53 protein-coding genes and 1 pseudogene (2 of these 54 cut by a window edge) are annotated in these 57,091 nt (G+C 61.8%); 37 read left to right on the top strand and 17 right to left on the bottom strand.

Translation table 11 applies throughout. The annotated features are described in order from the left end of the window. The 4 genes in view from IE095_RS04160 to IE095_RS04145 are tightly spaced (at most 12 nt apart) and all read left to right on the top strand, a layout consistent with a single transcriptional unit that may run on beyond the window. Positions 1-282 carry the 3' portion of a DNA breaking-rejoining protein gene (locus IE095_RS04160; RefSeq protein WP_189410361.1) on the top strand. It extends 108 nt beyond the left edge of the window, so the window shows 282 of its 390 coding nt (coding positions 109-390); the start codon falls outside the window, past its left edge; the stop codon is at positions 280-282. Positions 283-294: 12 nt separating this feature from the next. Beyond that, a complete protein-coding gene (locus IE095_RS04155; protein ID WP_189410360.1) occupies positions 295-1,011 on the top strand; it encodes a CPBP family intramembrane glutamic endopeptidase in 717 nt (238 codons plus the stop codon). After that, a complete protein-coding gene (locus IE095_RS04150; RefSeq protein WP_189410359.1) occupies positions 995-1,342 on the top strand; it encodes a hypothetical protein in 348 nt (115 codons plus the stop codon). The genes IE095_RS04155 and IE095_RS04150 overlap by 17 nt, the downstream gene beginning before the upstream one ends. Before the next feature lie 5 nt (positions 1,343-1,347). Then, positions 1,348-2,064 carry a hypothetical protein gene (locus tag IE095_RS04145; protein ID WP_189410358.1) on the top strand — a complete coding sequence of 239 codons (717 nt, stop codon included), beginning with the start codon at positions 1,348-1,350 and terminating at the stop codon, positions 2,062-2,064. A gap of 287 nt (positions 2,065-2,351) precedes the next feature. Here IE095_RS04145 and IE095_RS04140 read toward each other — a convergent pair whose 3' ends face one another. Together IE095_RS04140 and IE095_RS04135 are read right to left on the bottom strand one after the other, a co-directional pair. Next, positions 2,352-3,116 carry a DUF4394 domain-containing protein gene (locus tag IE095_RS04140; RefSeq protein WP_189410357.1) on the bottom strand — a complete coding sequence of 255 codons (765 nt, stop codon included), beginning with the start codon at positions 3,114-3,116 and terminating at the stop codon, positions 2,352-2,354. 114 nt (positions 3,117-3,230) lie between these two features. Continuing rightward, the gene (locus IE095_RS04135) at positions 3,231-4,238 is read right to left on the bottom strand and encodes a hypothetical protein (protein ID WP_189410356.1); all 1,008 of its coding nucleotides are present in this window, start codon (positions 4,236-4,238) and stop codon (positions 3,231-3,233) included. A gap of 142 nt (positions 4,239-4,380) precedes the next feature. Here IE095_RS04135 and IE095_RS04130 point away from each other — a divergent pair, with 142 nt between their 5' ends. Continuing rightward, positions 4,381-5,310 carry a DMT family transporter gene (locus tag IE095_RS04130; RefSeq protein ID WP_189410355.1) on the top strand — a complete coding sequence of 310 codons (930 nt, stop codon included), beginning with the start codon at positions 4,381-4,383 and terminating at the stop codon, positions 5,308-5,310. Here IE095_RS04130 and IE095_RS04125 read toward each other — a convergent pair. Continuing rightward, on the bottom strand, positions 5,277-5,861 hold the full coding sequence (locus tag IE095_RS04125) for a thymidine kinase (RefSeq protein WP_189410354.1): 585 nt from the start codon (positions 5,859-5,861) through the stop codon (positions 5,277-5,279). The two genes, IE095_RS04130 and IE095_RS04125, sit on opposite strands and share 34 nt — an antisense overlap. Before the next feature lie 240 nt (positions 5,862-6,101). Between IE095_RS04125 and IE095_RS04120 the strand changes: the two genes are divergently transcribed. Beyond that, the gene (locus IE095_RS04120; protein ID WP_189410353.1) at positions 6,102-6,560 is read left to right on the top strand and encodes a hypothetical protein; all 459 of its coding nucleotides are present in this window, start codon (positions 6,102-6,104) and stop codon (positions 6,558-6,560) included. Positions 6,561-6,699: 139 nt separating this feature from the next. Further along, positions 6,700-10,254, top strand: a complete 3,555-nt coding sequence (locus IE095_RS04115; RefSeq protein ID WP_189410352.1) for a calcium-binding protein — start codon at positions 6,700-6,702, stop codon at positions 10,252-10,254. Positions 10,255-10,265: 11 nt separating this feature from the next. Here the strand turns inward: IE095_RS04115 and IE095_RS04110 are convergent, their stop codons facing one another. Further along, positions 10,266-12,164 carry a M10 family metallopeptidase gene (locus IE095_RS04110; RefSeq protein WP_189410351.1) on the bottom strand — a complete coding sequence of 633 codons (1,899 nt, stop codon included), beginning with the start codon at positions 12,162-12,164 and terminating at the stop codon, positions 10,266-10,268. Between the two features lie 152 nt (positions 12,165-12,316). On the opposite strand from IE095_RS04110, the gene galE reads away from it, so the two are divergent. Further along, a complete protein-coding gene (galE, locus tag IE095_RS04105) occupies positions 12,317-13,312 on the top strand; it encodes a UDP-glucose 4-epimerase GalE (protein WP_189410350.1) in 996 nt (331 codons plus the stop codon). A gap of 57 nt (positions 13,313-13,369) precedes the next feature. On the opposite strand, the gene IE095_RS04100 is transcribed toward galE, so the two are convergent. Beyond that, a complete protein-coding gene (locus IE095_RS04100) occupies positions 13,370-15,649 on the bottom strand; it encodes an NADP-dependent malic enzyme (RefSeq protein WP_189410349.1) in 2,280 nt (759 codons plus the stop codon). Positions 15,650-15,767: 118 nt separating this feature from the next. On the opposite strand from IE095_RS04100, the gene IE095_RS04095 reads away from it, so the two are divergent. The 6 genes and pseudogenes from IE095_RS04095 to upp all read left to right on the top strand — a co-directional run bounded on the left by IE095_RS04095 (position 15,768) and on the right by upp (position 21,481). Further along, positions 15,768-16,862 carry a cupin domain-containing protein gene (locus IE095_RS04095; RefSeq protein ID WP_189410348.1) on the top strand — a complete coding sequence of 365 codons (1,095 nt, stop codon included), beginning with the start codon at positions 15,768-15,770 and terminating at the stop codon, positions 16,860-16,862. Positions 16,863-16,887: 25 nt separating this feature from the next. Then, positions 16,888-17,331 (top strand): annotated as a pseudogene (locus IE095_RS04090) (cytidine deaminase); the annotation flags it as partial. After that, complete coding sequence (locus IE095_RS04085; RefSeq protein WP_189410347.1) at positions 17,328-18,638, top strand: thymidine phosphorylase; 1,311 nt, start codon at positions 17,328-17,330, stop codon at positions 18,636-18,638. The pseudogene IE095_RS04090 and the gene IE095_RS04085, both read left to right, overlap by 4 nt. Beyond that, entirely contained in the window at positions 18,638-19,873 is a 1,236-nt protein-coding gene (locus IE095_RS04080; protein ID WP_189410346.1) for a phosphopentomutase, read from the top strand. The genes IE095_RS04085 and IE095_RS04080 overlap by 1 nt, the downstream gene beginning before the upstream one ends. Further along, the gene (locus IE095_RS04075) at positions 19,870-20,856 is read left to right on the top strand and encodes an adenosine deaminase (RefSeq protein ID WP_189410345.1); all 987 of its coding nucleotides are present in this window, start codon (positions 19,870-19,872) and stop codon (positions 20,854-20,856) included. Before IE095_RS04080 ends, IE095_RS04075 begins: the two co-directional genes overlap by 4 nt. Next, positions 20,849-21,481, top strand: coding sequence for a uracil phosphoribosyltransferase (upp, locus tag IE095_RS04070; protein ID WP_189410344.1), 633 nt, complete (start codon positions 20,849-20,851; stop codon positions 21,479-21,481). The genes IE095_RS04075 and upp overlap by 8 nt, the downstream gene beginning before the upstream one ends. Positions 21,482-21,488: 7 nt before the next feature. Here upp and IE095_RS04065 read toward each other — a convergent pair whose 3' ends face one another. The 4 genes from IE095_RS04065 to IE095_RS04050 are packed head-to-tail and all read right to left on the bottom strand — an operon-like array spanning position 21,489 to position 25,475. Continuing rightward, on the bottom strand, positions 21,489-22,178 hold the full coding sequence (locus IE095_RS04065; protein WP_189410343.1) for a hypothetical protein: 690 nt from the start codon (positions 22,176-22,178) through the stop codon (positions 21,489-21,491). Next, positions 22,168-23,247, bottom strand: coding sequence for a GSCFA domain-containing protein (locus tag IE095_RS04060; protein WP_189410342.1), 1,080 nt, complete (start codon positions 23,245-23,247; stop codon positions 22,168-22,170). The genes IE095_RS04065 and IE095_RS04060 overlap by 11 nt, the downstream gene beginning before the upstream one ends. Before the next feature lie 54 nt (positions 23,248-23,301). After that, positions 23,302-24,831: a cryptochrome/photolyase family protein gene (locus IE095_RS04055; RefSeq protein ID WP_189410341.1), complete on the bottom strand. Its 1,530-nt coding sequence runs from the start codon at positions 24,829-24,831 to the stop codon at positions 23,302-23,304. Further along, entirely contained in the window at positions 24,825-25,475 is a 651-nt protein-coding gene (locus IE095_RS04050) for an SDR family NAD(P)-dependent oxidoreductase (protein ID WP_189410340.1), read from the bottom strand. Before IE095_RS04050 ends, IE095_RS04055 begins: the two co-directional genes overlap by 7 nt. Positions 25,476-25,741: 266 nt before the next feature. On the opposite strand from IE095_RS04050, the gene IE095_RS04045 reads away from it, so the two are divergent. The 8 genes from IE095_RS04045 to IE095_RS04010 all read left to right on the top strand — a co-directional run bounded on the left by IE095_RS04045 (position 25,742) and on the right by IE095_RS04010 (position 35,293). Beyond that, positions 25,742-27,319 carry a 2-isopropylmalate synthase gene (locus tag IE095_RS04045; RefSeq protein ID WP_189410339.1) on the top strand — a complete coding sequence of 526 codons (1,578 nt, stop codon included), beginning with the start codon at positions 25,742-25,744 and terminating at the stop codon, positions 27,317-27,319. Positions 27,320-27,323: 4 nt separating this feature from the next. Continuing rightward, positions 27,324-28,469: a sterol desaturase family protein gene (locus IE095_RS04040; protein WP_189410338.1), complete on the top strand. Its 1,146-nt coding sequence runs from the start codon at positions 27,324-27,326 to the stop codon at positions 28,467-28,469. A gap of 304 nt (positions 28,470-28,773) precedes the next feature. Next, complete coding sequence (locus IE095_RS04035) at positions 28,774-29,811, top strand: rod shape-determining protein (protein ID WP_189410337.1); 1,038 nt, start codon at positions 28,774-28,776, stop codon at positions 29,809-29,811. Between the two features lie 17 nt (positions 29,812-29,828). Then, on the top strand, positions 29,829-30,752 hold the full coding sequence (mreC, locus tag IE095_RS04030) for a rod shape-determining protein MreC (protein WP_189410336.1): 924 nt from the start codon (positions 29,829-29,831) through the stop codon (positions 30,750-30,752). Then, positions 30,745-31,284 carry a rod shape-determining protein MreD gene (locus tag IE095_RS04025; protein ID WP_189410335.1) on the top strand — a complete coding sequence of 180 codons (540 nt, stop codon included), beginning with the start codon at positions 30,745-30,747 and terminating at the stop codon, positions 31,282-31,284. The genes mreC and IE095_RS04025 overlap by 8 nt, the downstream gene beginning before the upstream one ends. Beyond that, positions 31,281-33,215 (top strand): penicillin-binding protein 2, encoded by a 1,935-nt coding sequence (gene mrdA, locus IE095_RS04020; RefSeq protein ID WP_189410334.1) that lies wholly within the window; start codon positions 31,281-31,283, stop codon positions 33,213-33,215. The genes IE095_RS04025 and mrdA overlap by 4 nt, the downstream gene beginning before the upstream one ends. 3 nt (positions 33,216-33,218) lie before the next feature. Beyond that, positions 33,219-34,358: a rod shape-determining protein RodA gene (gene rodA, locus IE095_RS04015; RefSeq protein ID WP_189410333.1), complete on the top strand. Its 1,140-nt coding sequence runs from the start codon at positions 33,219-33,221 to the stop codon at positions 34,356-34,358. Beyond that, a complete protein-coding gene (locus IE095_RS04010) occupies positions 34,358-35,293 on the top strand; it encodes a 2-hydroxyacid dehydrogenase (RefSeq protein ID WP_189410332.1) in 936 nt (311 codons plus the stop codon). The genes rodA and IE095_RS04010 overlap by 1 nt, the downstream gene beginning before the upstream one ends. 119 nt (positions 35,294-35,412) lie before the next feature. Here IE095_RS04010 and IE095_RS04005 read toward each other — a convergent pair whose 3' ends face one another. Further along, positions 35,413-36,285, bottom strand: a complete 873-nt coding sequence (locus IE095_RS04005) for a MurR/RpiR family transcriptional regulator (RefSeq protein ID WP_189410331.1) — start codon at positions 36,283-36,285, stop codon at positions 35,413-35,415. Between the two features lie 105 nt (positions 36,286-36,390). On the opposite strand from IE095_RS04005, the gene IE095_RS04000 reads away from it, so the two are divergent. The 9 genes from IE095_RS04000 (at position 36,391) to IE095_RS03960 (ending at position 45,789) form a co-directional block, all read left to right on the top strand. Continuing rightward, positions 36,391-37,170: an N-formylglutamate amidohydrolase gene (locus IE095_RS04000; RefSeq protein WP_189410330.1), complete on the top strand. Its 780-nt coding sequence runs from the start codon at positions 36,391-36,393 to the stop codon at positions 37,168-37,170. Between the two features lie 52 nt (positions 37,171-37,222). Further along, entirely contained in the window at positions 37,223-38,605 is a 1,383-nt protein-coding gene (locus tag IE095_RS03995) for a glutamine synthetase family protein (protein ID WP_189410329.1), read from the top strand. A 78-nt stretch (positions 38,606-38,683) separates the two neighbouring features. Then, positions 38,684-39,109 (top strand): DUF7662 domain-containing protein, encoded by a 426-nt coding sequence (locus tag IE095_RS03990; protein WP_189410328.1) that lies wholly within the window; start codon positions 38,684-38,686, stop codon positions 39,107-39,109. After that, complete coding sequence (locus tag IE095_RS03985; RefSeq protein WP_189410327.1) at positions 39,106-39,519, top strand: type II toxin-antitoxin system VapC family toxin; 414 nt, start codon at positions 39,106-39,108, stop codon at positions 39,517-39,519. Before IE095_RS03990 ends, IE095_RS03985 begins: the two co-directional genes overlap by 4 nt. Before the next feature lie 43 nt (positions 39,520-39,562). Continuing rightward, on the top strand, positions 39,563-40,945 hold the full coding sequence (locus IE095_RS03980; RefSeq protein ID WP_189410326.1) for an aldehyde dehydrogenase family protein: 1,383 nt from the start codon (positions 39,563-39,565) through the stop codon (positions 40,943-40,945). Continuing rightward, on the top strand, positions 40,942-42,102 hold the full coding sequence (locus IE095_RS03975; protein WP_189410325.1) for an iron-containing alcohol dehydrogenase: 1,161 nt from the start codon (positions 40,942-40,944) through the stop codon (positions 42,100-42,102). Before IE095_RS03980 ends, IE095_RS03975 begins: the two co-directional genes overlap by 4 nt. 45 nt (positions 42,103-42,147) lie before the next feature. After that, the gene (locus tag IE095_RS03970; RefSeq protein ID WP_189410324.1) at positions 42,148-43,365 is read left to right on the top strand and encodes an NAD(P)/FAD-dependent oxidoreductase; all 1,218 of its coding nucleotides are present in this window, start codon (positions 42,148-42,150) and stop codon (positions 43,363-43,365) included. 63 nt (positions 43,366-43,428) lie between these two features. Next, entirely contained in the window at positions 43,429-44,433 is a 1,005-nt protein-coding gene (locus tag IE095_RS03965) for an NAD-dependent epimerase/dehydratase family protein (RefSeq protein ID WP_373295393.1), read from the top strand. 117 nt (positions 44,434-44,550) lie between these two features. Beyond that, a complete protein-coding gene (locus tag IE095_RS03960; RefSeq protein WP_189410322.1) occupies positions 44,551-45,789 on the top strand; it encodes a calcium-binding protein in 1,239 nt (412 codons plus the stop codon). 26 nt (positions 45,790-45,815) lie between these two features. Here IE095_RS03960 and IE095_RS03955 read toward each other — a convergent pair whose 3' ends face one another. Beyond that, the gene (locus tag IE095_RS03955; protein ID WP_189410321.1) at positions 45,816-46,478 is read right to left on the bottom strand and encodes a DNA-3-methyladenine glycosylase I; all 663 of its coding nucleotides are present in this window, start codon (positions 46,476-46,478) and stop codon (positions 45,816-45,818) included. A 136-nt stretch (positions 46,479-46,614) separates the two neighbouring features. Here IE095_RS03955 and IE095_RS03950 point away from each other — a divergent pair, with 136 nt between their 5' ends. Further along, positions 46,615-47,811 carry an MFS transporter gene (locus IE095_RS03950; protein ID WP_189410320.1) on the top strand — a complete coding sequence of 399 codons (1,197 nt, stop codon included), beginning with the start codon at positions 46,615-46,617 and terminating at the stop codon, positions 47,809-47,811. On the opposite strand, the gene IE095_RS03945 is transcribed toward IE095_RS03950, so the two are convergent. Beyond that, entirely contained in the window at positions 47,808-48,302 is a 495-nt protein-coding gene (locus IE095_RS03945) for a DUF1993 domain-containing protein (RefSeq protein WP_189410319.1), read from the bottom strand. The two genes, IE095_RS03950 and IE095_RS03945, sit on opposite strands and share 4 nt — an antisense overlap. 138 nt (positions 48,303-48,440) lie before the next feature. Between IE095_RS03945 and IE095_RS03940 the strand changes: the two genes are divergently transcribed. From IE095_RS03940 to IE095_RS03930, 3 genes are all read left to right on the top strand, one after another. Then, complete coding sequence (locus IE095_RS03940; protein ID WP_189410318.1) at positions 48,441-50,171, top strand: calcium-binding protein; 1,731 nt, start codon at positions 48,441-48,443, stop codon at positions 50,169-50,171. Between the two features lie 472 nt (positions 50,172-50,643). Then, the gene (locus IE095_RS18710) at positions 50,644-50,946 is read left to right on the top strand and encodes a lysozyme inhibitor LprI family protein (RefSeq protein ID WP_189410536.1); all 303 of its coding nucleotides are present in this window, start codon (positions 50,644-50,646) and stop codon (positions 50,944-50,946) included. Next, on the top strand, positions 50,943-51,482 hold the full coding sequence (locus tag IE095_RS03930) for a hypothetical protein (RefSeq protein ID WP_189410317.1): 540 nt from the start codon (positions 50,943-50,945) through the stop codon (positions 51,480-51,482). Before IE095_RS18710 ends, IE095_RS03930 begins: the two co-directional genes overlap by 4 nt. Positions 51,483-51,669: 187 nt before the next feature. Here the strand turns inward: IE095_RS03930 and IE095_RS03925 are convergent, their stop codons facing one another. The 3 genes from IE095_RS03925 to IE095_RS03915 all read right to left on the bottom strand — a co-directional run bounded on the left by IE095_RS03925 (position 51,670) and on the right by IE095_RS03915 (position 54,639). Next, positions 51,670-52,485: a CE1 family esterase gene (locus IE095_RS03925; protein ID WP_189410316.1), complete on the bottom strand. Its 816-nt coding sequence runs from the start codon at positions 52,483-52,485 to the stop codon at positions 51,670-51,672. Continuing rightward, complete coding sequence (gene argF / locus IE095_RS03920) at positions 52,470-53,396, bottom strand: ornithine carbamoyltransferase (RefSeq protein WP_189410315.1); 927 nt, start codon at positions 53,394-53,396, stop codon at positions 52,470-52,472. Before argF ends, IE095_RS03925 begins: the two co-directional genes overlap by 16 nt. A gap of 70 nt (positions 53,397-53,466) precedes the next feature. Beyond that, positions 53,467-54,639 carry an aspartate aminotransferase family protein gene (locus IE095_RS03915; RefSeq protein WP_189410314.1) on the bottom strand — a complete coding sequence of 391 codons (1,173 nt, stop codon included), beginning with the start codon at positions 54,637-54,639 and terminating at the stop codon, positions 53,467-53,469. Between the two features lie 260 nt (positions 54,640-54,899). On the opposite strand from IE095_RS03915, the gene IE095_RS03910 reads away from it, so the two are divergent. Together IE095_RS03910 and IE095_RS03905 are read left to right on the top strand one after the other, a co-directional pair. After that, positions 54,900-55,280, top strand: a complete 381-nt coding sequence (locus IE095_RS03910) for a hypothetical protein (protein ID WP_189410313.1) — start codon at positions 54,900-54,902, stop codon at positions 55,278-55,280. Positions 55,281-55,337: 57 nt separating this feature from the next. Further along, on the top strand, positions 55,338-55,943 hold the full coding sequence (locus tag IE095_RS03905; protein WP_189410312.1) for a GcrA family cell cycle regulator: 606 nt from the start codon (positions 55,338-55,340) through the stop codon (positions 55,941-55,943). 94 nt (positions 55,944-56,037) lie between these two features. Here the strand turns inward: IE095_RS03905 and IE095_RS03900 are convergent, their stop codons facing one another. Both IE095_RS03900 and rpoD read right to left on the bottom strand, forming a co-directional pair. Next, complete coding sequence (locus IE095_RS03900; RefSeq protein WP_189410311.1) at positions 56,038-56,328, bottom strand: hypothetical protein; 291 nt, start codon at positions 56,326-56,328, stop codon at positions 56,038-56,040. A 13-nt stretch (positions 56,329-56,341) separates the two neighbouring features. Further along, positions 56,342-57,091: the final stretch of an RNA polymerase sigma factor RpoD gene (gene rpoD, locus IE095_RS03895; RefSeq protein WP_189410310.1), read on the bottom strand. It continues 1,251 nt past the right edge of the window; 750 of the gene's 2,001 nt are visible here — the last part of the coding sequence; its start codon lies off the right edge, out of view; it ends in the stop codon at positions 56,342-56,344.

Genomic DNA, 57,091 nt, shown 5'->3' with positions numbered 1-57,091 from the left:
GTTCATGGCCATCTGAAAGGGTATGAATCGGTGCAATATGTGCTGGGCGTGACGGCTGGACAGAAAATGGATGTGCAGCTCGATTCAAAGAACACCAGCCTGTATTTCAATATCACAGGGCCGGGGGCCAGTGCGGCGATGTACAACAGTTCGATTGATGGCAACGGGACAAGCGTTACCATTCCCTCCAGCGGCAACTACGTCGTGGATGTCTATCTGATGCGAAATGCCGCGCGGCGGGATGAGACGGCGAAATACACGCTGACACTGTATGTCGAATAAAGGAGCCCTGGAATGAAGGACTTTCCCTTTTACAACGGCGTGCCGGTTGCTGTTGATGGGCGGGGCTGGGCGATACTGATGGCGTCGCTGGTGGTGGCTTTTGCCGCACTGGCCTGGGTGCCGCTGGAAAGCTTTCCGCTGAATTTCATACCGGCGCTGCTGTTTGTGGGGATTCCCCTGATCGCGCTGCAAAGGGTGGTGGGGCCGCATTGGCGGGCGCTGTTTGGCCCGGTGGGGTTCAAGCAAATTGGGCAAATGTTGCTGTTTGCTGTGCTGACGATCGTGGGGTCGCTGGCCGTGGGTTTTGTCTTGTCGCGGTTGATGACCATGACGTCCAATCCGGTTTCAGACAGTTTGGCGGCCGAGTCGGTGGCGCAGTTGATGGCGCGGCTTTTGCCGACCATTCCGCAATTGATTGGCGAGGAATTTCTGGGAGTTCTGCCCTTTCTGGCCGTGTTGTGGCTGTGCGTCAGCCGGTTTGGCCTGTCGCGTCGGATGGGGATTGTCCTTGGATTGGTTGTATCGGGGCTGATCTTTGGGGCAGCGCATCTGCCGACCTATGATTGGAATTGGGGACAAGCGCTGTTGGGGATTGGCTGGGCGCGGGTCTTGCTGACCTTGGCCTATGTGTGGACGCGGAACCTGTGGGTTTCGGCGGGTGCACATATTCTGAACGACTGGACGGGATTTCTGTTCGCCTTTGCAATGAGCCATGGGCCGATTGAATGAAAAGCGGAGGCTTGGCGATGACATGTCCCTAGCGGAATCGGCAATCGATTTTTTGAAGCGTCAGTATAGCCATTCGATTGAGGCTTATCGTCAAACCATCGCCTCGCTTACCGAAGAGGATGACTTGGACTTTCCTGATCGGGATAACCCCGACGATCCAGTTGCGCGCTGTTGGGATTTGAATGCTGCGCTGATGGAAGGTGCGAAACAAGAGTTTCCCGAGATTGCCGCAGATACCGCAGAGTTGAGAAGGTTGAACGAGTTTATCTGGCATTTGGTGTCTGATGAAAGTTCGCACTCCAAGCCGTCCGATCTAACAAATACTGAGTGATATAAATGCTGAAATTGAACGCTCTTTCTGCAAAATTTTTGGTAGTTTCTACGCTCCTACTGCTGCAAATCGCCACCTCGTCAAATTCAGTTATTGCTGAAGAAACGGCAGAAACTGAACTTGAATATGTTAATGGTTTCTGCGACTATTTAAATAAAACTGAGAGGACGGAAAATTACTATTTTTATCTCTTTAATTCTCCAGGCCTAAATGACGCATGTCAGACTTGGACCAAAGACTCAAGCAACGAACACCTCCGAAAGCATATTCTTGGTCTAATAGATATGTATTTTTCACCGATAGACCTTAAATTCTGCGAGAGGGCCTACAATAATTTTCTTGCGGCAATCAAAATCGACAACACGCTTGCGAAAGACTTTTACTATATTGGGGGACTGGAATTTGAATGTAAGGACCTGAATCCACCAAGAAGAGAGGCGACAGATAGCGCAATTAAAAACGTTACAATCGCGATAGATATGTCTAAAGATCAACCGAAATCAATTTACCACTTTTATCGATCCTATCTCTATTTCTCCCTCGCGCAGGGCAATAAATATGGGGAAAAATTGACCCTTGATTCACTGAGGCGCGCGAAGTCGGATCTTATGATTTATCTTCACCTAACCGAAAATTCTAAAATCAAGCGCGATATTGATAATCGTGCGGGGGTTGAAGATATCGTTGCTGATATGGAGAGAATATTGCAGGAATATGACTAAATCCTCCCCAAGGCTGAACACCGCCCAATACTGGCAGCGTATTCTGTTTGAGCGGCCCGATGGGATATGATTTCGCTATCTTGGTAGGGTGGGTGAAACCCACCATCGCGGGCATGGTGGGTTTCACCCACCCTACGGGGCGGATCAGCGGTTGTGTTGTGATGTGCTGGGGTGAACCCCGGCCTAAGTAGGGCGGGGTTCACCCCGATTCAGCCCGCCCGACGAACCCTTAACAAAGGGCGGCAGGGCATTCCCGACCTGCCGCCCTTCGGTCCAATCGCAGGGGGTTACATCGCGGGGAGAATCGCGATGTCGCGGACTTTGGCCCCTTCGATGCGGCCGGCTTCGGTGGTTTGGCCTGTCGCCAGATCAACGGCATGGAAAGCGCCGTCGATGACCAGCCAGGCCGAATTGCCGCCCTTGCCGTCCGAGGCGATGTCAAAACCCACTTCGGCGGGTTTCACGCCAAGCTCCCCCACGGGGTTCAGGACGCCATCATTCGGCGGGTCTTGCAGCACCAGCCATCCGGCTGCGCCGTCGATGTTGTAAAGCTGGGTCTTTTCGGTGCCGGCATAGGAATTGGTATAGGCCCCGGCGATGACATTCGGCGTGGCTTTGCCATCGGCATAGGCATGGCTGCCGTCGGTCACCACTTCGCCCGTATCCACGGTCACGCGCAGGCTGGTGCCGTCGCTGCCCATGACGCGGAGTTTGTCGGCGACGGGGTTGAAATCGACGGTGGCCGAAACGCCATCGGCGAGTTTGGTGGCCAGCGTGCTGACCTTGGTGGCAACCCCCGTCATCGGGTCAATGGTGGCAAGGGTGCCATCGGCGAAGACGCCGTAAAGCTGGCCGTTGGAGGGGCGGACGTCGATGCCCAGCAGGCGGCCATCGACCCCCGTGACATCGACTTTGCCGGTTTCGGCAAAGCTTTCGGTGTCGAGCCAATGGAGCGTTTTATCGCCGCTGAGACCGACAACGGTGCCGGCCATGGCGGGGGCCGCAAGGGTGGCAAACATCAGGGTGGCCGTGAAACATTTGATGGGAGTCATGGGTTTTCCTTTTCTGGCTTCCACAAAGGGTTCGGTGCCTCGATCATGTTGGAGACAACATGAAAACGGGCGGCCAGAGGGCGAAGTTTCGCAGGAAACGGTTTCGTGAAGCGGTCAGCCGCAGGCGCCTTGCACGGCGAGCCAGTCGGCGCCCGGCATGACGGCGATCTCGGCTCCGCCCCTATGCGGGTCGGCCTCGATGAGCGGAAGCGTTGTCTCGCCAGTCGGGTCAAGGGCGAGGGCATAGGGGGTCGAGGGCACCTCGGCCTGATCGAAGAGGGCCAGCAGGGGCACGGGGTCGGGCGGTGGGGTCGGGCTGCGCAAAAGCACCTCGCCATAGCCCGTCAGCGCCTTGTCGGGCAGGTTGCCCTTGGTGAGCAAGGCAAAGGTCGCGCCCAGACCGGCATGGCGCAGCAGGGGTTCCAGCGGATCCTCGGTGCCCAGCGAGTGGGCGAGGGCGAAGCCGGCAAAGACCTCGGGGGCCTCCTCGGTCAGGCGGCGGTCGATCAGGAGGATATGGCCGGGCAGCAGAAGGGTTCCGGTGACGCCATCGCGGGCGATGTGCAGCCGCCAAGGGCTGTCCTTGCCCCAGAGGCGAAGGGAAAGGCGGGCGAGGGCCTGATCGGCGGGTTCGGTGGAACAGGGCTGGCCGGTGAGGGGTTGCAGGGCGGCAAGGGCCTGATCGCCGATGATGCGGCGCGACGGCTCGGGGACGACACCGGCGGTATGGCGGACAAGGACGCCGGGGCCAACAAGGACAAGCAGGCCAAGGATGAGGGCGGTGCCGCCGAGAACAAGGGTGGCGCGGAGGCGACCGGGGCGGGGAATGGCGGCATCGACAGCACCGCGCACCTGCGTGAGGGCGGCGATCATGTCGGGATCGTCCAGCTCCAGCGTTTCATGGGCGTCATAGCCGGGGCCAAAGACGGCGGGCAGATCGCCGGGGTTAAGGCGTTCAACGGCGGGAAGCGACCAGTGGGAGAGGGCGACCTGGGTGCGGGGATCGGACAGGATAAGGGTGGCGTCGCGGAAACCGACGACAACCTCGCGCCGCTGGGCGGCGGGGGTTTCCCGCCAAAGCCCGCCGCTTTCCAGCCTTTGATACTTTTTCAGCGCCGTCATGGGCTGCCCCGACCCCCGGCCTTTGGCCTTTTGGGAAAGACTAGCGGATGGAAAGGGTTCTGCCAATGCAGGGCTGCGGAAGTCGCAGGGAAATGTCGCAAATGGCGGGGCATGGGGGCGGGGGACATGGTGGAAGGGGGGTATGAAACAGGATCAGCCCTATGCAGCAGGAGCGATGATCGCCGGTTATGCGGCGATCGTGGCCTTTACGGACAATTACGTTCGGGTGATTGCCGAGGAAGGGGGGCTTTGGCAGTTCCATGCGATGCGGGGGGCGATTGCCTTGGGGCTGATCGGGCTGGTGGCCTGGGTGACGGGGCAATCGCTGCGGGTGCGGCGGCCCTGGGGGGTGGCGGGGCGGTCGGCGATCCACGGGTTGGCGATGCTGATCTATTTCGGGGCCTTGGCCTTTCTGCCGGTGGCGCAGGTGGCGGCGGGGCTGTTCATGGCGCCGATCTTTGTGCTGGTGCTGGGGCGGCTGCTGCACGGGCGGCGGATGGGGTTGTGGTCGGTTCTGGCGGTGGGGCTGGGCTTTGCCGGAGTTCTGCTGGTGCTGGGGCCGAATGCGGTCGGGGGGGCGTCGGTGGCGGGGGTGCTGCCGGTAGTGGCAGGGCTGTTCTATGCCTTGGGGAACATGGCGACGCGGGACTGGTGCGAAGGCGAAGGGGCCTTGGTGCTGCTGGGCGGGTTCTTTGGGGCGCTGTGTCTGTTCGGCTGCGTGGGGATGGGGGTTCTGTGGCTGTGGCCAGTGGATGTGGCCGCCGGGGCGGATGGGTTCATCGCGCGGGGGGCGGTATGGCCCAGTGGGACGTTTCTGTTCTGGACGGTGGCGCAGGCGGTGGGGTCGATGGTGGGGGTGGGTCTGATGATCCGGGGCTATCAGGTGACAACGGCGGCGCGGGCCTCGGTCTATGAATATGCGCTGCTGCCGGCCTCGGCCTTTTGGGGTTGGGTCTTGTGGGCCGAAGGGGTGACGCCGGTGGCGGGCCTCGGGATGGGGCTGATCACGCTGGCGGGGGTGCTGATCGCCCTTGCCCCTCAGGAAAGGTCGCCGGTCGCTTCTCTCCAGTGACGGCGGCAGAGGCTTTGATAGGTTTCGTTGCCGCCGATGACGACCTGTTCGCCATCCTTGAGGGCGCGACCGTCGGGGCCTTTGCGGACAACCATGGTGGCCTTTTTCCCGCAATGGCAGATGGTGCGGACCTCGCGCATTTCATCGGCCCAGGCGAGAAGGGCTGCGGAACCGGGGAAAAGATCGCCACGGAAATCGACGCGGAGGCCGTAGCACATGATGGGAACACGCAGGTCATCGACGGCGCGGGCAAGCTGCCAGACCTGCGGTTTCGAAAGGAACTGCGATTCGTCGATAAAGATGCAGGCGACGGGGCCTTGGGCAAGGCGGGCCTTGATCTTGGCGAATAGATCTTCGGTCGGGTCAAAAGTGTCGGCGTCTTCGCCGATGCCGATACGGCTGGCGATACGGCCTTGGCCCGCACGATGGTCGAAACGGGCGGTGATCAGATAGGTGACCATGCCACCTTCACGGTAGTTGTGCGAGGCTTGAAGCAGAGCGGTCGATTTGCCCGCATTCATGGTGGAATAATGGAAATAGAGCTTGGCCATGGCGGGCTTCTAGCCCAAGGCCCCCCTGCCCTGCAACGGGGTTGCCCGCCGTGCGGCAGACCGGGCTTGCGCCCGGCCCCCCCACCCGCACCGTTCACGCACAGCGGACCCCACACTTTGCCCGGTGCTGGGGACACCGGCCACCCCATAACTTCCGCCACATGCAGAACAATTACAGGAATGACAAAAGCGTGAGGGTTGATTAATGGGAAAGTCCGTATCAATTTCCCCGGATTTCCAATGACCCTTGCAAGTTACCTGAAAAAGCACACCGAACTCTTGGTCAAGGACGTGGGGATCGAGGCCGCCTGCGACCTGACGGGCAAATCCAAGGCGACGCTGGGGCGCTATTACTCGGACCAAGATGAACACGGCGACAGGTTCATGCCCATCGACGTGGTGGCGCAGCTGGAAGAGGCGGCAAAGTTTCCGCATGTGACGGCAGCCTTGGCCGATCTGCGCAAGATCACCATGTCCTATGACGCCGACCGCAAGAATGCCCCCTCGGGCAACGTCAATGCCGATGTGATCGCCTTGGCGCAACGGTTCGGCATGCTGATGGCGGAATACAACCATGCCATCGGCGACGGCAAAATCTCGATCAACGAAGCGAAACGCCTGCTGCGGGAAACGCTGGAAATCCAGAAGGTGCTGCTGGAAATGAAGCTGAACCTTGAGGAAGAGGCGACACAGGACTGATGCCCCTGCCCCGCGATTGCGGGGCATTTTCATGAAATCCTTCCTAAAGACCCCGGCGGCTGGCCGGAGACGTTAACGCCTTCGCAGCCGTGATCTGTCAGCCTGAACCTTGGGTGACATACGATCAGGGGTGATCGGGGTGGTGACGTTTCAGGTCGTCGGAAGCTATTCCGACGCTCCGGCAAGGTTTTTGTCGGGGATAACCGACATCGAATTGGTGCAAACGGCGAATGGTCTGGTCTTGCACAGCACAACGCGGGCAGGCGGGGGGATGCTGGCCTTTGCGGTTGATGCGCCAAGTGCGGGGCTGACGGGGCTTACCTTGCTGGACAGTCAGGTGCTGGAGCCGGGTGAAAACCTGTCTGTGCCGATGCGCCTGCAACGGATTGCACTGGCGGGGCGGGATTGTCTGCTGCTGACCGGCTGTCAAGACAGTGTGATGGGGGGCTTTGCCCTGACCGCGGCTGGACGCTTTGGGCAAGCGGTGCAATTGCCGGGCAGCCCCTTGGGCAGCGTCGTCTCGGCCACCAGCCTGTTGCGCGATGGCGAGACCTTTCTTTTTCAGAACAATCTGGGATCCGATGTGATTTCCAGTTGGCGGGTGGGGCTTGATGGCCAAGTCGTCTGGTTGGCTGATCAGGTCTTGCCCGACACGATGCAGGGCATCGACGTGACGGCCATGCAGCCGGTGCGTTTGTTGGGGGGCGATTTCCTTTTGGCTTTGTCGGCCAGTGGCAATGCCTTGCTGAGTTTTCGCATTGGTGCGGATGGGCGTCTGACGCAAGTGTCGTCACTGGGCGCCGCCGGTGGCTTGGGTATTTCGGCACCCAGCGCGCTGTGTCTGGCCGAGGCTGGAGGGCAAAGCTATGCGCTTGTGGCGGCGGCGGGGTCATCCTCTATCGTTGTGGTGGCGCTGGAGGCGCAGGGGCGGTTGAGCGTTTCAGACCATGTGATCGACACGCTGGACACGCGGTTTCAGCGGATTTCGGTCATGACAAGCGTCGAGGTTCAGGGGCGCAGTTTCATTCTGGCGGGGGGGGGCGATGATGGGATCACGCTGTTCACGCTGCTGCCGAACGGGCGATTGTTGAATTTGGGGCAGCAATTGAAACAGGCTGGTCTGCCGTTAGACAATCTGACGGCCCTTGAGGCGCGGGCCGTGGGGGGGCAGATCGAGGTTTTTGCGGCCGGTGAGGGCACGGGGCTGATGCGGTTGCGGATCAACCTTGGCGCACTGGCGGCACCGCAGTTGGGGGGGACGGCCAACGCCACGCTGACGGGAAATACACAGGGTGATCTGCTTTCTGGCGGCGCGGGGAACGAGGTTCTGCGCGGGTTGGAGGGCGACGATATTCTGATGGACGGGGCAGGTTCGGATGTTCTGTGGGGTGGGGCGGGGGCGGATGTCTTTGTGCTGGCGGCGGACGGGCATTCGGATGTGATCCGGGATTTCGAACTGGGGGTCGATCGAATTGATCTGTCCGGCTGGGGGCGGCTTTACGATCTGTCGGCGGTGTCGATCAAGCGCTATTCGGCGGGGCACATCACCCTGACTTGGCAAAGTGAAAGCCTGACAATCTATCCAGTGGGTGAGGTGAAGCTGACCTACAACAGCTTTTCGCGGGGCGCGTTGTTCCAGCTTTGGCATGTGGTGGCCGAACCCGTCTATGAAGGCCTGCATCTGGAAGGCAGCGCGCAGGACGACACGCAGTTGGGCGGCGCGGGGGCCGATACGTTCCGCGGCTCGGCGGGCAATGACGTGATCGAGGGGCGGGCGGGCTTTGATCTGGTGGACTACAGCGGCTATGACACGGCGCTTTTGGTCGATCTTGAAAATGATGCCGCGCATCAGGGCGGGGCGTCGGGCGACGTTCTGGTGGGTATCGAAGGGGTGATCGGGGGGGCGGGAGACGACACCTTGGCGGGCTCTGGGGAAGGCAATCTGCTGCGGGGGCTTGGAGGGGAGGACCTGCTGATGGGCCGGGCGGGGACCGATACGCTGCATGGGGGGGCTGGGAATGACCGGCTGGAGGGGGGGCTGGGGCGCGACAAGTTGGTCGGCGGGTTGGGGCAGGACGAAGCCAGCTATGACAGTGACGAGGCGGGGTTGCGGGCGGATCTGGCCAATCCGCTGAGCAACAGCGGCCAAGCGGGGGGCGACAGCTATGAGGGAGTCGAGGATCTGCGCGGAGGACGGGGGGACGACAGTCTGGGTGGCGATGGGGGAAACAATCAGCTGACGGGTTTGGCGGGGGATGACCTTTTGCTGGGGCGGGGCGGGGCGGATGTGCTGTTCGGGGGCGATGGGGCGGATGGGTTGCAAGGCGATGCAGGGGACGACACGCTTTTCGGGGGGGGCGGGGTGGACGTGTTCCTTTTTACGGGGGAAGGCGGGGTGGTGGTCGATCTGGCCTTGGGCACGGCGGTGGCAGCACAGGGGGTGGATGTGCTGCACGAGATCGAAAATGTCGTCAGCGGTGAGGGGGATGACCAACTGAAGGGGACGGCCGGGGCCAATCGGCTGGAGGGGGGCCTGGGTCAGGACAGCCTGTTCGGCGGCGATGGGGACGATAGGCTGAGCGGGGGCGGAGGGAATGACTGGATCGAAGGTGGCGCGGGTAGGGATTGGGCCCTGTTCGAAGGGGCCGCAGGGGTGCGGGTCGATCTGATCGAAGGACGGGCGACGGGACAGGGGGAGGACCGCCTGATCGGGGTGGAACATCTGCTGGGGGGCAGCGGGGCGGATCAACTGCTGGGTGATGGGCAAAGCAATACGCTGGCGGGGGCCGAGGGAGACGATCTGTTGCAGGGTCGGGATGGACAGGATCGGCTGGAGGGCGGCGCGGGGCACGACAGTTTGGCAGGCGGGGCGGGAAATGACCGGATGGACGGGGGTGCCGGACGTGATCTGGTCAGCTTTGCCGATGCAGGGCGACAGGACATCGCAGTGCGACTGGGGGTGACGAGGGCGCAAGCGACGGGTCAGGGGCAAGATATCCTGCGGGGCATCGAGGACGTGATCACAGCGGCGGGGAATGACCGGCTGATCGGGACGGGCGGTGGCAATCGGTTGATGGCCGGTGCAGGAGAGGATGAATTGCAGGGCGGCGGCGGCGATGATCAGGTGTTCGGAGGGGCGGGAAATGACCGGCTTTGGGCCGATGCTGGGAACGATCTGCTGCATGGTGGTGCTGGGCATGACTGGCTGATCTTTGGCGGATCAGAGGGGATAAGCCTGCGGTTGGGACCGTCGGGTGAACAGCGGACGGGCTTGGGGCGGGATAGGGTGGCCAGCATCGAGTCTGTGCAAACCGGCGGGGGAAAGGACGCGCTATCGGGGGACGGGGGCAGCAACAGCCTGCGATCTGGCGGGGGGAACGACCAGCTTTGGGGCGGGGGCGGGGCGGACCGGCTGGAAGGCGGCGAGGGGCACGATCGTCTGACTGGCGGGGCAGGCGCGGATCGCTTTGTCTGGTCGGCCGGACGTGACCGGATCAGCGATTTTAGCGCGACCGAAAGGGACCAGATCCTGCTGGATGTGGGGGCGGCGATGACACGGCAAAGGCTGTTGGACCGCTATACGGAAAACACCCGGCAGGGATTGGTGATTGACCTGCCGGGGGCCGAGAATAGCCTTTTGATCGAAGGTCTGCATGACATCGACCTCTTGGCGCGCCATTTGTTGCTGATCTGAAGGCCCCGAGATCAGAGAATGCGGATATCGTTCAAAAGAACGGCGGTGTCGGTCAAACCCTCGAGGGTCAGAACATGACCATTGCCAAAATTGAGAACCACACCTTCGGCTTGCACCGTCGCATAGCTGGCAAGAACCTCGGTCACGCTCAGGCTCACCCCGCCCCAAAGATCGGCCCAAAGTTCCAAGGTATCAACATCGTCGGTGAAATCGGTGACGTGATCCTGTTCAAGGCCAAAGCGGAAGACATCGGCCCCGCCCCCCCCCGTCAGCCGATCATTCCCGGCCCCGCCATACAGCGAATCCGCGCCCTCGCCGCCCAGCAGCGTGTCGTGCCCCTCGTCGCCCTTGAGCAGGTCGCTGCCACTGCCGCCGTCAAGGCTGTCATCGCCGCCGCCGCCCGTCAGTTGATCGGCATCATCGCCGGCAAGCAGCGTATCGTTCCCGTTGCCGCCAAAAAGCCTGTCTTTGCCCGCCCCACCCAAAAGCCGGTCGTCGCCCCCCTGCCCTTTCAAAAGGTCATGGCCGGTGCCCGCATTCAGTATGTTCTTCTGCTCGTTCCCCGTCAGCCGGTCGTTGCCGCCGCCTGTCACCACATTTTCGACTCCAAGCAGGCTATCGCGTCCGTTGCCCGTCTGCTGCGCCCCGGTCTTGCCCAAGGTAAGGCGGATCGCGGCCTTGCCGCCGAAGACCGCCGTATCGACCCCCGCGCCACCGTTCAGCACATCATCCCCGGCCCCACCCAGCAAGCGGTCGTCATCCGCCCCGCCAAAAAGGCGATCACGCCCGTCGCTACCCACCAGCAGGTCGGCCCCGGCCTGACCATTCAGGCGGTCATGGCCACCCCGCCCGTCCAGACGGTTTGCCACATCATTGCCTGTGAACCGATCGCCACCTCTGCCGCCAATCGCATTCTCGATCGTGCTGCCATAGGCAATCACCATACCGCCACGCACACCCATGAAATCAGACACAGCCCCTTCGGCCAAGCTGATCCGTTGGCCGTAAAATGCCTTGGACAGGTTGATCACATCCTTCCCGCCGGTGTCATAGACGGTAAAGGCCATCGGATTGCCCTGCCAGACGTCCCGGCCCATCGGCTTTTTGTCGAGCCAAGCCATCATCATCTGGCCCAGCGGTCCGCCGATGTTTGATTTGTAACCATAGGTGCTGTTCCCATGGTTGGCCCGCACATCGGTGCCATAGATGCTTTGAATGGCAAGAATATCCGCCGACATCAACGAGCCAAGAAAAGCATATTCCCCGCGCACATTCGGGTTCTCGTCTTGCGCGACATAGGACATCACCGACAATTGCCAACTGTCATATTTGAATTCGCGGTCAATGGTGCCTTCACCATTGTATTGCCCGGCATGGCCTAGACCCAGAGCATGGCCAATTTCATGCACATAGGTCTGAAACCAGTAGCTGTTGAGCGAAATGGGTTTGGTATCCCAGTTCTTGTCGATGCTGATGACCGAATAGTCGATCTTGCGAACATCCCCCAGCCAGCCATCCAACTGGGAATAGGAATAGGCCCCACCACCGACATTGAGCGGATCATCATTGCGGAAGCGGATATCACCGCCGGTCTGAACTTCGCGAAATGTCAGGCCCGACACTTCGGTCCAAGCGGCCAGGGCCTGCTTGGCAATCTTTTTCTCTGCGGCGCTCATGCCCCTAAAGCTGTATGTCAGCTCCCCCCCGGCCGAGACATCGAATCGGCGGGGGTCATGATCTTCTGAAAAGGAGGGATAGGCCTCGTTCCAATAGCCTTTCACCAGATAGTCGGCGATCTCTTTCGCATCATTCGATCCGGCGGCTGCGATGGGCGCGGTAAGGCTGCCCGCATGGGTTTGCCAAAGGGCCTCGGCCCGGTCGGGGTGAAGAGCGGCGCACAATACACACATGGGCGAATCCTGAATTCTCTTTTTCGGCGAAGTCTGTTCTGGGCTACAGCCATAGCGAGGCAAAGGAAATCCGCCAAGCCCCGGATTTGGCATCTGTTCGACATCGGCGGGCGGGCGCGGTAACAGGGCTGGACGGCAGAAGGATCAGCACCATGACAGAACCGCAACATATTCTGGTGACGGGGGGGGCGGGCTATATCGGTTCGCATGCCTGCAAGGCGCTGGCGAAGGCGGGGTTCATTCCGGTGGCCTTTGACAACCTTTCGACGGGCTGGCGGCAGGCGGTGCAATTCGGGCCGCTGGAACAGGGCGATCTGATGGACCGGGCCTCGGTGGATGCGGCCTTTGCGCGGTGGAAGCCGGTGGCGGTGATGCATTTCGCGGCTTTATCGCTGGTGGGCGAATCGATGCAGGATCCGGGGCTTTACTGGCGGGTCAATCTGGGTGGAGCGTTGAACCTAGTAGAGGCGGCCTGTGCGCATGGCTGCCGGAATTTTGTGTTTTCATCGACCTGCGCGACCTATGGCGAGGCGGATGGGGTGCTGTTGGATGAAGACACAGCGCAGCGGCCGATCAATTCCTATGGGGCGTCGAAACGGGCAATTGAGGATGTGTTGCGGAATTTCGGGGCAGCGAAGGGGCTGAACCATGTGATCTTTCGCTATTTCAACGTGGCGGGCTCAGACCCTGAGGGGCAGATCGGGGAATGCCATGATCCGGAGACGCATCTGATTCCGGTGATGTTGCAGGCGGTGCAGGGCAAGCGTCCGGCGCTGACCTTGCATGGGACGGATTATGAGACGCGGGACGGAACCTGCGTGCGGGATTATGTGCATGTGTCGGATCTGGCGGATGCCCATGTTCTGGGGCTGCGGTGGTTGCTGGAGGGCAAGGGCGACCGCGTGTTCAACCTTGGAACAGGGACGGGCTTTTCGGTGAAAGAGGTGATTGAAGCATCCCGGGTGATCACCAACCGCGAAGTGCCGGTGGTGATGGGGCCGCGGCGGGCGGGCGATGCCACAAGTCTCGTCTCGGGTTCGGAACGGGCCCGCGCGGAATTGGGGTGGGAGCCGTCACGATCAAACCTGCCGCAAATGATCCGGGACGCCTGGGCCTGGGAACAAGGGCCAGGCTATGGGAAGGACTGATCCTGGGGACGCTTTTTGCTGTTCGCGTTTCGGCGGTGGGGGCCACGCCCCCACCGTTTAGCCGTAATGCGCGACCGGCGTTCCCGCCAAGGCCGACATGTTCAGCAAGCCCCGCGCCGTGATCGAGGGCGTGACGATATGGGCGCGGTTGCCCATGCCCATCAGGATGGGCCCTACCTCTAGCCCACCGGCCCGGAAACGCAGCATGTTGCGCGCGACACTGGCCGCGTCGGTATAGGCAAAGATCAGGATGTTCGCCGCCCCATCCAGCCGCGAATGCGGGAAGATCCGCGCCCGCAGGTCAGGGTCCAGCGCCGCGTCGGCGCTCATCTCACCTTCATAGATGAAATCCACGCCCCGCGCGTCGAGGATTTCCATCGCCGCCCGCATCCGTTTGCCGCTGTCGGTGTCGAGGTTGCCAAAGTTGGAATGCGCGCATAGCGCCACCTTGGGCACCACACCAAAGCGTCGCGCATGGCGGGCGGCGCCGATGGCCGTGACGGCAATCTGTTCCGGGGTGGGCACAGCGTTCACCTGCGTATCGGCGATGAACAGCGGGCCATCCTCCATGATCATCAGGCTCAGCGCGCCATGCGGCGAATGGCCATCCCGTGCCAGCACGTTTTCGACATAGCGCAGGTGCCACAGATATTGCCCCAAAGTGCCGCAGATCATGCTGTCGGCATCGCCGCGATGGACGGCAATCGCTGCGATCGCGGTGGAATTCGTCCGCATCACCGCCCGGGCCGTGTCGGGCGTCACCCCCCGGCGCTGCATCAACTCGTGGTAGCTTCCCCAGTAATCGCGGTAGCGCGGGTCGTTTTCCGGGTTGATGATTTCAAAATCGCGGTCGGGGCGGATCGGCAGGCCCGCCCTTTCACAGCGCGCGGCAATCACCTCGGGGCGGCCGATCAGGATCGGCTTGTCGGTCATCTCTTCCAGGATCGCGTTGGTCGCCCGCAAGACCCGTTCATCCTCACCCTCGGCAAAGATGATCCGCCGCGTGGCCTGACGCGCCGCCTCAAACACCGGGCGCATGATGAGCGCCGATTTGAAGACCGATCCGTCCAGCTCGCGGCGATAGGCGTCAAGGTCCGCGATGGGGCGCGTCGCCACACCGGTTTCCATCGCGGCCTTGGCCACGGCACTGGCCACCACGCCAATCAGGCGGGGGTCAAAGGGTTTGGGGATCAGGTATTTCGGACCAAAGGTCAGCGTTTCGCCGTGATAGGCGGCCGCCGCCTCGGCGCTGGTGGTCGCCCGGGCAAGGGCCGCGATGCCTTCGATGCAGGCCAGTTGCATCGCGTCGTTGATCTGGGTCGCGCCCACATCCAGCGCGCCCCGGAAGATGAAGGGGAAGCAGAGGACGTTGTTCACCTGATTGGGAAAATCGCTGCGGCCGGTCGCCATGATCGCATCGGGGGCCACTTCGCGGACCTGATCGGGCAGGATTTCCGGCGTCGGGTTCGCCAGAGCAAAGATGATCGGACGGGGGGCCATCTTGGCCACCATCTCGGGCGTCAGCACACCGGGGCCGGAGAGGCCCAGGAAGAGGTCAGCCCCTTCGATCACCTGGGCCAGGGTTTTTTCTTCGGTGCCTTGGGCGTATTCCGCCTTTTGGTCGGTCATCTGTTCGTTGCGGCCGTGGTAGACCAGCCCCGCCAGATCACAAAGCCAGACGTTTTCGCGCTTCACGCCCAGTTTCAGCAGCATGTTCAGGCAGGCAATCCCCGCCGCCCCGCCGCCGGTCGAGACGATCTTGATATCTTCGAACCGCTTGCCCGCCACCTTCAGCGCATTGGTCGCGGCGGCCCCCACGACAATCGCGGTGCCGTGCTGATCGTCATGGAAAACGGGAATGTTCATCCGTTCGCGGCACAGCTTTTCAACGATGAAACAGTCGGGGGCCTTGATATCCTCAAGATTGATCGCGCCAAAGGTTGGCTCCAGCGCGCAGACGATGGCGGCCAGCTTTTCGGGATCGCTCTCGTTCACCTCGATGTCAAAGCAGTCGATGTTCGCGAATTTCTTGAACAGAACCGCCTTGCCCTCCATCACCGGCTTTGAAGCCAGTGGCCCGATGTTCCCCAGACCCAGCACGGCGGTGCCGTTCGACACAACGGCGACAAGGTTCCCGCGTGAGGTGTAGCGGCGGGCCGCCGTCGGATCGGCCTTGATTTCCAGACAGGCCTCAGCCACGCCGGGGCTATAGGCCAGCGACAGGTCACGCCCGTTCGCCAAGGGCTTGGTCGCGCGGATTTCCAATTTTCCCGGCTTGGGAAATTCATGGTAATAAAGCGCCGGATGCTGGGCGCCGTCGTGCCGGGAATCGTTCATCCCGCCCCTCCCTATGTTTGGGGGGCCGTGGCCCCCGCCCCCCTCATAGCCCGTGATGGGGGCCTTGAAAATCCCGAAGGGCAAGATCAACGTGGGCCAAATCGCAAAGGTCGCCCCCATGTTCGAATATCCCCGTGAAACCCGCGCCGAAATGCGCCTGCCAACCTTTGATCTGCCCAAGGATCTGGCCTTCTTTACCAAACGCTTGGGCTTTCGGCTGGACACGATCTATCCCGCCGACAATCCCGAGGTGGCGGTTCTGTCGGGGCATGGCTTGCGCCTGCGGCTGCAAAAGGGGGCGAGCGAAGCGCCGGGGACGTTGCGGATTTTGACGGAGAACCCCGATGAATTCGCGGGGGGCGAGCGGGTTCTGACCGCGCCGAATGGATGCCGGGTGGAAATCGACGTGGCGAACCCGCCCTTGGTGCTGCCGAAAACCGAACATGCCTTTGTCGTGCGCCGTCTGGCCGATCAGGCCCCTTGGGTCATTGGGCGGGCGGGGATGCATTACCGTGACCTGATCCCGACACGGCTGGGCGGCGCGATGATTGCCAGCCATATCCGCATTCCCGATGGCGGGCCAGTGCCCGACATGGTGCATTTCCACAAGGTCGGGTTTCAGTTGATCTATTGCGTCAAGGGCTGGGTGGATGTGGTTTACGAAGACCAAGGCCCGCCGATCCGGCTGACGGCGGGGGATTGCTTTATCCAACCGCCGGAAATCCGGCATCGCGTGCTTTATGCCAGCGATGGGATCGAGGTGATCGAGATTGGCGTTCCCGCCGAACATATCACCGAGATTGATCATGCGATGGAATTGCCCACCCCTGACCTGCGCCCTGAACGGGAATGGGATGGGCAAAGGTTTGTCTATAACGAAGGGGCCAAGGGCAGTTATGGCCCGTTCCGCCTGCCGGGTTTCACTGCCCGTGACACCACGATCCATGCGGCCACCAAAGGTGTCGCCAGTGTGATGGTGGCCCGCCCGAAGGGGCCAGCAGCATGGACGAAACATCAGGGCGACATCCTGTTCACCTATGTCCTGCAAGGCGAAATGACGCTGGAGGGGGAGGGGAAAGAACCCTTCCGCCTGTCGCAAGGCGATGCCTTTGTCATCCCGCCCGGCATGGCCACCCGCTATGCCGCCGCGACCGTTGATCTGGAACTGCTGGAGGTTTCCTTGCCGGGCAACCCTTTGACCGCCCAAGTCTGATCCCCCGCTTGCAAAGCGAACGCGCACGGCCCAAACTCTGACCAACCGGTCAAAGGAGGCTTTCATGACGCCCGACACTTCCCTGCTTCAGGCGGCCAAGGCCGTGCGCGAAAACGCCTATGCGCCCTATTCCCGGTTCAAGGTCGGGGCCGCCCTGCGCACGCCTTCGGGGGCTGTGCATTCCGGCTGCAATGTGGAAAATGCCGCCTATCCCGAAGGCACCTGCGCCGAGGCCGGGGCGATTGCCGCCATGTGCGCAGCGGGGGAGACGAAAATTGCCGAACTGGCGGTGATCGCCGATTGCCCCGTGCCCGTGCCGCCCTGTGGGGGCTGCCGGCAGAAGATCAGCGAATTCGCCGCGCCCGAGACAAGGGTGACGCTTTACACGCTGGACGGCAAATCGCTGACCATGACGGTGGCGGAACTGCTGCCGGGGGCCTTCAAGGCCGATGACATGGCGAACACATGAGCGACGCGCGGGCGATCAACCAGAAACTGCGGCGGGGTGAACTGCCCAGCGCCGAGGAAATCCAATGGTTTGCGCGCGGGCTGGCGGATGGGACGGTGACGGATGCCCAAGCGGGGGCCTTTGCGATGGCCGTCTGTCTGAAGGGCTTGGGCGAAGCGGGCCGCGTGGCCCTGACACGGGCGATGCGCGACACGGGTCATGTGATGGCCTGGGATCTGCCGGGGCCGGTGCTGGACAAGCATTCGACCGGGGGCGTGGGGGATTGCATTTCCTTGCTGCTGGCCCCCGCCTTGGCCGTCTGCGGGGCCTATGTGCCGATGATTTCGGGCCGGGGTCTGGGCCATACCGGGGGCACGCTGGACAAGCTGGAGGCGATACCGGGCTTCAAGACCGGGCTTTCTGAGGACGCGTTCCGCGCGCAGGTGGCCAAGGTGAAATGCGCCATCGTGGCGGCGAGCGGCGATCTGGCCCCCGCCGACAAGCGGCTTTATGCGATCCGCGACATCACCGGCACGGTGGAAAGCGTTGATCTGATTACGGCATCCATCCTGTCCAAGAAATTGGCGGCAGGGCTGGAAGGCCTTGTTCTGGATGTGAAAACCGGCTCGGGTGCCTTCATGGCGACGCTGGATGAGGCGCGGGTTCTGGCGCGGTCCTTGGTCGAAACCGCGAAAGGCGCGGGCTGCATGACGACGGCGCTGATCACCGATATGAGCCAGCCTTTGGCCACCGCCGCAGGCAATGCGCTGGAGGTCATCGAGGTGATGGAGACGCTGACCGGAACCTCGGTGAACACGGCGCTTTGGGATCTGACCTGCGCGCTGGGGGGCGAGGCTTTGGCCTTGGGTGGCCTTGCGGCGGATGCCGAGGATGGCGCAGGGCGGATCGAGCAGGCGCTGGAAAGCGGGGCGGCAGCCGAATGTTTCGGGCGGATGGTGGCGGCACAGGGCGGGCCTGCCGATTTCGTCGACCGCTGGCCCGACCGGCTGCCATCTGCCCCGGTGGTGCGCGAAGTGCCCTGCCCGCGAAGCGGCTATGTGCAAGCCATCGACACCCGAACCTTGGGTGAGGCAGTGGTGCATCTGGGCGGCGGGCGGCTGCGGGATGGGGACAAGATCAACCCTTCGGTCGGGCTGTCGGACATGGCCGGCATTGGTGAGGAAATTGGCGTCGGCGTGCCCCTGTGTCTGGTCCACGCCGCCGATGATGCGACTGCCAGCGCGGCGGTGGCACGGGTTCTGGCGGCCTATAAGGTGGGTGGCGCTATGCCGGAAGAACCTGATCTGGTTCAGGAAAGGATCGTTTGATGGCCGCTTTGACCGAAAGACGGGCCTTCCTGATCGTCATGGATTCGGTGGGTTGTGGGGGCGCACCCGATGCGGGTTCGTTCTTCAACGGCGACCTGCCCGATGCCGGGGCGAACACGCTGGCCCATATCGCGCAGGCCTGCGCGGAGGGGCGGGCGGAAATGGGGCGTTCGGGCCCTTTGCGGATGCCGGTTCTGGCGGATTTGGGGTTGGGGGCGGCGGTGCGGTTGGCGAGCCCGGATCATATTGAACTGGCCGATGCGTCCACCGATGCGGTGAAGGGTCTTTGGGGGGCCGCGACCGAGGTTTCCAAAGGCAAAGACACGCCTTCCGGCCATTGGGAATTGGCGGGCGTTCCGGTGCCGTGGGACTGGCACTATTTCCCCGATACGGTGCCCGCCTTTCCGCCGGAACTGACAGCTTTGGTTTGCCAGATGGCGGGGACCGAGGGCATCCTTGGCAATTGCCACGCCAGCGGCGTGCCGATCATCGCGGAACATTGCGAAGAACATCTGCGGACGGGCTGGCCCATCGTCTATACCTCTGCCGACAGCGTTTTTCAGATCGCCGCGCATGAGGAAAGTTTCGGCCTCGACCGACTGCTGAAACTTTGTGCCGATCTTGCCCCCCATCTGCATGCGATGAAGGTGGGCCGTGTGATCGCCCGCCCCTTTACCGGCACGCCGGGCAACTTCAAACGCACCGCCAACCGCCGCGATTTCGCGATTGCCCCGCCCGCGCCCACGCTGCTGGACTGGGTTCAAGGCGCGGGCCGAGCCACCCATGCGGTGGGCAAGATTGGCGATATCTTTTCGATGCGGGGCATCGGGGCACTGCATAAGGGCAAGTCGGACGCTGACCTTTTCGAACATATGCACAGGCTGGCGGATCAGGCCGAGGACGGTTCCTTGACCTTTGCCAACTTTGTCGAATTCGACAGCCTTTACGGCCATCCCCGCGATGTGTCGGGCTATGCCCGCGCTTTGGAATGGTTTGACGCCCAAGCGGGGCTTTTTCTGGCGAAACTGCGCCCCGGCGATCTGGTGATTTTCACCGCTGATCATGGCAATGACCCCACCTGGCCCGGCACCGACCACACCCGCGAAAGGGTTCCGGTTCTGGTCTATGGCGCAGGCACGGGTGAGATTGGCCTTTGCGCTTTCACCGACATTGCCGCCAGCATCGCCCAGCATCTGGGCGTTCCATCCCAAGGACCGGGAAAGAGTTTCCTATGACCCAACTGCCGAAAATCGAACTGCACCTGCATCTGGAAGGTGCCGCCCCGCCCGCCTTTATTCGCGGCTTGGCGAAAGAGAAATCCATCGACATCGGTGGGATTTTCGATGCCGACGGACATTACAAATACAAGGACTTTTGGGATTTCCTGAAGGTCTATGAGGCCGCGACCAGCACGCTGCAATCCCCCGAAGATTATCACCGCCTGACCCTTGCCGTGCTGGAGGAATCCGCCGCATCCGGCGTGGTCTATTCCGAAACCTTCCTGTCCCCCGACTTCTGCGGCAACCGCGATGTCGGCGCATGGAAGGAATACCTGCACGCCATGCAGGAAGCAGCGGATCAGGCCGAACGCCAGATGGGCATCACCCTGCGTGGCATCATCACCTGCATCCGGCATTTCGGCCCGGAAAAGGCCCGCGAAACCGCGCTTTGTGCGGCGGAAACGGCGGGGAGTTTCATCACCGGCTTTGGCATTGCGGGCGATGAAAAGATCCTCGCCCCCAAGGATTTCCTTTGGTCCTTTGACTGCGCGCGCGAGGCGGGCCTGCGCCTGACCGCCCATGCCGGCGAATGGGGTGGGCCGGAATCGGTGCGCGCCGCCCTGCACGATCTGAACGTCGAACGCATCGGCCATGGCGTCCGCGCGATTGAAGATCTGGCGCTTGTTGATGAACTGGCCGAACGCGGCACGGTGCTAGAGGTTTGCCCCGGTTCCAACATTGCCCTTGGTCTTTACAAAGACTGGCGCGCCCATCCGATTGCCGAATTGGACAGGCGCGGCGTCAAGGTCACCGTATCGACCGATGATCCACCGTTTTTCCACACCACGATGGCACGGGAATATGACCGGCTGGCCGATGCCTTGGAATGGGACAAGGGCCAGTTCCTGAAAATCGCCCAAACCTCGCTTGACGCGGCCTTTTGTGACGCGGATACGAAAGACAGGATCAGGAAAACGCTGGAGGCTGCCCATGCTTGACCATTTGACGGTCGTCACCCACCCGCTGGTGCAGCACAAGCTGACCCTGATGCGCGAGGCGGACACCTCGACCGCCAGCTTCCGCCAGTTGCTGCGCGAGATCAGCCTGCTTTTGGCCTATGAGGTGACGCGCGAACTGCCGATGACGACGAAGCGGATCGAAACGCCCCTGACCGAAATGGACGCCCCGATGATTGAGGGGAAGAAGCTGGCCCTGATCTCCATCCTGCGGGCGGGCAATGGCCTGCTGGACGGGATTCTGGAACTGATCCCGGCGGCGCGGGTCGGCTTTATCGGGCTTTACCGCGACCATGAAACCCTGCAACCCGTGCAGTATTATTTCAAAGTGCCCGACCATCTGGAAGACCGCGTGACCATCGTTGTCGATCCGATGCTGGCCACCGGCAATTCCAGCGCGGCGGCGATCAAGCTGCTGAAAGACAAGGGCGCGAAAAACATCCGCTTCCTTTGCCTGCTGGCCGCGCCCGAGGGCATCGCCCATATGAAGGCGGAACACCCCGACGTGCCGATTGTGACGGCCTCGGTCGACAGCCATCTTAACGAAAAGGGCTATATCGTGCCGGGTCTGGGCGATGCGGGCGACCGGATGTTCGGGACGAAGTGAACGCCCCCTAGGGCCGACGGTTGATTAGGCCCTTATCCAGCATATGCCCCACGACGGCCTGCCCGTATTCGGCATTGCCGTGGTTGCCGGCGGACGTCAGCCATTTTTGTTCCAACGGCGCGCCCGAAGGATCGAACGCCAGCGCAGGGTCATAGACCCGCAGGCCCTGCGCCTGCAACCGCGCGGCAATGCGCAGCGCGAAATGCCGCAGATTGCCCCAGGTGGAATAATGTGGCGGCAGTACAAAGGTCGTTGGGGCCAAACGACCCATGCGACGGGCGACGCGCAAATGTTGGCCGCGAAATGCCGTGACATAGCCGTCCACCAAAGACTGCGAGGCGTAAAGCGCGTTTGAATTGGCCTCAAAATCCTTTGGCTCGGCCATATGGCCATGCAGACTGAACAGGGGCACGACCCGACCCAGATGAAAGCCAAAGCTGGCCAGAACCGGCACATCACGCGAAAGCAGGCTGCGCCCTCCTAGTCTTTCTCGCAGGGCGAGGATCTGCTTTTGCGCCGCCGGCATTCCTTGCACCCAGAAACCATGTTGGGCATGCAGCGCCACCCGACCGGCGTGCCAAAGATTGCCCGACAGATATAGGCTTTCCACCCGCATCCCCAAGGCACGGCAGCCATCGGCTAGCGCAATGGAATGGCTGTCGCCCAGAACCAGCACATCGGGCAGATCAGTTTTCATTGAAACGCTCCAGCACCATCTCCTCACAGATCAGATCTTCGGCGGCCATGTCGCGTTCGACATCGGCCTCGGCATCCCTGATCGCCGCCCCCCGCACTGGCGGGCCGCTGATGTTCAGCCCGGCAAAGAAATGGCCCATCACCACATCCACCCCCGCCTTGACCACGCTGCGCAGGTTCGGCTCGTAAAACGCCGAACGGGTGGGGGCACCCGTTATGATCTCATAGGACGGGAAATAGTCGATGTCAGGATCGCGGGCCAGATCGCCCGCCACGGCCCGCAGCGTGCTTTTGGAATAGGTCGTCGCCACCAGCACATGATCGCCCGAGGCGGTGGCGGTCAAAGGCACGGGGCTGACCGTCAGCAAAATTTTCAGGGTCGGATTGACCGCGCGCATCAGGGCAAAGGCGCGTTCCAGATCGGCGCGGATTTCGGGATAGGCGTAGTTGCGAAACACATGCTGATCGGCATCAAACTGGCCCGCCACCGTGCCGGGGCACAGGGCATAGGGCTGGCCGCTGGCCGCATGTTCCCAACCTTCGGTCAGGCCAAGGGTAAAGATGAACACCTCGGCCTCGGCAAAAGACCGTCGAAAGGCGCGCAGGGTGGAGGCGCGGGACAGCAGCGCATCTTGCGCATTTGCAAAGGGCACGGGTTCGATGACAGGCCGCAGGGAGCAGCGGAAACCTGTGCCATCCGGCCAGAACTCCGGCGCATCCATCGCCAAATCGCCCACCGCCAATCGGGTCAGGATCAGCAGTTGCGCGGCAGTATAGATATTGCCGGTGCGCGACGAAAAGACGCCGTAGTTATAAGCCTCGGCCAGTTTCGCGGGGGTGCGGCCGGGGGCCGGTTCGGGGCAGAACCAATTGACCTTGCGCGCCACCATCGCGCGGCTGATGTGCTGGGCAAAGCAGGAACCATAGGTCGAAAACCGGGCATCTGCGGGCAGCACCCATTTTGATTGCCACAGGCCCGACAGGCCAAAAATCCCGGCATCGGCGACCCCCGTGCGCCAAAAGGCACGGGGCGGCAGGTCACTGTAGGGGGTTTTGACGGCATCAGGCATGGGGCGACCTTTCACAGAGCCCTATGACGCCCCAGCGGCACGCCCGCGTCAAGCCTAGACCACGCCGCCCGCATCCAATCGATCCAAAAGCGCATCCGCTTGGGCCAGCACATCCCTGCGATGGGCCTCGGCCATCTTGTCCCATGTGCGATAGATCATGGCCATGCGCGGATTGGTGGCAAAACGGTCGCGCTGACGATCCAGAAAATGCCAATACAGCAGGTTGAAAGGGCAGGCCTTGGCCCCGCTTTTCGCCCGCACATCATAGGCGCAGCTTTGGCAATAATCGCCCATCCGGTCGATATAGGCGCCCGAAGAGACATAGGGTTTTGACGCGATCACCCCGCCATCGGCCCATTGGCTCATCCCCAAGGTGTTCGGCGCCTCCACCCATTCCAGCGCGTCGATGTAGACCGACAAATACCATGCGTGGACTTGCGCCGGATCAACCCCCGCCAGCAGGGCAAAATTGCCGGTGACCATCAGGCGCTGGATATGATGGGCATAGGCCTGTTCTTGGGTCTGACGGACCACCGCCTTGACGCAGGCCATATGCGTTTCCCCGCCCCAATAGGCCCAAGGCAGGGGACGCTGGTGGCCCAGCGCGTTGCGGGTCAGGTATTCGGGGCCATGCAGCGACCAGATGCCGCGCACATATTCACGCCAGCCAATGATCTGGCGGATGAAACCTTCCACCGCGTTCAGGGGCGCACGACCGGCGTGATATTCCGCCTCGGCCCGCTGGCAGACATGCAGCGGATCGAGCAGGCCAAGGTTGATATAAGGTGACAGCAGGGAATGTGACAGAAAGGGATCATCCCGCAGCATGGCATCCTGTTCATCGCCAAAGCGCGGCAGGCTGTGCTGGATGAAATGATCCAGTGCTTCGTTCGCCTGTTCGGGCGTCGTGGCCCAGTCGAAATTTTGCACCTCACCGAAATGGTTAGGGAAATGTCTGGCGACCAAGGCCATCACATCGCGGGTGGTTTCATCCGGCGCAAAGCGCGGCGGTTTCGGGCGGAACAGATCGGGCACGGCGGGCTTACGGTTGTCATGGTCATAGTTCCACTGCCCGCCCTCGGGCTGCTCCCCCACCATCAAAAGCCCGGTCTTGCGGCGCATGTCGCGGTAGAACCATTCCATCCGCAAGGCCTTGCGATCCTTTGCCCAGGCGGCGAAATCGGCTTCGGAACAGAGGAAACGGTCATCGGGTAAGACGGTGACGCGCAGCGGCAAATCTTCCAGCATCTGGCGCAGACGCCAATCGCCGGGGGCGGTGGCGATGACCGCGCTGGAGCCGTTTTCCGAGGCCCGCCGCAGGATTTCACCCGCAAGGGTCTGACTGTTGGCCGGGTCGTCCAGCGTCGAATAATCGACCGTCCAGCCCAAGGACCGCAGACGATCCGCAAATTTGCGCATCGCGGTCAGGATCAGCACAATCTTTTGCGGATGATGGGGCACCGCCTGCCCCTCACCCAGCGCCTCGGCCATAACCACGCGGTCTGTCGCCTTGTTCGCGCGTTTCAGCGCCGCAATGCCATCGGAAAGCTGATCCCCAAGGATCAGGATCAACTGCCCTACCAAGGCAATTCAGCCCCGGAGTAATCAAAGAACCCACCACTTTGTGCGGTCGTCAGCCCCGCCATCACCGCAATTAACCGCCCCGCCGCGTCATCCGGGGAAAGCTTCTCATAGGGCGGCGCATATTGCGCGGTAAAGGGCGTATCGACCGTCCCCGGATGCAACAGCGCCAGCACCGCCTGCGGATGCGACCGCGCAATCTCCACGGCCGCCCCATGCATCAACTGGTTCAACGCCGCTTTGCTGGCCCGATAAGAATACCAGCCGCCCAGATGATTGTCCCCAATCGACCCAACCTTTGCCGACAAAACCCCCACCTCCACTCGCCGATCCCTTGGCAGCAGACGCAGCGCATGTTTCAGCACCAGCATCGGCCCCAAAGCATTCACCGCCATCACCTGCACGAAATCATCGCCGAACTGGCGCATAGATTTTTCCGGGGCCGTCACCGCGAGAATCCCGCTGGCGATCCAAAGCCGATCAAACCCCGGCTCCAACCGCCCCAGCGCCGCCTGCACCTGCGCCTCATCCGTCACATCCAACCCATGCTCGCGGCGAGACAGGCCCACCACCTCCCCCTGCCCGCGCAACTGCGCGGTCAAAGCCGACCCAATCCCGCCCGATGCCCCAATCACCAATGCCCGCATGATGCCCCCGTTTCCCCGCATCTAATCCGCCACATCGCTCTGAAAAGCCCCAAACCCCCTTCACATCCGGGTTTTTCTGCCTATAGTCGCAGCCCATGACACGGGATCATCATACAGCCATTGCCTTGGGTGCCACGCGCGCCCCTTCGCCCCGTGGCCTGCTGCTTCTTCTTAGCCTGCGCTGAGCGTGCCCCCGGGCGCGACCGCTCAGTTTGACAAGCGCCCGGAACCCGAAGAAGACAGCCTAAATTCCAAGGACCACGATGATGACCGACAAAACCTCGCAAGCCCGCGTTTTGATTTTTGACACCACCCTGCGCGATGGCGAACAAAGCCCCGGCGCGACCATGACCCATCAGGAAAAGCTGGAAATCGCCGCCATGCTGGACGAGATGGGCGTCGATATCATCGAGGCAGGCTTTCCCATCGCCAGCGAAGGCGACTTTGCCGCCGTCAGCGAAATTGCCCGACTGGCGAAAACATCCACCATCTGCGGGCTGGCGCGCGCCAATTACAAAGACATTGATCGGTGTTGGGAGGCTGTGAAACATGCAAAATCCCCCCGCATTCACACCTTCATCGGCACCTCGCCCCTGCACCGCGCCATTCCGAATCTGGACATGGATCAGATGGCCGAACGCATCCACGACACCGTGACCCACGCCCGCAACCTGTGCGACAACGTGCAATGGTCGCCGATGGACGCCACACGGACCGAACATGATTACCTGTGCCGGGTGGTGGAAATCGCGATCAAGGCCGGGGCGACCACGATCAACATTCCCGACACGGTGGGCTATACCGCCCCCCGCGAAAGCGCGGCGCTGATCCGGATGTTGCTGGAACGCGTTCCCGGTGCCGACAAGATCATCTTTGCGACCCATTGCCACAACGATCTGGGCATGGCGACGGCCAATTCCTTGGCCGCGGTGGAGGCTGGGGCGCGCCAGATTGAATGCACGATCAACGGCTTGGGCGAACGCGCCGGTAACACCGCGCTGGAAGAAGTCGTCATGGCGATGAAGGTCAGGAATGACATCCTGCCCTTCCGCACCGCGATTGACACAACCAAGATCATCAACATCAGCCGCAAGGTGGCCACGGTTTCCGGCTTTCCGGTGCAGTTCAACAAGGCCATCGTCGGCAAAAACGCCTTTGCGCATGAATCCGGCATCCATCAGGACGGCATGCTGAAAAACGCCGAAACCTTTGAAATCATGCGCCCGACCGATGTGGGCCTGTCGGATACATCCTTGGTCATGGGCAAGCATTCGGGCCGCGCCGCCCTGCGCGCCAAGCTGCGGGATCTGGGCTATGAACTGGCGGACAATCAGTTGAACGACGTCTTCGTGCGGTTCAAGGCCTTGGCCGACCGCAAGAAAGAGGTTTATGACGACGACCTGATCGCCTTGGTTTCGGATCAAGAAACCAGCGCCGTGCATGACACTTTGCAGGTGAAACGACTGCGGGTCGTCTGTGGCACCGAAGGCCCGCAAGAGGCCGAGCTGACGCTGTCGATTGATGGGGTGGACCATTCCGTTGATGCCACCGGCGACGGGCCGGTCGATGCCGCGTTCAATGCGGTGAAAATGCTGTTCCCGCACAAGGCGCGGCTGCAACTTTATCAGGTGCAGGCGGTGACCGAAGGGACGGACGCGCAGGCGACGGTTTCCGTTCGGATCGAGGAAGAGGGGCGCATCGCCACCGGCCAATCGGCCGACACCGATACGGTGGTGGCGAGTGTGAAAGCCTATGTGAACGCCCTGAACCGGCTGATCACGCGGCGGAAAAAGACAGCGCCGGATGCCGATGTCAAAGGCGTCAGCTATCGGGATGCGGGGTAACAGCATGGTCCGGCAGATCCGTCAAAAGCTTAGGGCCGAATTGCAATCTCCCCGCGCGGAAAGGCAGTTCGGCACAGGATGGATCGCCGGAACTTTGGGCTTGGCCAGCGCGATCGCTGGCCTGGCCTTGGTCATCAGCCTGAAATTCCCCGGTCAGCTTTCTACGCCAGAATTGCAGGCCGTTCTGCTGATGGGCTGGTTTCGCTTTGTGATCATCGGCTTGCTGGTTCTGGCCTTTGGTCTGGCCACCCTGTCGCTGGCCCTGCGCCCCAATCGGGTGTTGGGCCTGACCACTGTCGCCGTCGCCCTGACGGCCAGCCTGATTGGCGTGGTTTTCCCCGAAACCAGTGGCTTCGCGAACGGCGGCGTCTTTTTCGGGCTCGACTTCTTCATCCTGAACCTTGTGTTCCTGGGCTTTATCTTCATCCCCTTGGAACGCCTGTTCCCCCATCGCCCCGACCAGACCGTCTTTCGCACCGAATGGCGCGAGGATCTGTTCTATTATCTGGTCAGTTCCATGATGGTGCAGGTGCTGTCCTACATGACCCTCGCGCCCTCTGGCCTGATCCGTTCCACCACCGATCTGTCGTCGGTCCAGTCTTTTCTGGGCAGTCAACCACTTTGGCTTCAGATCATCGAAATCATGATCCTGACCGACTTTGTGCAATACTGGCTGCACCGCGCCTTTCACCGCATCCCAGCGCTTTGGCGTTTTCACGCCGTCCACCATTCCGCCGAAACGATGGATTGGATCGCCGGGGCCCGGATGCATTTCTTTGAGGTGATCATTCTGCGCGCCGTGACCGCGACGCCCATGTTCGTGCTGGGCTTTTCTGAGGCGGCCCTGCATGCCTATATCCTGATCGTCTATGTCTATTCCTCGGTCCTGCATTCCAACCTGCGGGGCGAGCCTTCGTGGCTGGGTCGCTTTCTGGCGACACCGCGCTTTCACCATTGGCACCACGGCATCGAACGTGAGGCGATTGACGTGAACTTTTCGATCCACTTTCCCCTGCTGGATCGGCTTTTTGGCACCTATCACCTGCCCCAAGACAAATGGCCCAGCGGCTATGGCATCAAGGGCAACCCGGTTCCCAAGGGCTATTGGTCACAGTTTCTCTATCCGCTGCGGCGCGACAAGCGCCGTTGAAACACCCCGCTGATGGCTGATATCGGCCTATATACCCTGCCGCCTGAACTTTTTTTGATCGCACGGCGATTTGTGTAAATCCAACCTATCCACAGGCGGCTTGCGCAGCCCTTAGCCCAGCCTTGCCCTTTCCCGACATTCGCCCCGTTCACAACCCCGCGAAACCCCGGCGGAATGCGGCCTGTGCCGTGACGTTGCGCGCCATCGCCCTTTTCCTTGGGGAACACTGTCTTTATATGGTTCACGCCCGCCTCGGGATCGCTCGAGTCGCGGAACCCCTTTTCTATCCTGACAGGACCGCCGCATGTCGCTACTCTCTGGCCTCTTTTCGTCCGACATGGCCATCGACCTTGGGACGGCCAATACGCTGGTCTATATCCGGGGCAAGGGCATTGTGCTGAACGAGCCTTCGGTGGTGGCCTATCACGTCAAGGACGGCAAAAAGCAGGTTCTGGCGGTGGGCGAGGATGCCAAGCTGATGCTGGGCCGGACCCCCGGCACGATCGAGGCGATCCGCCCCATGCGCGACGGCGTTATTGCTGATTTCGACAGCGCGGAAGAGATGATCAAGCATTTCATCCGAAAGGTGCACAAGAAATCGCCCCTCTCCAGCCTCAAGATCATCGTCTGCGTGCCGCATGGCGCGACCCCCGTTGAAAAGCGGGCCATCCGCCAGTCGGTGCTGTCAGCAGGCGCGCGCCGCGCCGGGCTGATTGCGGAACCCATCGCGGCGGCGATTGGCGCGGGGATGCCCATCACCGAACCCACCGGCAACATGGTGGTCGACATTGGTGGCGGGACGACCGAGGTGGCGGTTCTGTCCTTGGGTGACATCGTCTATGCCCGTTCGGTGCGTGTCGGCGGCGACCGGATGGATGAGGCCATCGTCAGCTATCTGCGCCGCCATCAGAACCTGCTGATCGGCGAAAGCACGGCGGAACGGATCAAGACAACCATCGGCACCGCCCGGATGCCCGATGACGGGCGCGGCACCAGCCTGCAAATCCGGGGGCGTGACCTGTTGAACGGCGTGCCCAAGGAAACCGAAATCAATCAGGCCCAAGTGGCCGAGGCTTTGGCCGAACCCGTGCAGCAAATCTGCGATGCGGTGATGCAGGCTTTGGAGGCGACACCGCCCGATCTGGCAGCGGATATCGTCGACCGGGGCGTCATGCTGACGGGCGGTGGTGCGCTGCTGGGCGATCTGGATCTGGCGCTGCGCGAACAGACCGGGCTTTCGATCAGCGTGGCCAATGAATCGCTGAACTGCGTGGCCTTGGGCACCGGCAAGGCGCTGGAATACGAAAAACAACTGCGCCACGTCATCGACTACGACAGCTAAGGCCGGGGGCCAGCGTCATGGCACGCAAAGGCACATCACCCGAAGAATTCTACCGCCCCCTGCGCCGCATCGGGGTGGGTCTTCTGGTGCTGTTCCTGTTCGCGCTGTTCCTGCTTTGGCGCATCGACAGCCCAAGGGTCGAACGCATCCGCACATCCTTGGTTGATACCTTCGTGCCCAGTTTCGAATGGGCCTTTGTGCCGGTGACCAAGGCCGCCGATATGATTGGGGCCTTTGAAAGCTATACTGCGCTTTACGCCCAAAATCAGGAACTGCGGCGCGAGCTGCAAAAGATGAAGGTCTGGAAAGAGGCGGCGCTGCAATTGGAACAGCAGAACGCCCGTCTGCTGGAGCTTAATCAAGTGCGGCTCGATTCGGCCCTGACCCATGTGACGGGTGTGGTGATCATCGATTCCGGTTCGCCCTTTCGACAATCCGTCCTGCTGAACGTGGGGGCGCGGGACGGCATCCGGGACGGCTGGGCTGCTATGGATGGGCTGGGTCTGGTGGGCCGTATTTCGGGCGTGGGGGAACGCACCTCTCGCGTGATCCTGCTGACCGATTCCAACAGCCGGATTCCGGTGGTGGTGCAGCCTTCAGGCCAGCGCGCCATGCTGACAGGCGACAATTCACCCGATCCGGTGCTGGAATTTCTGGAAAAGCCCGATCTGGTGCGGGCGGGCGATCAGGTTCTGACCTCGGGCGATGGGGCGGTGTTTCCGGCGGGTCTTTTGGTCGGCGCGGTGATTGAGGGGCCGGACAAACGCCTGCGGGCGCGGCTTTCGGCAGACTATGGGCGGCTGGAATTCCTGCGGGTGCTGCGCAGCCATGAACTGATCCCGATCACCGATCCGGGCGGGCTGATCGCCCCGCCCTTGCCCTTGCCGCCCAAACAGGGACCGATGCTGCCCACGGCTGATGAGGCGGCAGACAATGGTTAGGGGGCCGTTGGCCGACCTGTGGTTCCGCCGGGTGGTCTTTGTTTTCGTGGCCATTTTTCTGTTCTACCTGCGGCTGTTGCCCTTGGGCTCGGTCGCAGGCCAATGGCCGGGGCCGGATTTGATGCTTTGTCTGGTCTTGGCTTGGGTTGTCCGCAGGCCCGAATATGTGCCGGTCTGGCTGATCGCCGGGGTGATTTTGATGGAGGATATGCTGCTGCAACGCCCGCCGGGCCTGTGGACGGCGCTGGTGGTGGTGGCCAGCGAATTCCTGCGGGGCCGTGCGGCGCTGATGCGCGAGCTGAATTTCGCCGTGGAATGGTTTCAGGCGGCGCTGGCAATGCTCGCCTTGTTGCTGGTTTACAGATTTGTGTTCATCCTGACCCTGATGCCGCAGCCCGGATTCGGATATGCCATGATCCAGATGGGGGCGACGATTCTGGCCTATCCGGTGATGGCCTGGATCAGCCGCCATGTTTTGGGTGTGCATAAGCCCGCAGCGGGCGAGGTGGATGCGCGGGGGCGCAGGCTATGAGACGGACGGCCAGAGACAGCGAGGAAAGCGCAAGGCGGGTGAACCGGCGGGCCCTGCTGATGGGCGGGGCGATGACGGCCTTTGTCGCTGTGCTGGGCGCGCGGATGCGCTATCTTCAGGTCGATCAGGCCGAAAAATTCCAGCTTTTGGCCGAGGAAAACCGGATCAACATCCGCCTGATCCCACCGTCGCGGGGACAGATCCTTGACCGCAACGGCGTGCTGATCGCGGGCAATGAACAGAATTACCGCGTGGTGATTACGCGGGAAGATGCGGGCGACATGGAACAGGTGCTGCACCGTTTGCAGGCGCTGATCCCGCTGGCGGATGAGGATGTGGCCGAGGTGGTGGCCGAGGCCAAGGCGGTATCGCCTTTCGTGCCAATCACGGTGGCCGACCGGCTGGAATGGGAAGAGTTTTCCAAGATCGCGGTGAACGGCCCGACCCTGCCCGGAGTGACGCCCGAGGTGGGCCTGTCGCGGGTCTATCCGCTGGACCGCGATTTCGCGCATGTGGTGGGCTATGTCGGGCCGGTCAGTGAGAGGGATCTGGCGGAACTGGAAAACCCCGACCCACTGCTGCAAATTCCGAAATTCCAGATCGGCAAGATCGGGGTCGAACGCTGGGTCGAAGACACCCTGCGCGGCAAGGCGGGGCAAAAGCGGATCGAGGTGAACCATGTCGGCCGCGTCATGCGCGAGCTGGACCGCGTGGAGGGCCAGCCGGGCGACGACATCCGCCTGACCATCGACGCAGGCATCCAGAACTTTGCCCAAGTGCGCTTGGGCGAGGAAAGCGCCGCTGCCGTGGCGATGGATGTGCAGACGGGCGACATTCTGGCCATCGCCTCGGCCCCCTCCTTCGATCCGAACCTGTTTGTGCGGGGGATCAGCACGCGAGACTATACGGCACTGACGGAAAATGATCATACGCCCTTGGCGAACAAGACCGTGCAGGGGGCCTATCCGCCCGGTTCGACCTTTAAGATGGTGACGGCCTTGGCGGCGATGGCGGCGGGCGTGGCCGATGAAAAGCGCACCATCCGCTGCCCCGGCTATATCGAATTTGGTGACCGGCGTTTCCGCTGCTGGAACCATGGCGGCCACGGCGCGGTGAACCTTTCGCGCGCCTTGATGGAAAGCTGCGACGTCTATTTCTATGAACTGGCGCAAGAGGTGGGCATCGACAACATCGCCGCCATGGGCCGCAAACTGGGTTTGGGCGAAAGGCCCGACCTGCCGATGTCGGCCATCGGGGCGGGCATCATGCCCGACAAGGCGTGGAAGCAGGAAAAATACAAGGAAGACTGGCGCGTCGGCGACACGATCAACGCCTCGATCGGGCAGGGTTATGTGCTGACCACACCCTTGCAACTGGCGCTGATGACGGCGCGGATCGCCAGCGGCACAGCGGTCAAGCCCCGGCTGATCCACCGGGTGGGCAACCAGACCCTGCCCATCGACCCTGCCCCGGCGCTGGACATCGACATGACGCATCTGGCGGCGGTGCGGGCGGGCATGTTCGACGTGATGAACGCCGAACGCGGCACCGCGAAACGCAGCCGCATCGTCGATGAAACCATGCTGATGGCGGGCAAAACCGGCACGGCGCAGGTGCGCAACTACAATCAGGGCGAGGCGGTGGCTGCGAACGACAGCCTGCCTTGGCGTTTGCGCGACCATGCGCTGTTCGTCTGCTATGCACCCTATGACAATCCGCGCTATGCCGTTTCCATCGTCGTGGAACATGGCGGCGGCGGATCGCTGGCCGCGGCCCCCATCGGGCGCGACATCCTGCTGCGCTGCCTGACGGGGGGGATCCCGCCGCTTTCGGCCTATCCCGCCGATCAGCGCAACCGCATCGAAAGCCAGTTCAACGACATGCCCCTGCGCGCCTTTGGGCCCGAGGGGCCGAAACCTTCGCGGGCGTAAGGCATGAGTTTTCTGGAATACCGCATCAAATCGGCCCCCACCGGCCTGCGCAAGGCGCTGCATCTGCATTGGGCGCTGGTGCTGCTGATCTGTGCCGTGGCCTCGGTCGGCTGGCTGATGCTGTATTCCGTGTCGGGCGGGCGGGCGGATTTGTGGGCCGAACCGCAGATGACGCGCTTTGGCGCGGGGCTGTTCCTGATGTTCTTTGTGGCCTTCGTGCCGATCTGGTTCTGGAAGAACATGTCGGTGCTGGCCTATGGCGTGGCGATGCTGCTGCTGCTTTACGTCGAGTTTTTCGGCCATGTCGGCATGGGCGCACAGCGCTGGATTGATCTGGGTTTCATCCGGTTGCAACCTTCGGAAATGATGAAGGTGACGCTGGTGATGCTGCTGGCGGCCTATTACGACTGGCTTGATCCGAAAAAGGTGTCGAGGCCCCTGTGGGTTCTTCTGCCGGTGATCCTCATCGTCCTGCCCGTCGTTCTGGTGCTGATGCAGCCAAACCTTGGGACATCGCTTTTGCTTCTGCTGATCGGGGCGGCCGTGATGTTCTGTGCCGGGGTCAGCCTGTGGTATTTCGGGGCGGTGCTGGGGCTGGCCGGTTCCGCCATTGCCGCTGTCTTTGAAACGCGGGGAACGCCCTGGCAGTTCCTGCATGACTATCAATATGCAAGGATCGACACCTTCCTGAACCCCGAGGCCGATCCGTTGGGCGCAGGCTATAACATCATTCAGGCCAAGATCGCCTTGGGGTCCGGCGGATGGGGCGGCAAGGGGTTCATGCAGGGCACCCAGTCGCAGCTGAACTTTCTGCCGGAAAAACACACCGATTTCATCTTTACCACCCTGGCCGAGGAATTCGGCTTTGTCGGGGCCTTTTCGCTGCTGATGCTTTACGGGCTGATCATCGCCTTTTGCGTGATCAGCGCGCTTCAGAACCGGGACCGTTTTTCCCAACTGCTGATCCTTGGCGTCGCCGCCAACTTTTTCTTCTATCTGGCGGTGAACCTGTCGATGGTGATGGGCATGGCGCCGGTGGTGGGGATTCCCCTGCCCTTCCTGTCTTATGGCGGGTCGGTCGTCATGGTGCTGATGGTGGCCTTCGGCCTTGTCCAAAGCGCCCATATCCACAGGTTGCGTTGATGCTGAACATCTGGTTTGCCGCCGGTTCCCACAATTGGCCGGACTATGCCTTGCCCTTGGACGAGGCCTTTCGCGCCGCCGGGCTCGACGTCCGCCTTTCGGCCACGCCGCCCGCCGACCCTGCCACGGTCGATTACATTATCTATGCGCCGGGTGGGGATGTCGATGATTTCGCGCCGCTCACCCGCGTCAAACTGGTGCAAAGCCTTTGGGCCGGGGTGGAACGCATCGTGGGCAATGCCAGCCTGACACAACCCTTGGCACGGATGGTGGATCAGGGTCTGTCCGAAGGTATGGTCGAATGGGTGACGGGCCATGTGCTGCGACATCATCTGGGGATGGACCGGCATATCGTGAATCCCACCCATATCTGGGACCACAGCCCCCCCCCCCTCGCCCGCGACCGGCACATCGGCATTCTGGGCATGGGGGCTTTGGGGGCGGCCTCAGCCCGCGCCTTGCAAGGGCTAAACTTCCGCGTGACAGGGTGGAGCCGGACAGAAAAGCGGCTTGAAGGGTTGACCTGCCTGCACGGCGCCGAAGGGCTGGACCGGATATTGCATCAGGCGGATATGCTGGTCCTGCTGCTGCCGAAAACGCCGGAAACCGAAAACATCCTGAACGCCCGCGCCTTTGCGCTGATGAAACGGGGGATGGTCATACTGAACCCCGGTCGTGGCGCGCTGATCGACGATGCCGCTCTCTTGTCGGCCTTGGCCGATGGCACCGTTGCCCATGCGACACTCGACGTCTTCCGCGTCGAACCCCTGCCCGCCGACCATCCCTTCTGGGCGCATCCCCGCGTCACCGTCACCCCCCATATCGCCGCCGATACCCGCGCCCCCAGCGCCGCCCGCATTGTCGCGGAAAACATCGCCCGCGTCGAAAGGGGCGAGGCCCCCCTGCATCTGGTGGATCGCACAAGGGGCTACTGATCCGATCTTTTCTTCAAAAATATCCCCGGGGGGGGCGCGCAGCGCGGGGGGCGGCTGCCCCCCTGCCGCAGCAAGGCGAAGGCCACGATAGACCGATGGCCGCAGGCCATGCCGCCCGATCACCGATGCTTGCGGAAAAACCTTGTGCGCGCGAACAGGTCTTCCAAACGCTGCATCCGTTCCGCCGTCTTGTCCCAGCGCAAATCCTGCACCGCTGCCAGCAAAGTCTCCACCAGCACCGTGATGCTCACCATACTGTCCCAGGCCGAGGGGGCCTCGATCTGCGCAATCAAGCGGTGGCGCGCATGGGTCGCGGCGGGCGAAATCCACGGGTCGGTGATCAGGATCACCTCCGCCCCCTGTTCCTTCGCCATTTCCACCAGTTGCAGCACCGAATTCTCATAGCGCCGAATGTCAAAGACCAGCAGCACATCCCCCGGCTTCATGTCGATCAGCGCCACCGGCCAGGCATTCGACAGGTTGGGCAACAGCCGCACATCCGCCCGCACCGCCAGCATCAGCGTCACGAAATAATCCGCCATCGCATGGGTGATCCGCCCGCCCATCGCAAAGACCTGCCGCTTTTCATCCGCCAAAAGCGCCGCAATCGCATCAAATTCCGCATGGTCGATCTGCGCCAGCGTCGAGGTCAGGTTTGACAGCACCGTATCGGCAAAGCGGTTCAGAATATGCGTGTCCGGGGCCGCCGCCGCCCAGCGGTCATGCTTGGCCAAGGGCGACACCAGCATCGATTCCACTTCGGCCCGGATCGAATTCTGGAAATCCGGATAGCCCTTGAACCCCAGTTTCTGCACCAACCGCACGACGGTCGGCGTCGACACCGCCGCTGTCTTGGCCAAGGCCGTGATCGACCCCAACGCCGCCACCGGATACTGATCCAGAATGCGCGAGGCCAGTTGGCGTTCCGCCCGTGTCAGGCTGGGAAGCCCCGCCCGAAGACGCTCATCGACGGTGGTGGTGGCGCGAACCATGGTGTTCCCCCCTTGCCCTTAGTAAACATCGTAACAGAGATTCCATCAAAGAAAATATCTTGACAGAATGCCCCATGGTTGGGACGCTGGCGTTCAGGGGGCAGCATGGCGCAGATGGCAGACAAGGGCGAGACTTTTCCCGCAACGGTGGAAAACCGGGGCGGCACGGGCCGCATTGTGTTGTGCTGTGAACATGCCTCGAACCATTTTCCCGCAGGCTGGGGCGATCTGGGGCTGAGTGCTGAACAACGGCTCGCCCATATCGCCTGGGATCCGGGGGCCTTGGCCCTGTCGCGGCGTTTGTCGGCATCGCTGAAAGCGCCGCTGGTTCATGCGCCGGTCAGCCGGTTGATCTATGATCTGAACCGCCCGCCCTTTAGCGCCGGGGCCATGCCCGCGCGGTCGGAAATCCACGATGTGCCGGGCAATGCCACCATCAGCGCGCAGGAACGCGCCGCGCGGATGCGGGCGATCTATCTGCCCTTCCACACGGCGCTGCATGATCTGCTGGCTGAACGCATGGCCCTTGGGCTGGATCCGGTGCTTGTGACCGTCCATTCCTTTACCCCCCTCTATTTCGGCAAAAGGCGCGAGGTGGAATTCGGCGTGATCCATGATGACGACCCCAGCCTCGCCCGCGCCATCGTCAAGGCCGCCGCATCGACAGGCCTGCGCACCGGGCTGAACGAACCCTATTCCGCAGGCGATGGGGTTACCCATACGCTGAAATTGCAGGCAACGCCCTATGGCCTGCCCCATGCGATGCTGGAAATCCGCAATGATCTGATCCACGATGATCAAAGCGTGGCCCGGATGGCCGAACTTTTGACCCCGGTTCTGAACATGGGTCTGGCCGAAATTCAGCGGCAAGCCAAGGCGAGTTAAGCGCGGGTGTGATCATCGCGCATTCATAAGATAAACAGGAAGGATAAGGGCCATGCCCGGAAATATGACGTTCGACGAATTGAAAGCCGCTGTGAAAAAGGGCGAGATTGACACGGTGATCGTGGCCGCCCCCGACATGCAGGGCCGCCTGATGGGGAAACGTTTCCTCGCCCAGTTCTTCGTGGACAAGGGTTATGAGGAAACCCATTGCTGCAATTACCTGCTGACGGTGGACATGGATATGACCACGGTGCAGGGCTATAAATCGACCAGCTGGGAAACCGGCTATGGCGACTATGTGCTGAAACCCGATTTGTCCACCCTGCGCCCTCTGCCTTGGCTGCCCGGCACGGCGCTGGTTTTGGGCGACATGCTGGACCACCACACGCATGAAGAGGTGGCGATTGCCCCCCGCACGATCCTGAAGAAACAGGTGGCACGGGCGCGGGCGATGGGGTTCGAGCCGATGATGGCGACCGAGCTGGAGTTTTATCTGTTCGAGAACTCCTACGAACAGTTCCGCGACTGGCAGCAAGGTGGCCAAGGCTGGGGCGGTCTGAAACCCGTCAGCGCCTATAACGAGGATTACCACATCTTCCAGACGACCAAGGAAGAAGAGGTGATGCGCGCCATCCGCAACGGGCTTTATGGCGCAGGCATCCCGGTGGAAAATTCCAAGGGTGAGGCCGAGGCGGGGCAGGAAGAGATCAACTATCACTACTCCGACGCGCTGGACACGGCCGACAACCATGTGATCGTCAAGCAAGGCGTCAAGGAAATCGCTTGGACCAAGGGCAAGTCGGTGACCTTTATGGCGAAATACGATCATCGCCGGGCGGGATCATCGTCCCACGTCCACCAGTCGCTCTGGTCCAAGGATGGCAAACCGTCCTTCTATGACAAATCCGACAAGCACGGCATGTCCGAGGTGATGAAGCATTTCCTTGCAGGCCAGTTGCACCACGCCCGCGACATCACGGCCTTTCTGGCACCCTATGTGAACAGCTACAAACGCTTCACCATCGGGATGTTTGCCCCGACGAAAGCGGTCTGGTCGGCTGACAACCGCACGGCGGGCTTCCGGCTGTGCGGGGAGGGGACCAAGGCGGTGCGCGTCGAATGCCGCATCCCCGGTTCCGACATCAACCCCTACCTGACCTGCGCGGCCCTGCTGGCCGCGGGGCTGGATGGGATTGAAAAGAAGATGGTGCTGGAACCCGAAGCCTCGGGCGACATGTATATGGCGAAAAAGGTGCGCGAGATTCCGAAAAACCTGCGCGAAGCGGCGGCTTTGCTGAACAAGTCGAAAATGCTGCGCGCGGCGATGGGCGATGATGTGGTCGATCACTATCACCACGCCGCCCAGTGGGAGATTTCGGAAACCGACCGGGTGGTCACCGATTTCGAACTTCAGCGCCTGCTGGAACGGGCGTAAAGAAAGGTACCTTGGTTACTATTTGAAATAGTAACCAAGGTATGTTACTTTCTTGCGGTCAATCCTAGGAAGTCTGCCATGAGCAAATATAGCCCCCTGACCGAACACTTGGCCGCGCGCAAAGATGCGCGCGTGCGGATGCGTTTCGTGGACATTGAGACGCTGCTTGGTTTTTCCCTGCCCCATTCGGCGCGGGCGCACCGCCCATGGTGGGCCAACACGGCCCACAGCCATGTGCAGGCCAAAAGCTGGCTAGAGGCGGGCTATGAAACGCAGGATGTGGATCTAGAAAAGGAACTGCTGACTTTCGCCAAGCTGAATACCGTCGAAAAGGATGCTCGGGAAAAGGACAAAAAACCAAGGCGTCACCCGCTTTTCGGGGCCATGGCAGGAACGATCACCGTCGCGCCGGGGGTCGATTTGACAGAGCCGGTTTATGACGACGCTTGGGACTGGCTAAGCGAAAAGGCCGACCGGATTGAGCAAGGCTTGAAGCAACGATGACGGCACTTTTACTGGACACCTGCGCCGCCATCTGGATTCTGAAAAACGGCCCTCTGTCGGATCAGGCCGTTGCTGCTTTGGATGAGGCCGCAGATCGGAGCGAAGATGTGTTCATCTCTCCCATCACAGCTTGGGAATTCGGCTTACAAAAAGCTCGGGGGCGTGCTGCCTTTGCCATCGAACCACGGGTCATTTTCGCAAATCTGTCAGCGATTGCAGGGATCAGCATCGCAGGGCTTTCACCAGAGGTGCTGATTGCCTCCACCGAATTGCCGGGCTTTGACAACCGCGACCCCGCCGACCGCATCCTGATCGCCACCGCCCGCGAATATGGGTTGCGGATTGTGACGCGCGACCAAAAAATACTCGATTATGCCGACAAGGGCCATGTGATGGCGCTGGCCTGCTGAACTTGGTGCGCCCTGAAGGCACACCCTACCAAGGACGAACACGATGAAACCCATCCAACTGATTTCCCCCGTCGATGGCAGCGTTTACGCTGAACGGACGCCCTTGGCCGAGGCTGCGGCCTTTGCCGCCGCTGCCCGCGCCAAGGCCGCCCAACCGGCTTGGGCCGCGCGCCCCTTGGCGGAACGCATCGCCTTGGTCAAAGCGGGCGTCGCCAAGCTGATGGAGATCAAAGAGACCCTCGTCACCGAACTCGCCTGGCAGATGGGCCGCCCGGTGCGCTATGGCGGCGAATGGGGCGGGGTGAACGACCGCACGAATTACATGGTCTCTATCGCCGAAAGCGCCCTGTCGCCGCAGATGGTCGAAGACAGCGACCGCTTCCGCCGCTATCTGGCGCGGGAAGCGGTGGGCGTCGTCTTCATCATCGCGCCGTGGAACTATCCCTTTCTGACCACGATCAACACCCTCGCCCCCGCCCTGATCGCCGGGAACACGGTGGTTCTGAAACATGCCAGCCAAACCCTGCTGGTCGGCGAACGCCTTGCCGCCGCCTTCCATGCCGCAGGCGTGCCGGAAGATGTGTTCCAGAATGTGGTGCTGGACCATGGCACCACCGAAAAACTGATCGGCGCGCGGGCCTTTGGCTTTGTGAACTTCACCGGTTCAGTCGGCGGCGGGGCCGCCATTGAACGGGCCGCCGCAGGCACCTTCACACCGCTGGGGCTGGAACTCGGCGGCAAAGACCCCGGCTATGTCCGCGCCGATGCGGACCTAGAGGCGGCGGTGGACAGCCTGATGGACGGGGCGATGTACAACGCGGGCCAATGCTGCTGCGGCATCGAACGGATCTATGTCCACGAAAGCCTTTACGACAGCTTTGTCGAAAAGTCCGTCGCTTGGGTCGGGCAACTGACCTTGGGCAATCCGCTCGACATGTCCTCCACCCTAGGCCCGATGGCCCACAAGCGTTTCGCCCAAGTCGTCCGTGACCAGACCGCCGAGGCGATTTCGGCGGGCGCCAAGCCCCTGCTGGACCCCAAGAAATTCGCCGATGACGGCGGCGCTTATCTCGCCCCCCAGATCCTTGTGAACGTCGATCACAAGATGCGGGTGATGCGTGAAGAAAGCTTTGGCCCGGTTGTCGGCATCATGAAGGTCCGCAATGACGAAGAAGCCGTCGCCCTGATGAACGACAGCCCCTATGGCCTGACCGCCTCCGTCTGGACCCCCGACACCGAGGCCGCCGCCGCCTTGGGCGCAAGGCTGGAAACCGGCACCGTGTTCCAGAACCGTTGCGATTACCTTGACCCCGCGCTGACCTGGACCGGGGTGAAAGACACTGGGCGCGGATCCTCGCTGTCTTACCTTGGGTTCCATTCGGTGACCCGTCCGAAATCCTACCATCTGAAGAAGGTGACGAAATGAGCCACGCCGTTCCCAATCGCAACTGGTCCTATCCGACCGCCATCAAATTTGGCGTCGGCCGGATCGCGGAGCTGGCCGAATATTGCAAGGCCAGCGGCATTGCCCGGCCCTTGCTGGTCACCGACAAGGCCTTGGCCAGCCTACCGATCACGGCCGATGCGCTAAAAATTCTGGACGGGGCCGGCCTGGGGCGCGCCCTGTTTTCAGAAGTCGATCCGAACCCGAACGAGGGCAATATGGCGGCTGGGATCGCCGTCTATAAAGCCGGGGGTCACGACGGTGTGATCGCTTTCGGGGGCGGATCGGCGCTGGATCTGGGCAAGATGATTGCCCTGATGGCGGGGCAGCGGGCCGATCTTTCGGTCTGGGATCTGGAGGATATCGACGACTGGTATACCCGCGCCGATGCCGCCAAGATTGCCCCCGTGATCGCCGTGCCGACCACGGCGGGGACGGGTTCCGAAGTGGGCCGTGCGGGGGTTCTGACGAACTCTGCCACGCATAAGAAAAAGATCATCTTCCATCCGAAACTGATGCCCGTGGTCACGATCTGCGACCCCGCCTTGACCGTGGGGATGCCACGCTTCATCACCGCAGGCACCGGGATGGACGCACTGGCCCATTGTCTTGAGGCTTATTGCAGCCCCTTCTACCACCCGATGAGCCAAGGCATCGCGTTGGAAGGCATGCGGCTGGTCTTTGAAAACCTGGTGCAAGTCTATGAAAACCCCAATGATCTGGATGCCCGCGCGCATATGATGTCGGCAGCGGCGATGGGGGCTGTGGCCTTCCAAAAGGGGCTGGGGGCGATCCATTCCCTGTCGCATCCGGTGGGGGCGGTTTACGGCACGCACCACGGCACCACGAATGCGGTGGTGATGCCGATGGTGCTGGAGTTCAACCGTTCGGCCATTGAGGACCGGATCAAAGCAGCCGCCGCCTATCTGGGCATCGACGGCGGCTTTGCGGGTTTCCATGACCGGGTGATGGAACTGCGCACGCAGCTCGCGATCCCGGAAAACCTGTCGGCGATGGGCGTGCAATTCGGCGATCTGGACATGTTGACCGATATGGCGCTGGAAGACCCGTCTTGCGGCGGCAACCCGGTGGTGATGACGCGCGAGAATACGCGGGCGCTGTTTGATGCTTGTATGTGACATGGGTCGGAAGATGGGCCAATGGCCCATCCTACGCCAAGATAAATGAAAGCCGATATCGCCATCATCGGGGCCGGTGTCGTGGGCATGACCTGCGCGCTGGCCCTTTTGCATCAGGGGCGCGGTGTCACGCTGTTTGACCCCAACGCCCCTGGCTCGGGCTGTTCCTATGGCAATGCTGGAACCATCGCCGATTACGCAGTGCAGCCTGTCGGCACCCCCGGCGTTCTGCGCGATCTGCCCCGCCTCATGTTCGACCGCAATTCCCCGCTCGCCATCCGCAAGGCCGCACTTCCCACCCTAGCCCCGTGGCTCGCCCGTTTCCTGCGCCAATCCCTTCCGGGCAAGGCCCGCGCCAATGCGCAAGTCTTGGCGGGGCTTCTGGCCGATGCGGGGCCACGCTGGGCGGAACTGGCGGCGGATTGCGGGGCCAGTGACTTGCTGCAAGACCGGGGCTGTCTTTACCTTTACGCCGATCAAAAGGGGGTCGATGCCGCCAAATCGGACCTCGCCTTTCGCCGTGACCTAGGGGTTCAGGTTGACATTCTGAACAGCGCCGAACTGGCCGCGATGGAGCCCGGCCTGCCCGCCATGGCCGGGGCCGCCTTCTTTCCCGGCGCGCGCTTCCTGTCCGACCCCTCCGCCATGATGGCCGCCTTGGCCGCGCGGGTGCAGGCCTTAGGCGGGGTTTTCATCACCGAGCCGGTCAAAAGCCTGATCCCCGGCGCGCAGCCCCGTTTGCAAGCCGCACAAGAATGGCAGGCCAGCGAGATCATCGTGGCGACAGGCGCCCATTCCAAGGCTTTGGCGCGGATGGCGGGCGTGCGCGTGCCATTAGAGACCGAACGCGGCTATCATCTGGAATGGAATAGGCCCCAGCCCCGCCTGACCCGCCCCGCCTGCATCACCGAACGCGGGTTCTATCTTTGCCCCATGACGGGCCGTCTGCGCGTTGCGGGCACGGTGGAACTGGGCGGGTTGAAAGCCCCTCCCTCCCCCCACCGCCTTGCGCGGTTGGAACAGGGCGCGAAAAGCGTCTTTCCCGATCTGGGCACACCGTCCCGCACATGGATGGGCTTTCGCCCCTCGCTCCCCGACAGCCTGCCGGTGATTGAACGGGGGGAAAATCACGTCACACTGGCCTTTGGCCATGGGCATCTGGGGGTGACGCTGGCCCCGATCACGGCGGCTTTGGTTGCGGGGATGATTTTCGGAGAAAGGCCCGTTTTGGACCTTGCGCCTTTGTCCGCAAGGCGGTTCTAGTTCCAAGCAAGCCGGGGGTTTCACACCCCCGGACCCCCGTGGGATATTTTTGAAGAAAAGATGATGACAGGCAAGGCGCTGATCACCGGGGCTTCGGGCTTTATCGGCTTTCATCTGGCCCAGCGCCTGCTGGTCGAGGGTTGGCAGGTCACCGGCATCGACGCCCTGACCGATTACTACGAGGTCAGCCTCAAACACGCCCGCCAGGACATTCTGCAAGCGAACCCCAACTTCCGTGCCGTCGAAGAACGCATCGAAACGCCCGGTGTGTTGCTGGGGCTGATGGCGCAGGAAAAGCCCGATCTGGTGGTGCATCTGGCGGCACAGGCCGGGGTGCGCCATTCCATCGACGCGCCGGAAAGCTACGTTCAGGCCAACCTTCTGGGCAGCTATCACCTGCTAGAGGCCGCCCGCGCCCATCCGCCAAAGCATATGATGATGGCCTCGACCAGTTCAGTCTACGGGGCCAACGCCAAGATGCCCTATGCCGAAACCGACAAGGCCGACGCGCCGATGAGTTTCTACGCGGCGACCAAAAAGGCGAATGAGGCGATGGCCCATTCCTATGCCCATCTCTACGCCCTGCCGATCACCATGTTCCGCTTTTTCACCGTCTACGGTCCTTGGGGCCGCCCCGACATGGCGTTGTTCAAATTTGTGAAAGCGGTGCTTCAGGGCGAACCCATCGACATCTACAACCACGGCGACATGCGCCGTGATTTCACCTATGTCACCGATCTGGTCGAAGGCATCGTCAGGCTTGGGTCCAAAGCGCCGGGGGCCGATGCCATAGGCCCCATGGACAGCCTTTCCCCCGTCGCCCCCTACCGCGTCGTGAACATTGGCAATGGGGCCCCTGTCGGCCTGATGGATTTCGTCACCGCCATCGAAACGGCCCTGGGGCAAAAGGCCGAAAAGCGGCTCTTGCCCATGCAGCCCGGCGATGTGCCCGCCACCTGGGCCGATGCCAGCCTGATCACCGCCCTGATTGGCCCCCTGCCCCGAACCGATGTGGCGACAGGTGTCGCCCGTTTCGTCGAATGGTATCGCGCCTATTACAAGGCCTGATCTTACGACTTTGGGCGTATTCCGATAACGTTTCAGGTTGCTTAATTTTGCAGCTTTGCGCAGGGTCACCCGGCTTGGGGCGGGCCTGACCCGCCCCTTTTTTGAATGGGGAATGGAATGCTGATCAAGGCAAAGACCAAGGCAGGCGTGGGGATCCAATACAACCTGACCGCCACGCAAAACCTGATCGTCGAAAAAGGCATCAGCCTGCGCTCGATCGACAACTTCGGTGTGTTCGGTGAGGCGGCCAAACAAACGGTCACGGTCGAAGGCCTGATCATCGGCGTTGATGACGCCATCCGTCTGCAAGGGGTGGGCGCGCAGGTTACTGTCGCTGCTGGGGGCCGCATTCTGGGCAGCAATGACGACGGGATCGAGCTGTCGGGGGCCAACAGCCTGATCACCAACCGCGGCACCATTCAGGGCTATTACGGCACCTACCAACATTTCGACGGCGCGGGCAAAGCCACCCTCATCAACCACGGCACCCTGATCGGGCGCGAAGATGCGGTGAACTTTGATCTCGATGCCGGGTCCAAAACCCTGCTCAAGAACTTTGGCATCATCACCGCTGGAAGCGACGATGCGCTGGAAACCTATGACAGCGATGACACGGTGATCAACAAGGGCACGATGTGGGGCGACATCGAACTGGGCAGCGGCAAGGACATCTATGATGGCCGCGGCGGCATCCTGATCGGCACGGTGAATGGGGCCGATGGCGACGACCTTTTCCGCGCCGGGGCCGGGATCGAACGCTTTGACGGCGGCAATGACTTTGACACGCTGGAATTCCGCACCGCCAAGGCCCTCACCGTCGATCTGAACGACAATAGCCTGAACACCGGCTGGGCCAAGGGTGACAGCTATTTCGGCATGGATGGCCTTGTCGGTTCTGCCACTGGCAATGACCGCCTTTTCGGCCATGACGGCGAAAACCGTCTTGTGGGCTTGGGCGGCAATGACCTGCTGGATGGCCGCGATGGGGCCGACACCCTGATCGGTGCGGCAGGAAAAGACACGCTGACCGGCGGCGGCGGCACCGACATCTTCCGCTACAACGCCCTCACCGACGGCGGCGATGTCGTCACCGATTTTGACCCCTTCCTCGACACGTTCGAATTCGCCCGCAGCGTTTTCAAAGGGCTGGATCTGGCCGGGGTTCTGCCTTCTGAACAGTTCCTTTCGGGCACCACCAACAAGGCCACCACGGCGGCCCATCGCATCATCTACAACGAAAACAACGGCCAGATCTGGTATGACCGTGACGGCTCGGGGGTCAAGTTCAAAGGCGTGCTGATCGCCACCGTGACGGTCGGCACCGAACTTTCCAACGGCGATTTCCTTTTCGTCTGACTCTTGGGGCCGGGTTCACCCCGGCCCTAATCCACGCTCTGCGCCAGAATCTGGCTGATCTGCGCCAGACTGCGCCCTGATTGATCCGCCCAAAGGTTGAACGCCGCCTGCACCCGCCCCATCGCCTTGGCCGAGGACGGAGGCCCCTCAATCACCCCTTCGATCACCAGCCGCTTCACCACATCGTCCGACAGAACATAGCTGTCCCGCCCCACCATCCGGCAAACCCTTTGCCCCGTGTTGCCCCCCAGCCGCGCGCCGCGTTTGCCCAGCAACGCCAGAAACCCCGCCTGATCCGCCCCCGGCCAATGCGCCAGATGCCCCGCTGCATCGCCCGTCTCGCCTTGCAGCGCCATCAGAAAGACGGCGTTTTCCAGCACCGCCGAAATCTTGGCCCCATTGCGCACGATCCCCGGATCAGCCAGCAGGCGGGCCATATCGTCGTCATGCCAAAGCGCCAGCTTGCCCGGATCGAACCCCGCGAAAGCCGCCTGAACCCCCGGCCATTTCGCGTCGATCACCGACCAGGAAAACCCCGCCTGAAAGATCGCCTTCGCCATCGCCTCCAGCCAGACCGACAACGGCTTGGCCGCCAATTCCTCCACTGCCACGGGCTGGATCAGCCCCTCCAGCATCCCCGCCCCCTTGCGCCCGACGGCAATGGCCTCGATCTCGGCAAAGTCACGCATCGCCCCCTCCGTGAAAGCTTCACCTTAGAATCCCCGTGATCCACTGTCACCCGCCGTTACCAAATGTCATCCCTGCCGGGCTTCCCCCCGCCGGGCGCTTGCTGTATCCCCTTGCCCGAAGTGTAGGAGCGTTAATATGCAGCAAGCGCGCATCGGCCGCTGGGCCGTCGGGGCCATGTTTCTGGTCAACGGGTTCATCATGGGGGCTTGGGCCCCGCAGATCCCCTTGCTGCTGCCGCGCCATGACATCACCGAAAGCACGCTGGGCGCGCTGATCCTTGCCCTTGGTCTGGGGGCCGTCGGCGCGATGATCTTTGCGGGCCGCCTGATCAACCTTTTCGGCAGCCGTCGCGTTCTGCGCACCTTTGCTGTCTTGCTGATCCCGGTTCTGCCCGCCGTCGTCTTTGCCCCGAACGTCTATCTGCTGGCCTTGGCCATGGTCGCCTTTGGCGCCTTTACCGGCTGCATGGATGTGGCGATGAACGCCAATGCCGTCGTCGTTGAACGCAGCATGGGCCGCGCCATCATGTCCTCGTCGCATGGGTTCTGGAGCCTTGGCGGCTTTATCGGCGGCATTTTTGGTGGCCAACTGCTGGCCGCTTATGGCTCCGAAGTGCAGGCGCTTTGGGCCGCCGGCTGTGCCGCCCTTGTCGTCACCACCGCCAGCCTGTTCCTGATGCCCGACGCCCCGGCCCCCAAGGCACATGCCGATGAACCCAAACCCGCCCTGCTGCCGCGTGACGGGGCGCTTTGGCTGATCGGCGTCATGGCGCTGTTTTCCATGGTGCCCGAAGGCGCGATCCTTGACTGGGCCGCGCTCTATCTGACCCGCGAACTGGGCGGCGATCCGGCGATTTCCGGCTATGCTTTCGGCCTGTTCTCGGGTGCCATGGCCGTTCTGCGCTTTGCCGGTGATGGCGTCCGCAACCGTTTCGGCGCTGTCCGCACCCTGCAAGTGTCGGGCTTCATCGCCGCCATCGGCCTTTTGGGCGGCGCAATGGCCCCCTCCCCCTGGTTTGCCATCCTGTCCTTCGGCTTTGCCGGTCTGGGTGTTGCCAATATGGTGCCCGTGCTGTTTTCGGCCGCAGGCAACCATCCGGGCCTGTCGTCGGGCGCGGGCATCGCCGCTGTCACCATGGTCGGCTATTCCGGCATCCTCGTGGCCCCGGCCTCCATCGGCTATATCGCCGAACATATCGGCTATCGCTGGACCTATGGCTCGCTCGCGACCCTTGCGATCTTTGTCGCCCTGATGGCCCATCGCGCCCGTGCCGCCGATGACCTGCGCGGACGCGATGCCGCACAGGCCGCCATCATCGACCCGCCGGCCTAAGCGCCCATATAGTCTGGCTTGCCCAGTTCCACCCCATTGTGGCGCAGGATGTTATAGGCCGTCGCCATATGGAAATAGAACTGCGGCAGGGAATAGAGGTTCAGGTAGTCCGACCCTGACATCGTCATGTCTTGCCCCCGCATCTTCAGGGTAATGGCCCTTGTCTCGGCCCCCTGATAGCGATCAGCAGTGAAACTGGCGACATAGCCCCGCGCCGCCTGAATGCGCGTCTGCAATTCGGCAAAGCTGGTTTCCGTATCGGGAAAGGACTTCGGCTCTTCCCCCGCCAGCCGCGCCGCCGCCCGCGCTGCAAAATCGCAGGTCAATTGCACCTGCCGGATCAGCGGGAACATGTCGGGAAACAGCCGAAAGGTCAGCATCGCCTCGGGCGCGATCTTTTTCGCCGTGCAATGCGCCTCTGCCTTGGTCAGAACCTTCGACAAGGCCCCCAGAAAACGGTCATAGGTCTTGTTGCAACTGTCGTGGATCATCACGCCCCCCCTGATTTCGCCGCAAATATGCGCCTGCCCCTTCGCCCGGCGCAAGGGGCTTTGCCGCTTGCGCCCGCCGTGCTAATCTTGCCCCAGAACGAATTTTGACGGCCCATTTTCATCACGAAAGGATAAACCATGCCCACAATCACGGGAAATGGCGGCAACAACCTGCTGACCGGCACCAACGCCAGCGACACGATCATCGGCAAGGGCGGCAATGACACCCTCCGCGCCGGGGGCGGCACCGCCTCTGACAGCCTCTTTGGTGATGACGGCAATGATCTGCTGGACAGCGGCACCTCCTCTGGCGTCCTGCTGCTGGACGGCGGCAACGGCAATGACACGCTGGTCGTGCGCGGCCCCCTGAATGCCAGCGACAGCCTTTTTGGTGGGGCGGGAACTGACCTTTTGGACCTTTCGAACATCACAGGCAACGTTCAGGTCAATCTCGGAGCCCCCTATCTGACCGCCGGGGGCGTCACCGTCATCTTTCTGTCGGACATTGAAAATATCCGCAGCGGCGCCGGCAAGGATCAGCTTTGGGGCACCTCGGGCAACAACCGGCTTTCGGGCGGCGGCGGTAACGACACGATCAACGGTGCGCTGGGAACCGACTTGCTTTACGGGGATGCGGGGAATGACCGCCTGATCCAATACAACGGCTTTACCCGCATGTATGGCGGCGATGGCAATGACAGTTTCCTGATCGACTTCTCCACCGATGCGGGCAGCGAATTGCTGGGCGGCGCGGGTGCCCGCGATGTGCTGAATCTCGATTCCGGCTTTGCTTGGGATGTTGATCTGGCGGCCAAGCGCGCGCGGGTCACCGATGGCATCACCCAAAAGCAATACGGCCTGCAACAGATCGAGGATGTCTCGGGCGGATCAGCGGCGGATGTCATCCGCGGCGATGGCCAAGCCAACCGCCTGCGGGGTTTTGGCGGGATCGATACGCTGGATGGGCGCGGCGGCAATGACACGATCATCGCCGACGGTGGCGGACCCTATGAACGCTACAATGGGGGTGCTGGATTTGACACGCTCGACCTGCGTCAAGTCAGCGTCGACGGCCTAACCTTTCATCCCAGCGGACAGGGCGGCGCGCCTGGCGTCAGCTTTATCACGACCGGAATTGAAAAGGTTCTCGGCGGGTCTGCCAATGAACTGCTCAGCGATGGGAAAACCGTGATTGAACTCTATGGCGGGGCTGGCAACGACAGCATCTACCTTGATGAATTTATCAGCGGCAACGAAGTGTTTGACGGTGGCAAGGGCCGGGACGAAATCTATCTTGGCAATATTGAACGCGATCTGACGTTCAACATGGCGACGGGAATCCTAACGGGCCACAAGCGGGCCAGCAATTTCGAAGACGTCACCGGCGGCTTGGGCGACGACCGCGTGACCGGCAATGGCGCCAACAACCGGATCGACGGTTATGATGGGAATGACAGCCTTTATGGCGCGGGCGGCAGCGACCATCTGATCGGCGGGGCCGGGCGTGACTGGCTTTATGGCGGGGCGCAAAACGACCGGCTGGTCGGCGGCCATGGGGCCGACCACCTGTTCGGCGGCGCGGGGGCCGATGTCTTTGCCTTTGTCAGCGGCTCGGACGCGGGCAGCGGGGCCGCGCGCGACGTGATCCATGATTATCAAAAGGGTCAGGACGCCATCATCATCGACATGTTCTCGGGCGCGATGGTGCTGATCGGCAATACCGCCTTTTCCGGTGCCGCCTATGAGGTCCGCTATTTCCGCGCCGGGCAAGACATGAAAGTCCAGATCGACATCGACGGCGATGCCACAGCGGATTTCGAGGTTCTGGTGCTCGACACCAACTCAATCGATATTTCGCTGAACACCTGAAGATGGGCCAATGGCCCATCCTACGCGGCGGCGAAAGGCAGATTGCCCATCCCCCGTAGGATGGGCAATCTGCCCATCTTCCCACAACCCCCGTTCCCCTCCCAAACACCGCCGCGTGATCGCCTCTGGCGTGGACACCGATTGAAGTCCCGCGAGAAGCCCCTTGCAACCCGATACATTTTGCAATGCAACCCTAGAGCGCAACCCACAACCATGATCAAACGGAGCCATCAGTGCGCCTCATCGCGGCGATTTTCGCCCTTTCCAGTCTTGCCCCATCCGCCAAAGCCGAAGTCAACTTCCTCCAGGACAAAGAGGCCCGCGCCGACATCGCCTTGCTGCAATCTTGCTATGAAGCCGCTGAAAGCTGGGATCAGGCCCGGGGCTGCATCAATCTGACCTTCGATTCCTGTGTGAAATCCTTTAAAAAAAGGCATCCCATTCCGACGAAGGTGCCTGCAACCAGCGCGAACTGGGACTTTGGCTGCATCTGCTGAATTTCGAACAGCGAAAAATCGAGGCTTGGGCCCTTCTGAAAGACAATCAGATTGTTCAGACAGGCAAAGAAAGGCCCGACGCGCATCACACGGCGATTGAAGAGCGCGATCTCTGGAACGCCTATGCCGCAGCGCAATGCCAGTTTGAAGTCGCACAGCACAGCGGTGGCACGATAGGCATCACCGAAGAGCCCCATTGCGCCATGAGACTGACCGTCAAACGTCTGTTCGACTTGCGTCCCTTTTTGGCTGCTATCGCCGGGAAACCTGTACCATGATCCGCATCCTGTTCTTGTTGATCTTGGTTCTGGCCAAGCCAGTCTGGGCTGACAAATACGAAGACTGGGCGCGGGATTTTATCGTCATTCGTGAACGGACCGAGGCCTGCTTTGAATCCGCAAAAACGCGCGAATTGGCGATGAATTGTGTGGGTGTCGCCACGACCGCCTGTATCAACCCCCAGTCAGACTGGCCGCACCCGGAACCGCGCGATTGCCGAAACGAAGCCAATGTGTGGGAAAGACTTTACCGGCTGGAAATCATGACCCAGTTCCAGATGGCAAATGCCTTGGATGCACGTGACCTGCTTTATGACAGTCGCCATTATGCGGATAGGCTCGTCACCGTCATTCGCGCGGAACAGGCTTGGGAAGCCTACAGATGGGCCTTTTGTGAGCGGGAAGCCTTGCCCTTGGCCGACCTTCCCTATCGGGAACGAGAAAAGGTCAACGACTGGTGCTTTGAACGTTTGACTGCCGAGCGCATCTTTTATTTGCGCAGCGAAGAGAACTGGCTTCACCACTATCGCCCGTAAACCGCCGCCCCGGGTCAGAGGGCCGGGGCGACATTGCCCAGATCAAACGCCAAACACCACCGCATGATCGCCTTCTGCGCGGGCAGGATCGTGTTGGTGGCAAGCATCGACGACGGGTCTATGCCAGTTTTGATGCGCGCAACTCCATACGAACAACCTTTCGATCTTGTTGAACCGCCAAGCCATCCTACCGGGCAAAGAAAGCCCAAGCTTCGTCCGCCAAGGCAGGGCCTATATTGTAGAACCAGTGATCGTGACCGGGGATCACGCGCAACGTCACCGGGCTGCCCAGCGCTGAAATCTGCTGTGCAGCCCGTTCGACGGCCACCAGCGGAAAGCTCTCATCCCTATCGCCGATCTGGATCAGTTGCGGTCGCCACGCTGCCGTCCCCGGACAATCCGGCAAGACGCCCGCATGGACGGCCACAGCGCGCACAGGAAAATCGGTGCAATTTCCCAAGTACAGCGCCATGTTCGCCCCAGCGGAATGGCCGTAAAGATAGACCCTGTTCCGATCAAACGGCTGAATCGCCGCCGCCTCATCCAGCACATCTGCCAAAAAATCTGGTCCATCCGTTCCGGTGTTCCACTGCGCGCCCGACGCATCAGGAGCCACAAGGAAAACACCCTTGGCGGCAATATTGGCCCACATGTCCAGCATGGCCCGCCCATCCCGCCCCGCGCCATGCAGCAGGATCACCAAGGGCGGAAGCCCCTCGGCACCGCGCGCAGGTAGGGCATAGAATTGCCGAACCTCGCCGCCAATTTCAAAGCGATGCGGCGGGAAACGGTTCTTGGGTGGCACGTAATCATAGCTTTTCAGCACGGGCCCGGCCAGATCAGGCCGCATTTCGACCGTCAGAACCCCCGGCTCCACCGGCCAAAGCGCCGATCGCAGCCACGCCATGGCATCCCACCCGCCGGGTCGCATTTGCACCACCAGCGCCGCCAAGATCAGCAGCGCCAGCGTTCTTTTGACCAGAGCCTTCAAACCCCCAGACACCACCGCATGATCGCCTTCTGCGCATGCAGCCGGTTTTCCGCCTCGTCAAAGATCACCGAATGCGGCCCGTCCATCACGGCGCTGGTCGCCTCGTCGTTCCGATGGGCGGGCAGGCAGTGCATGAACAAAGCATCCGGTTTCGCCCGCGCCATCAGCGCCTCGTTCACCTGATAGCCCCGCAACTGGTTGTGCCGCCGTTCCCGCGCCGATTCCGGGTCGTGCATCGACACCCAAGTATCCGTCACCACCAGGTCGGCCCCTTCCACCGCCTCGAACGGGTCGCGCGTGATCTGGGCCTTCACCCCTTTAGACCGTGCGAATTCCAGCCATTTCTGTTCCGGGTCCAAGGGTTCCGGCCCGGTAAAGGTCAGATCAAAGCCGAACTGCCCCGCCGCATGCAGGAAGGACGCGCAGACGTTGTTGCCGTCGCCTGACCAGACCACCTTTTTCCCGGCAATCGGCCCCCGGTGTTCCTCATAGGTCATCACATCCGCCATGATCTGGCAGGGATGCGTCCGGTTCGTCAGCCCGTTGATCACCGGCACCGTCGCATGTTCCGCCATCTCCAAAAGCGTCGCTTCTTCAAACGTCCGGATCATGATCAGATCGACATAGCGCGACAAAACCCGCGCCGTATCGGCAATCGTCTCACCATGCCCCAGTTGCATTTCCTTGCCCGACAGCACCATCGTCTGCCCGCCCAACTGCCGTACCCCCACGTCGAACGACACCCGCGTCCGGGTCGAGGGTTTTTCAAAGATCAGCGCCACCATATGCCCCGCCAAGGGCTGGTCGTCATCCGGCGCGCCCTTGGGCCGGCCATTCCGCGCGGTTTTCATCGCCCGCGCGCTGTCAATCATGCCCCGCAACTGGCCCGCTTCGGTGGTGTGGATATCCAGAAAATGTTTCATCGGTTTTCTCTGCTTTCGGGGGCCGGGCTTTGCCGCGCGCCACCCGGCTCTGATAAAGGGTGAATGGGGTTCAGGCGTCCAGCGCCGTTGCAGCCTGATCCAATCGGCGCAGCGCCTCGGCAATATCCGCATCCTCGATGTTCAGCGCGGGCAACAGGCGCACCACATTGTCCGCCGCCCCCACGATCAGAACCCCCGCCTCATAGCCCGCCTTCACCAGATCGGTGTTCGCGACCTTGCACTTCAGCCCCAGCATCAGCCCTTGGCCCCGCACTGCCTCCAAAACCGTCGGATGCCGCGCCACCAGACTTTCCAGGCCCTGCGCGAACAGCGCCCCCTTGCGGTTCACCTCGGCCAGAAAACCCGGATCGGCGATGATCCGCGTCACCGCATCCCCCACCGCACAGGCCAAAGGATTGCCGCCATAGGTCGAACCATGCGTCCCCGCCGTCATGCCGCTGGCCGCCTTTTCCGTCGCCAGCACCGCCCCCAAGGGGAACCCCCCGCCAATGCCCTTGGCCACCATCATGATATCCGGCGCAATCCCCGCCCATTCATGCGCGAACAGTCTCCCCGTCCGCCCCATGCCGCATTGCACCTCGTCCAGGATCAGCAGTGCCCCCGCTTCATCGCACAAGGCCCGGATCGCCCGCAGCGCATCATCCGGCAACGAACGAATGCCCCCTTCGCCCTGTAAAGGCTCCAGCATCACCGCCGCCGTCTGCGGCCCGATGGCGTCTTTCAGCGCCGCAATATCCCCCCACGGCAATTGCCGGAACCCCGGCAACAAAGGCCCGAAGCCCTTGGTCATCTTTTCAGACCCCGCCGCCGCAATCGCCGCCGAGGAACGCCCGTGGAACGCCCCTTCAAAGGTCAGGATCTCCACCCGTTCCGGCTGACCCTGCTCATACCAGTATTTCCGCGCCATCTTGACGGCCAGTTCCGCTGCCTCGGTCCCCGAATTGGTAAAGAACACCGTATCGGCAAAGGTCGCCTCCACCAGCCGCTCGGCCAGCGCCTCCTGTTCCGGGATCCGATACACGTTCGACACATGCCAGACCTTGCCCGCCTGCTCCGTCAACGCCTCCACCAGCGCGGGATGGGCATGGCCCAACGCATTCACCGCGATCCCGGCCCCCAGATCCAGATAGCGGCGGCCATCTTCGGCGGTCAGCCAGGCCCCTTTTCCGTGGGTGAAAGCCATCGGCGCGCGGTTATAGGTCGGAAGAACGGGGCTGATCATGGGTCTATCCTGAAAGGCTGGCCCAAGGCCTGCCAAAGGCCGGGGCGAAGGTCAATTGAAGTTTTGGGCTGAGGGCGCAGAACCATGCCGCGCCACGAAGGAACAATCGCGCCTAAGCGCGGCGTCGGGTCGACAAACGAAGGGCGACGGATTTGTTCATATGCCCCGCATAGCCCACCGATTTCCTCCTGTCCAGCCGCAACAGGGCTTGCACTGCCTGGACCTCCGGGGAAATATCACGCCAAACAAGGGGAAGACCAATGGCTTCGGACGATTTTCAGGAACGCTTGCGCCGCATCCAAAGCCAAAGCCAGAGCCAACCGCACATTGGCACACCCAGCCCCGGTGCCGAAGCCGAGCAGCCGCCCCGCTCCAACCCCGCCCTCACGCTGATGGCGGCACTTGTTTCACTGCCCATCGGCCTGGCACTCGGTATCCTCACCGGGCTATACTTCAACGCCGCCCAAGGCCTTGGCCATAGCCCCATTGTTCTGGGCGTTCTGGGCGGTATCTATGCCCTTGTGCTGGCCGGGCTCATGGCCGGATTCCTTTGGGTCGAAAAACTGCCCTTTGCCTTTCCCGCCTGCCTTGTCGGTCTGATTGGCGCCGCCATCGGCACGGCGGGCATGATGGTGCTTTAGCCTTGCCTCTGCCACAGGGGCGTTTAAAATAGAGCCTTACTTTTGGCGGAGACTGCAATGTCCTGGACCGATGAGCGCGTCGAGTTGCTCAAGAAGATGTGGAACGATGGGGCCTCGGCCAGCCAGATCGCCAAGGAATTGGGCGGTGTGACCCGCAATGCCGTGATCGGCAAGGTCCATCGTCTGGGCCTGTCGAACCGCGTCGGCGGTGAGGCCGAGGCTGAGGTTGCCGAAGCGGCACCGGCGACCCCTGCACCGAAACCCGTGGAACCCAAGGCCGAAGCCCCAAAGGTGGTGGAACCCAAGCCCGCGCCGGTCGAACGGCCCGCCCCCCAAGCGGCCGCCCCCGCGGCACCGTCCAACGTGACGCCCCTGCCCCTGCGCAAAGCGATCATCCCCGCAGGCCAACCCCTGCCGCCGCAACCCAGCCTGAACGAGATCAGCCCCGAGGCGCTGGCCTCGGTGCGCGAGGTCGAGAAAAAGGCGAAACGGCTGACCCTGATGGAGCTGACCGAACGCACCTGCAAATGGCCCATCGGCGACCCCGCCACCGAAGACTTCTGGTTCTGCGGACTGCCCTCACAACCCGGCAAACCCTATTGCGAGGCCCATGTCGGCGTCGCCTTCCAACCCATGAGCGCCCGCCGCGACCGCCGCCGGTAGGTCGGGCCTTGGCCCGACGGCCACATTAATACGAAAAGGCCGGGGCATCCCCCGGCCTTTTGCATTCGTTGCGTCGCTTCAGAAATCTATACTCTTATTTCCGATGAACAATCGCTGAAATTTGCCCAGCGACAATCATGGCCCGGCAATGCATCCCTTCGGCCAATGTGAAGCCCATACGGCCTATTTCAACCTCAACAAGATAGTCAGCGACAGTTTGCTCCGACGCCCCGCTTGTCAATTTTTCTGCCGCGGCCAGCAGGTAAGTATCATATTCATCCTCACAACGAGCACGATATGAGACAATCCCGATGGGATCCCACTCCCGCCAGCCAATTTCTCGCAACTCAGATAGGAAGGCGTTGAATTCGGCACCTTTCACCACGGGAATTAGTCCCTCACTGATCCAAGAAACTCCGCAACTTCCTCGACCTGCTCGGATGCTTCAACTTCCGCAGCGCCTTCGCCTCGATCTGCCGGATCCGCTCCCGCGTCACAGAAAACTGCTGTCCCACCTCTTCCAAAGTATGGTCCGTGTTCATCCCGATCCCGAACCGCATCCGCAACACCCGCTCTTCCCGCGGTGTCAGTGATGCCAGCACCCGTGTCGTCGTTTCCTTCAGGTTCTCCTGAATCGCCGAATCCAACGGCAGCACCGCATTCTTGTCCTCGATGAAATCGCCAAGCTGAGAATCTTCTTCATCCCCAATCGGCGTTTCCAGCGAAATCGGTTCCTTGGCGATTTTCATCACCTTGCGAACCTTTTCCAGCGGCATTTGCAGCTTTTCCGCCAGCTCTTCCGGCGTCGGTTCCCGGCCAATCTCGTGCAGCATCTGCCGCCCCGTCCGCACCAGTTTGTTGATCGTTTCGATCATATGCACCGGAATCCGGATCGTCCGCGCCTGATCGGCAATCGACCGCGTGATCGCTTGCCGGATCCACCAGGTCGCATAGGTGCTGAATTTATAGCCCCGCCGATATTCAAACTTATCAACGGCCTTCATCAGACCGATGTTGCCTTCCTGAATCAAATCCAAGAACTGCAAACCCCGGTTCGTGTACTTCTTGGCGATCGAGATCACCAACCGCAGGTTCGCCTCGACCATTTCCTTCTTGGCCTGACGCGCCTCTTTCTCGCCCTTCTGGAC

It is taken from the genome of Neogemmobacter tilapiae (assembly GCF_014652215.1).
Classification (GTDB): domain Bacteria; phylum Pseudomonadota; class Alphaproteobacteria; order Rhodobacterales; family Rhodobacteraceae; genus Neogemmobacter; species Neogemmobacter tilapiae.
This window is presented reverse-complemented; position numbering and strand designations above follow the sequence as displayed.

Bases quoted from the DNA above. Each gene is read 5' to 3' on its own strand.
- IE095_RS03930 (WP_189410317.1), top strand. From the start codon at position 50,943: ATGATCCGCATCCTGTTCTTGTTGATCTTGGTTCTGGCCAAGCCAGTC.
- IE095_RS04045 (WP_189410339.1), top strand. From the start codon at position 25,742: ATGACCGACAAAACCTCGCAAGCCCGCGTTTTGATTTTTGACACCACC.
- IE095_RS03910 (WP_189410313.1), top strand. From the start codon at position 54,900: ATGGCTTCGGACGATTTTCAGGAACGCTTGCGCCGCATCCAAAGCCAA.
- IE095_RS03980 (WP_189410326.1), top strand. From the start codon at position 39,563: ATGAAACCCATCCAACTGATTTCCCCCGTCGATGGCAGCGTTTACGCT.
- IE095_RS04155 (WP_189410360.1), top strand. From the start codon at position 295: ATGAAGGACTTTCCCTTTTACAACGGCGTGCCGGTTGCTGTTGATGGG.
- IE095_RS04130 (WP_189410355.1), top strand. From the start codon at position 4,381: ATGAAACAGGATCAGCCCTATGCAGCAGGAGCGATGATCGCCGGTTAT.
- IE095_RS04010 (WP_189410332.1), top strand. From the start codon at position 34,358: ATGCTGAACATCTGGTTTGCCGCCGGTTCCCACAATTGGCCGGACTAT.
- IE095_RS03970 (WP_189410324.1), top strand. From the start codon at position 42,148: ATGAAAGCCGATATCGCCATCATCGGGGCCGGTGTCGTGGGCATGACC.
- IE095_RS03965 (WP_373295393.1), top strand. From the start codon at position 43,429: ATGACAGGCAAGGCGCTGATCACCGGGGCTTCGGGCTTTATCGGCTTT.
- rodA (WP_189410333.1), top strand. From the start codon at position 33,219: ATGAGTTTTCTGGAATACCGCATCAAATCGGCCCCCACCGGCCTGCGC.
- IE095_RS04075 (WP_189410345.1), top strand. From the start codon at position 19,870: ATGACCCAACTGCCGAAAATCGAACTGCACCTGCATCTGGAAGGTGCC.
- IE095_RS04000 (WP_189410330.1), top strand. From the start codon at position 36,391: ATGGCGCAGATGGCAGACAAGGGCGAGACTTTTCCCGCAACGGTGGAA.
- IE095_RS03955 (WP_189410321.1), bottom strand. From the start codon at position 46,478: ATGCGTGACTTTGCCGAGATCGAGGCCATTGCCGTCGGGCGCAAGGGG.
- IE095_RS04125 (WP_189410354.1), bottom strand. From the start codon at position 5,861: ATGGCCAAGCTCTATTTCCATTATTCCACCATGAATGCGGGCAAATCG.
- IE095_RS03905 (WP_189410312.1), top strand. From the start codon at position 55,338: ATGTCCTGGACCGATGAGCGCGTCGAGTTGCTCAAGAAGATGTGGAAC.
- IE095_RS04035 (WP_189410337.1), top strand. From the start codon at position 28,774: ATGTCGCTACTCTCTGGCCTCTTTTCGTCCGACATGGCCATCGACCTT.
- IE095_RS04110 (WP_189410351.1), bottom strand. From the start codon at position 12,164: ATGTGTGTATTGTGCGCCGCTCTTCACCCCGACCGGGCCGAGGCCCTT.
- upp (WP_189410344.1), top strand. From the start codon at position 20,849: ATGCTTGACCATTTGACGGTCGTCACCCACCCGCTGGTGCAGCACAAG.
- IE095_RS03945 (WP_189410319.1), bottom strand. From the start codon at position 48,302: ATGATCCACGACAGTTGCAACAAGACCTATGACCGTTTTCTGGGGGCC.
- IE095_RS04080 (WP_189410346.1), top strand. From the start codon at position 18,638: ATGGCCGCTTTGACCGAAAGACGGGCCTTCCTGATCGTCATGGATTCG.
- galE (WP_189410350.1), top strand. From the start codon at position 12,317: ATGACAGAACCGCAACATATTCTGGTGACGGGGGGGGCGGGCTATATC.
- IE095_RS03995 (WP_189410329.1), top strand. From the start codon at position 37,223: ATGCCCGGAAATATGACGTTCGACGAATTGAAAGCCGCTGTGAAAAAG.
- IE095_RS04060 (WP_189410342.1), bottom strand. From the start codon at position 23,247: ATGCCTGATGCCGTCAAAACCCCCTACAGTGACCTGCCGCCCCGTGCC.
- IE095_RS04095 (WP_189410348.1), top strand. From the start codon at position 15,768: ATGTTCGAATATCCCCGTGAAACCCGCGCCGAAATGCGCCTGCCAACC.
- IE095_RS04050 (WP_189410340.1), bottom strand. From the start codon at position 25,475: ATGCGGGCATTGGTGATTGGGGCATCGGGCGGGATTGGGTCGGCTTTG.
- IE095_RS03960 (WP_189410322.1), top strand. From the start codon at position 44,551: ATGCTGATCAAGGCAAAGACCAAGGCAGGCGTGGGGATCCAATACAAC.
- IE095_RS04005 (WP_189410331.1), bottom strand. From the start codon at position 36,285: ATGGTTCGCGCCACCACCACCGTCGATGAGCGTCTTCGGGCGGGGCTT.
- IE095_RS04040 (WP_189410338.1), top strand. From the start codon at position 27,324: ATGGTCCGGCAGATCCGTCAAAAGCTTAGGGCCGAATTGCAATCTCCC.
- argF (WP_189410315.1), bottom strand. From the start codon at position 53,396: ATGAAACATTTTCTGGATATCCACACCACCGAAGCGGGCCAGTTGCGG.
- IE095_RS03975 (WP_189410325.1), top strand. From the start codon at position 40,942: ATGAGCCACGCCGTTCCCAATCGCAACTGGTCCTATCCGACCGCCATC.
- IE095_RS04140 (WP_189410357.1), bottom strand. From the start codon at position 3,116: ATGACTCCCATCAAATGTTTCACGGCCACCCTGATGTTTGCCACCCTT.
- IE095_RS04150 (WP_189410359.1), top strand. From the start codon at position 995: ATGGGCCGATTGAATGAAAAGCGGAGGCTTGGCGATGACATGTCCCTA.
- IE095_RS04085 (WP_189410347.1), top strand. From the start codon at position 17,328: ATGAGCGACGCGCGGGCGATCAACCAGAAACTGCGGCGGGGTGAACTG.
- IE095_RS04065 (WP_189410343.1), bottom strand. From the start codon at position 22,178: ATGAAAACTGATCTGCCCGATGTGCTGGTTCTGGGCGACAGCCATTCC.
- IE095_RS04145 (WP_189410358.1), top strand. From the start codon at position 1,348: ATGCTGAAATTGAACGCTCTTTCTGCAAAATTTTTGGTAGTTTCTACG.
- IE095_RS04135 (WP_189410356.1), bottom strand. From the start codon at position 4,238: ATGACGGCGCTGAAAAAGTATCAAAGGCTGGAAAGCGGCGGGCTTTGG.
- IE095_RS04120 (WP_189410353.1), top strand. From the start codon at position 6,102: ATGACCCTTGCAAGTTACCTGAAAAAGCACACCGAACTCTTGGTCAAG.
- IE095_RS03915 (WP_189410314.1), bottom strand. From the start codon at position 54,639: ATGATCAGCCCCGTTCTTCCGACCTATAACCGCGCGCCGATGGCTTTC.
- IE095_RS03940 (WP_189410318.1), top strand. From the start codon at position 48,441: ATGCCCACAATCACGGGAAATGGCGGCAACAACCTGCTGACCGGCACC.
- IE095_RS03985 (WP_189410327.1), top strand. From the start codon at position 39,106: ATGACGGCACTTTTACTGGACACCTGCGCCGCCATCTGGATTCTGAAA.
- IE095_RS03990 (WP_189410328.1), top strand. From the start codon at position 38,684: ATGAGCAAATATAGCCCCCTGACCGAACACTTGGCCGCGCGCAAAGAT.
- IE095_RS03950 (WP_189410320.1), top strand. From the start codon at position 46,615: ATGCAGCAAGCGCGCATCGGCCGCTGGGCCGTCGGGGCCATGTTTCTG.
- mreC (WP_189410336.1), top strand. From the start codon at position 29,829: ATGGCACGCAAAGGCACATCACCCGAAGAATTCTACCGCCCCCTGCGC.
- IE095_RS04100 (WP_189410349.1), bottom strand. From the start codon at position 15,649: ATGAACGATTCCCGGCACGACGGCGCCCAGCATCCGGCGCTTTATTAC.
- mrdA (WP_189410334.1), top strand. From the start codon at position 31,281: ATGAGACGGACGGCCAGAGACAGCGAGGAAAGCGCAAGGCGGGTGAAC.
- IE095_RS04025 (WP_189410335.1), top strand. From the start codon at position 30,745: ATGGTTAGGGGGCCGTTGGCCGACCTGTGGTTCCGCCGGGTGGTCTTT.